At 58.6% G+C, this 57184-nt stretch carries 52 protein-coding genes and 1 pseudogene (2 of these 53 cut by a window edge); 31 read left to right on the top strand and 22 right to left on the bottom strand.

Annotation, left to right across the window (positions count from 1 at the left end; genetic code table 11):
• The 6 genes from QN377_RS01010 to QN377_RS00985 form a co-directional block, all read left to right on the top strand.
• Positions 1-168: the 3' portion of a GNAT family N-acetyltransferase gene (locus QN377_RS01010; protein ID WP_176464967.1), read on the top strand. The gene continues 327 nt to the left of window position 1, outside the view; the window shows 168 of its 495 coding nt (coding positions 328-495); its start codon lies off the left edge, out of view; its stop codon occupies positions 166-168.
• Positions 169-273: 105 nt separating this feature from the next.
• On the top strand, positions 274-702 hold the full coding sequence (locus QN377_RS01005; RefSeq protein WP_095000117.1) for a LexA family protein: 429 nt from the start codon (positions 274-276) through the stop codon (positions 700-702).
• The gene (gene umuC / locus QN377_RS01000; protein ID WP_095018511.1) at positions 692-1972 is read left to right on the top strand and encodes a translesion error-prone DNA polymerase V subunit UmuC; all 1281 of its coding nucleotides are present in this window, start codon (positions 692-694) and stop codon (positions 1970-1972) included. Before QN377_RS01005 ends, umuC begins: the two co-directional genes overlap by 11 nt.
• Before the next feature lie 406 nt (positions 1973-2378).
• Positions 2379-3506, top strand: coding sequence for an efflux RND transporter periplasmic adaptor subunit (locus QN377_RS00995; RefSeq protein WP_095032106.1), 1128 nt, complete (start codon positions 2379-2381; stop codon positions 3504-3506).
• Positions 3507-3564: 58 nt separating this feature from the next.
• Positions 3565-5607, top strand: coding sequence for a MacB family efflux pump subunit (locus tag QN377_RS00990; protein WP_322212838.1), 2043 nt, complete (start codon positions 3565-3567; stop codon positions 5605-5607).
• Between the two features lie 31 nt (positions 5608-5638).
• Positions 5639-7108 (top strand): efflux transporter outer membrane subunit, encoded by a 1470-nt coding sequence (locus QN377_RS00985; RefSeq protein WP_169916347.1) that lies wholly within the window; start codon positions 5639-5641, stop codon positions 7106-7108.
• Positions 7109-7252: 144 nt separating this feature from the next.
• Here QN377_RS00985 and QN377_RS00980 read toward each other — a convergent pair whose 3' ends face one another.
• Genes QN377_RS00980 through QN377_RS00965 form a run of 4 tightly spaced genes read right to left on the bottom strand, consistent with a single transcriptional unit; the run spans position 7253 to position 10444 of the window.
• Complete coding sequence (locus QN377_RS00980; protein WP_146540910.1) at positions 7253-8467, bottom strand: pyridoxal phosphate-dependent aminotransferase; 1215 nt, start codon at positions 8465-8467, stop codon at positions 7253-7255.
• Positions 8464-9102, bottom strand: a complete 639-nt coding sequence (locus QN377_RS00975; protein ID WP_095000122.1) for an RraA family protein — start codon at positions 9100-9102, stop codon at positions 8464-8466. The genes QN377_RS00980 and QN377_RS00975 overlap by 4 nt, the downstream gene beginning before the upstream one ends.
• On the bottom strand, positions 9102-9764 hold the full coding sequence (locus tag QN377_RS00970; RefSeq protein WP_095000123.1) for an RraA family protein: 663 nt from the start codon (positions 9762-9764) through the stop codon (positions 9102-9104). The genes QN377_RS00975 and QN377_RS00970 overlap by 1 nt, the downstream gene beginning before the upstream one ends.
• Entirely contained in the window at positions 9764-10444 is a 681-nt protein-coding gene (locus QN377_RS00965) for an RraA family protein (RefSeq protein ID WP_169916345.1), read from the bottom strand. The genes QN377_RS00970 and QN377_RS00965 overlap by 1 nt, the downstream gene beginning before the upstream one ends.
• Positions 10445-10549: 105 nt before the next feature.
• Between QN377_RS00965 and QN377_RS00960 the strand changes: the two genes are divergently transcribed.
• Positions 10550-11443 carry a LysR family transcriptional regulator gene (locus QN377_RS00960; protein WP_322212840.1) on the top strand — a complete coding sequence of 298 codons (894 nt, stop codon included), beginning with the start codon at positions 10550-10552 and terminating at the stop codon, positions 11441-11443.
• A 108-nt stretch (positions 11444-11551) separates the two neighbouring features.
• Positions 11552-12367 carry an alpha/beta fold hydrolase gene (locus tag QN377_RS00955; RefSeq protein WP_240055604.1) on the top strand — a complete coding sequence of 272 codons (816 nt, stop codon included), beginning with the start codon at positions 11552-11554 and terminating at the stop codon, positions 12365-12367.
• On the opposite strand, the gene glcF is transcribed toward QN377_RS00955, so the two are convergent.
• From glcF to QN377_RS00920, 7 genes are all read right to left on the bottom strand, one after another.
• Complete coding sequence (gene glcF, locus QN377_RS00950; RefSeq protein WP_322212842.1) at positions 12364-13581, bottom strand: glycolate oxidase subunit GlcF; 1218 nt, start codon at positions 13579-13581, stop codon at positions 12364-12366. The genes QN377_RS00955 and glcF overlap by 4 nt on opposite strands.
• A gap of 3 nt (positions 13582-13584) precedes the next feature.
• Positions 13585-14646, bottom strand: coding sequence for a glycolate oxidase subunit GlcE (glcE, locus tag QN377_RS00945; RefSeq protein ID WP_095023355.1), 1062 nt, complete (start codon positions 14644-14646; stop codon positions 13585-13587).
• Positions 14646-16145 (bottom strand): glycolate oxidase subunit GlcD, encoded by a 1500-nt coding sequence (gene glcD / locus QN377_RS00940; RefSeq protein WP_095018519.1) that lies wholly within the window; start codon positions 16143-16145, stop codon positions 14646-14648. The genes glcE and glcD overlap by 1 nt, the downstream gene beginning before the upstream one ends.
• A 181-nt stretch (positions 16146-16326) precedes the next feature.
• Positions 16327-16872 (bottom strand): DUF4410 domain-containing protein, encoded by a 546-nt coding sequence (locus tag QN377_RS00935; protein ID WP_095018520.1) that lies wholly within the window; start codon positions 16870-16872, stop codon positions 16327-16329.
• Between the two features lie 90 nt (positions 16873-16962).
• The gene (locus QN377_RS00930; protein WP_095000131.1) at positions 16963-17172 is read right to left on the bottom strand and encodes a hypothetical protein; all 210 of its coding nucleotides are present in this window, start codon (positions 17170-17172) and stop codon (positions 16963-16965) included.
• Positions 17173-17205: 33 nt separating this feature from the next.
• Positions 17206-17373 (bottom strand): hypothetical protein, encoded by a 168-nt coding sequence (locus tag QN377_RS00925; protein ID WP_165446467.1) that lies wholly within the window; start codon positions 17371-17373, stop codon positions 17206-17208.
• A 151-nt stretch (positions 17374-17524) separates the two neighbouring features.
• Complete coding sequence (locus QN377_RS00920; protein ID WP_095018521.1) at positions 17525-18148, bottom strand: TetR/AcrR family transcriptional regulator; 624 nt, start codon at positions 18146-18148, stop codon at positions 17525-17527.
• A 193-nt stretch (positions 18149-18341) separates the two neighbouring features.
• Between QN377_RS00920 and QN377_RS00915 the strand changes: the two genes are divergently transcribed.
• The 7 genes from QN377_RS00915 (at position 18342) to QN377_RS00885 (ending at position 27867) form a co-directional block, all read left to right on the top strand.
• Complete coding sequence (locus tag QN377_RS00915; RefSeq protein WP_322212845.1) at positions 18342-20129, top strand: ABC transporter ATP-binding protein; 1788 nt, start codon at positions 18342-18344, stop codon at positions 20127-20129.
• Positions 20123-21883, top strand: coding sequence for an ABC transporter ATP-binding protein (locus QN377_RS00910; RefSeq protein ID WP_095018523.1), 1761 nt, complete (start codon positions 20123-20125; stop codon positions 21881-21883). The genes QN377_RS00915 and QN377_RS00910 overlap by 7 nt, the downstream gene beginning before the upstream one ends.
• Positions 21883-22824: an ABC transporter permease gene (locus QN377_RS00905; RefSeq protein ID WP_322214110.1), complete on the top strand. Its 942-nt coding sequence runs from the start codon at positions 21883-21885 to the stop codon at positions 22822-22824. Before QN377_RS00910 ends, QN377_RS00905 begins: the two co-directional genes overlap by 1 nt.
• Complete coding sequence (locus QN377_RS00900) at positions 22821-23771, top strand: iron chelate uptake ABC transporter family permease subunit (RefSeq protein ID WP_095024638.1); 951 nt, start codon at positions 22821-22823, stop codon at positions 23769-23771. The genes QN377_RS00905 and QN377_RS00900 overlap by 4 nt, the downstream gene beginning before the upstream one ends.
• On the top strand, positions 23768-24547 hold the full coding sequence (locus QN377_RS00895) for an ABC transporter ATP-binding protein (protein WP_138737953.1): 780 nt from the start codon (positions 23768-23770) through the stop codon (positions 24545-24547). The genes QN377_RS00900 and QN377_RS00895 overlap by 4 nt, the downstream gene beginning before the upstream one ends.
• Entirely contained in the window at positions 24544-25539 is a 996-nt protein-coding gene (locus QN377_RS00890; RefSeq protein ID WP_138737954.1) for a siderophore ABC transporter substrate-binding protein, read from the top strand. The genes QN377_RS00895 and QN377_RS00890 overlap by 4 nt, the downstream gene beginning before the upstream one ends.
• A 114-nt stretch (positions 25540-25653) precedes the next feature.
• Entirely contained in the window at positions 25654-27867 is a 2214-nt protein-coding gene (locus QN377_RS00885; protein WP_416350611.1) for a TonB-dependent receptor, read from the top strand.
• 72 nt (positions 27868-27939) lie between these two features.
• Here the strand turns inward: QN377_RS00885 and QN377_RS00880 are convergent, their stop codons facing one another.
• The 4 genes from QN377_RS00880 to QN377_RS00865 form a co-directional block, all read right to left on the bottom strand.
• Entirely contained in the window at positions 27940-28356 is a 417-nt protein-coding gene (locus QN377_RS00880; RefSeq protein WP_322212846.1) for a hypothetical protein, read from the bottom strand.
• A gap of 245 nt (positions 28357-28601) precedes the next feature.
• Positions 28602-29348: an outer membrane beta-barrel protein gene (locus QN377_RS00875; protein ID WP_095000140.1), complete on the bottom strand. Its 747-nt coding sequence runs from the start codon at positions 29346-29348 to the stop codon at positions 28602-28604.
• Positions 29349-29621: 273 nt separating this feature from the next.
• Positions 29622-29969, bottom strand: coding sequence for a DUF6124 family protein (locus QN377_RS00870; protein ID WP_095023364.1), 348 nt, complete (start codon positions 29967-29969; stop codon positions 29622-29624).
• Positions 29970-30432: 463 nt separating this feature from the next.
• Positions 30433-31128: a pirin family protein gene (locus QN377_RS00865; protein ID WP_095023365.1), complete on the bottom strand. Its 696-nt coding sequence runs from the start codon at positions 31126-31128 to the stop codon at positions 30433-30435.
• 257 nt (positions 31129-31385) lie between these two features.
• On the opposite strand from QN377_RS00865, the gene QN377_RS00860 reads away from it, so the two are divergent.
• Both QN377_RS00860 and ggt read left to right on the top strand, forming a co-directional pair.
• Positions 31386-33857 carry a UvrD-helicase domain-containing protein gene (locus tag QN377_RS00860; protein WP_322212847.1) on the top strand — a complete coding sequence of 824 codons (2472 nt, stop codon included), beginning with the start codon at positions 31386-31388 and terminating at the stop codon, positions 33855-33857.
• A 68-nt stretch (positions 33858-33925) separates the two neighbouring features.
• Complete coding sequence (gene ggt / locus QN377_RS00855; protein ID WP_322214114.1) at positions 33926-35701, top strand: gamma-glutamyltransferase; 1776 nt, start codon at positions 33926-33928, stop codon at positions 35699-35701.
• Positions 35702-35787: 86 nt separating this feature from the next.
• Here ggt and QN377_RS00850 read toward each other — a convergent pair whose 3' ends face one another.
• The gene (locus tag QN377_RS00850; protein WP_176464278.1) at positions 35788-36066 is read right to left on the bottom strand and encodes a DUF1652 domain-containing protein; all 279 of its coding nucleotides are present in this window, start codon (positions 36064-36066) and stop codon (positions 35788-35790) included.
• 241 nt (positions 36067-36307) lie between these two features.
• Between QN377_RS00850 and QN377_RS00845 the strand changes: the two genes are divergently transcribed.
• From QN377_RS00845 to QN377_RS00830, 4 genes are read left to right on the top strand one after another with little or no spacing between them, the layout of a single operon-like run.
• The gene (locus QN377_RS00845) at positions 36308-37126 is read left to right on the top strand and encodes a helix-turn-helix domain-containing protein (protein ID WP_095018556.1); all 819 of its coding nucleotides are present in this window, start codon (positions 36308-36310) and stop codon (positions 37124-37126) included.
• 48 nt (positions 37127-37174) lie between these two features.
• On the top strand, positions 37175-38581 hold the full coding sequence (locus tag QN377_RS00840; protein ID WP_095018530.1) for an NAD(P)/FAD-dependent oxidoreductase: 1407 nt from the start codon (positions 37175-37177) through the stop codon (positions 38579-38581).
• A gap of 31 nt (positions 38582-38612) precedes the next feature.
• Positions 38613-38954: a cupin domain-containing protein gene (locus QN377_RS00835; RefSeq protein ID WP_095018531.1), complete on the top strand. Its 342-nt coding sequence runs from the start codon at positions 38613-38615 to the stop codon at positions 38952-38954.
• A 54-nt stretch (positions 38955-39008) separates the two neighbouring features.
• A complete protein-coding gene (locus QN377_RS00830) occupies positions 39009-40088 on the top strand; it encodes a polyamine ABC transporter substrate-binding protein (RefSeq protein WP_095000146.1) in 1080 nt (359 codons plus the stop codon).
• Here QN377_RS00830 and QN377_RS00825 read toward each other — a convergent pair whose 3' ends face one another.
• The 3 genes from QN377_RS00825 to QN377_RS00815 all read right to left on the bottom strand — a co-directional run bounded on the left by QN377_RS00825 (position 40089) and on the right by QN377_RS00815 (position 42851).
• The gene (locus QN377_RS00825) at positions 40089-41063 is read right to left on the bottom strand and encodes a 2-hydroxyacid dehydrogenase (protein WP_095018557.1); all 975 of its coding nucleotides are present in this window, start codon (positions 41061-41063) and stop codon (positions 40089-40091) included.
• On the bottom strand, positions 40969-41739 hold the full coding sequence (locus tag QN377_RS00820; protein ID WP_322212849.1) for a sugar phosphate isomerase/epimerase family protein: 771 nt from the start codon (positions 41737-41739) through the stop codon (positions 40969-40971). The genes QN377_RS00825 and QN377_RS00820 overlap by 95 nt, the downstream gene beginning before the upstream one ends.
• 83 nt (positions 41740-41822) lie before the next feature.
• Entirely contained in the window at positions 41823-42851 is a 1029-nt protein-coding gene (locus tag QN377_RS00815; RefSeq protein WP_095018558.1) for a LacI family DNA-binding transcriptional regulator, read from the bottom strand.
• 658 nt (positions 42852-43509) lie between these two features.
• On the opposite strand from QN377_RS00815, the gene QN377_RS00810 reads away from it, so the two are divergent.
• From QN377_RS00810 to QN377_RS00785, 6 genes and pseudogenes are all read left to right on the top strand, one after another.
• Positions 43510-44949: a serralysin family metalloprotease gene (locus tag QN377_RS00810; protein ID WP_095018534.1), complete on the top strand. Its 1440-nt coding sequence runs from the start codon at positions 43510-43512 to the stop codon at positions 44947-44949.
• Positions 44950-45084: 135 nt separating this feature from the next.
• Positions 45085-45396, top strand: a complete 312-nt coding sequence (locus tag QN377_RS00805) for an AprI/Inh family metalloprotease inhibitor (RefSeq protein ID WP_176464969.1) — start codon at positions 45085-45087, stop codon at positions 45394-45396.
• 121 nt (positions 45397-45517) lie between these two features.
• Entirely contained in the window at positions 45518-47260 is a 1743-nt protein-coding gene (locus tag QN377_RS00800; RefSeq protein WP_095018536.1) for a type I secretion system permease/ATPase, read from the top strand.
• 17 nt (positions 47261-47277) lie between these two features.
• A pseudogene (locus tag QN377_RS00795) lies at positions 47278-48587 on the top strand (HlyD family type I secretion periplasmic adaptor subunit).
• Positions 48588-48600: 13 nt separating this feature from the next.
• Positions 48601-49956, top strand: a complete 1356-nt coding sequence (locus QN377_RS00790; protein WP_095018559.1) for a TolC family outer membrane protein — start codon at positions 48601-48603, stop codon at positions 49954-49956.
• A gap of 25 nt (positions 49957-49981) precedes the next feature.
• Complete coding sequence (locus tag QN377_RS00785) at positions 49982-51832, top strand: polyurethanase (protein WP_095018560.1); 1851 nt, start codon at positions 49982-49984, stop codon at positions 51830-51832.
• Positions 51833-51894: 62 nt separating this feature from the next.
• On the opposite strand, the gene QN377_RS00780 is transcribed toward QN377_RS00785, so the two are convergent.
• Positions 51895-53529, bottom strand: coding sequence for a methyl-accepting chemotaxis protein (locus tag QN377_RS00780; protein ID WP_322212852.1), 1635 nt, complete (start codon positions 53527-53529; stop codon positions 51895-51897).
• A gap of 283 nt (positions 53530-53812) precedes the next feature.
• Between QN377_RS00780 and QN377_RS00775 the strand changes: the two genes are divergently transcribed.
• Together QN377_RS00775 and QN377_RS00770 are read left to right on the top strand one after the other, a co-directional pair.
• Complete coding sequence (locus QN377_RS00775) at positions 53813-54643, top strand: undecaprenyl-diphosphate phosphatase (RefSeq protein ID WP_095019896.1); 831 nt, start codon at positions 53813-53815, stop codon at positions 54641-54643.
• A gap of 32 nt (positions 54644-54675) precedes the next feature.
• Positions 54676-55056 carry a DUF1294 domain-containing protein gene (locus QN377_RS00770; RefSeq protein ID WP_416194589.1) on the top strand — a complete coding sequence of 127 codons (381 nt, stop codon included), beginning with the start codon at positions 54676-54678 and terminating at the stop codon, positions 55054-55056.
• On the opposite strand, the gene QN377_RS00765 is transcribed toward QN377_RS00770, so the two are convergent.
• The gene (locus QN377_RS00765) at positions 55045-55389 is read right to left on the bottom strand and encodes an MmcQ/YjbR family DNA-binding protein (protein ID WP_322214117.1); all 345 of its coding nucleotides are present in this window, start codon (positions 55387-55389) and stop codon (positions 55045-55047) included. The two genes, QN377_RS00770 and QN377_RS00765, sit on opposite strands and share 12 nt — an antisense overlap.
• A gap of 5 nt (positions 55390-55394) precedes the next feature.
• The gene (locus tag QN377_RS00760) at positions 55395-56303 is read right to left on the bottom strand and encodes a LysR substrate-binding domain-containing protein (protein WP_095000157.1); all 909 of its coding nucleotides are present in this window, start codon (positions 56301-56303) and stop codon (positions 55395-55397) included.
• Between the two features lie 126 nt (positions 56304-56429).
• Here QN377_RS00760 and QN377_RS00755 point away from each other — a divergent pair, with 126 nt between their 5' ends.
• Positions 56430-57041: an FMN-dependent NADH-azoreductase gene (locus QN377_RS00755; RefSeq protein WP_095038914.1), complete on the top strand. Its 612-nt coding sequence runs from the start codon at positions 56430-56432 to the stop codon at positions 57039-57041.
• A 138-nt stretch (positions 57042-57179) separates the two neighbouring features.
• On the top strand, positions 57180-57184 hold the 5' portion of the coding sequence (locus tag QN377_RS00750; protein WP_322212854.1) for a dienelactone hydrolase. The gene runs 1066 nt beyond the window's last position; the window shows 5 of its 1071 coding nt (coding positions 1-5); the start codon lies at positions 57180-57182; its stop codon lies off the right edge, out of view.

Raw genomic sequence — 57184 nt, 5'->3', positions numbered from 1 at the left:
GGTGGGCATGAGTACGTTTATCTCGAGGTAGCCCCGGACAACGCAAGAGCTGCCAGCTTCTACCTGAAGCAAGGGTTCAGGTTCAGGGATGAATGGGAACCCTTGGCAAGTCATCCCTCTATCAGGTTGCAGACGATGTGCTGGGTTGTGACTCCAGACAGCCCCTGAAATCGGCTACACACTCCTCTCGTCGAAATATCTGTCAGAAAAATTGACCAGAATGATCCTACGCAGTTTACTGTATGTTCATACAGTTATCGTAAGGCGTGCGTCATGAGCTTCACTTCCCTGGGTCCCATTGCTGAAGATGGCGTTCGCCTGCCACTTTGCTCCTTCAAAGTCCCCGCGGGGTTTCCGTCACCGGCGGCGGATCATATCGAGAAGGAAATTTCCCTCGATGAACTGCTCGGTATCCGTGCGCCCCATGTGTATCTGGTGCGCATCGACGGCGACAGCATGCAGGGAGTGGGGATTTTTTCAGGGGATCTGGCGGTGGTGGACCGTGCTATCGAGCCCGGGCATGGCCATGTGGTGGTGGCGCTGCTCAATAACGAGCCGATATGCAAACGCCTGTGCCTGCGTGGCAAGAGCGTTGTGCTGCAATCCGAAAACCCGAAGTATCCGGACCGGTATGTACTCGAAGGTGATGAACTGACAGTCTGGGGCGTGATTACCTATACCGTGCGCAGCCATGGCCACTAAGCCTGCGCCGGTTTTTGCCCTGATCGATTGCAACAGTTTTTACGCCAGCTGTGAGCGTGTGTTCAGGCCCGACCTGGCCAAGGTGCCCATTGTGGTGCTGAGCAACAACGACGGCTGCGTGATCGCCCGCAGTTATGACGCCAAGCCTCACGTGAAGATGGGCGAGCCGTATTTCCAGATCAAGGATCGGCTCGAGCAACTGGGGATTGTGGCGTTCTCGTCCAACTATGCGTTGTATGGCGACATGAGCGAGCGTGTCATGAGCCTGATCGAGGCGATGTTGCCGGCTGTCGAGGTCTACAGCATCGACGAGTCCTTTGCCGACCTGAGCGGTATCGTTGACGCCACCGCCATGGGCCGTCAGTTGCGCAGTCGCATCCTGCAATGCACGGGCATTCCGGTGGGGGTCGGCATCGCGCATACCAAGACCCTGGCCAAGCTGGCGAATCACACCGCCAAGCGCTTGCAGGCCCACACGGGGGGCGTGGTGAACCTGTGTGGCGACCATGAACGTGACTGGGTACTGCGCAATACCGCGGTGTCGGAGGTCTGGGGCGTTGGCCGACGCATGACCGCGCATCTTGAAGGTATGGGGATTCGCACAGCGATGGATCTGGCCAAAGCGGACCCGTGGTCGCTGCGCAAAAAATTCAGCGTGGTGATCGAAAAAACGGCCCGTGAATTGAACGGTACATCCTGCCTGGCCCTGGACGAGCCCGACCCGCCCAAGCAGGAGATCTGCTGCAGCCGTATGTTTGGCAAGCGCCTGACCGAGCTGGCACCGATCAAGGAGGCCGTAGCCACCTATATGATGCGTGCCTCGGAAAAACTCAGGGCACAAAAGTCATACTGCCAAAAAGTCCGGGTCAGCATTCGTACCGGCATGTTCAACCCGGACGAGGCGAAGTACGCCAAGGGCGTGGTGGTGACCTTGCCCTATCCTACCGATGATGTGCGGTTACTCACCAGAGCAGCGGTGGATGCTCTGGAGCATGTGTTTCAGCCCGGCTTCAGATACAGCAAGGCCGAAGTGTTGTTGCTCGACCTGCGCCAGCCGGGGGAGTTTTCCGACGATCTGTTTGCCGTCAATCAACCGGCAGAAGCTTCACGGGTGATGGCGGTACTGGATGCCATCAATGGCCGCTGGGGCAGGGGCACGTTACGGGCCGCCAGCGTGCCGGGCAAACCCGACTGGGGGATGCGCCGGGAGATGATGAGCCAGAGTTATACGACGCGGGTGGATCAGCTTTGGCAGGTTTCGTGCCGATAAATACGGCCGTTGATTGTGCAGAACTGTGGGCAATGAACTGTACGCGCAAAGTGGAGATCCGGTGTGTGAAGTTCAAACATATGGCCTGCTCAGAACACTGGGCTGTCGTGTGCTGCTGGTTTGCTTGTTGAAGACTCAAGAAAAATCAAGGTAGGAAAACCCTGAATTAATAGTGGGGTTATTCTTGCGCTTGCTCCTGGCAGTTGAATGTTAGTACTGATGCTGTACTAATGGTGTTGCCCTGTTATATCAATTGCCGAACAGGCACTGGTTTTAATTGCAAGAGTGGCGGGCTATCAAGACTATCAAGAAAAGTCAAAAAAGCAGATGCAGGTACGTGCCTGCTATCAGGCAAGGTCAGGATTAAAGATGATAAACACAGTTGCATTGTATTGGTTGCTCACTTATGCGATTTAAATGGATTGTTTTTGTTGTCGGGCTGGTCGCATTATCTTCTTTTGCATTTTATGGGTTGTTTGATCGGTCTGATGAAGTGAGCCATATCGTTGCGCCAGTAACGAAAATCGACATGGAAAGTCTGGTTTTGGCAACAGGCCCGATAGTCGCAACGGGCTTGGTCGATGTCGGCGCGCAGGTTAATGGTCAAGTTAAAACAATCCATGTGCGACTGGGTGACAAGGTCAAAAAAGGCCAGGTATTAGTGGAGATTGATCCGGAGCTTCAGGAAAATGCCTTGAGCAAGGCGAAAGCCAGCCGCGATCTTGTACTGGCACAGCAAAAGGCCAGGGAAAAAGCGCGCCAGCGCGCAGAGAGGGTATTTACCCGCCAGCAAGCGCTGTACCAGGCAGATGCCAGCGCAAAAAGAGACCTTGAGCAAGCCGAAGTGGAGCTGGAAAATGCCCGGGCTGAAGTCTTCGTTCTAAAAAGCCAGATTCATTTGGCTCAAATCGAGATGGATAGCGCAGTGGCTAATCTCGGGTATACGAAAATCAAGGCGCCTGCCGATGGCGAAATCATCGCTATTGTGACTAAAGAGGGCCAGACAATTGTGTCCGCCCAGACATCACCGACCATTCTGATTATGGGCAATATGGACAGGATGACAGTCAAGGCCAGAATATCCGAGTCGGATATTGTACGAGTGCAGGAGGGGCAAAAGGTTGTTTTTACCGTGACCGGTGCACCGGAGCTGTCTTTCGAATCGAACATTCTTGCCGTTGAACTTCTGCCGGAGTCCGTCGTTACTGACAGCAAAGAACTCTCAAAGCCCAATGCAACGTCCAATGTTCCTGTTTACTACAATGCTACGTTTGAAGTTGATAACCCTGATCGTCTGCTCAAGCCTTTGATGACAGCCAACGTTAAAATCACTCAGGAAAGCGTTGGTCAGGTGATGGCAATTCCTTTGGCCGCTCTCGGAAAAAAGCAGTCTGCGGGCAATCTTTATGAAGTGCGTATATTGACGGAGCAGAAAGAAGTGATTGCAAGATCCATTGCGATCGGTCTGCGAAACAATACGCATGTGCAAGTTAAGTCGGGGCTTGAGCTAGGCGACAATGTCATTATCGAATAGGCGTTGATTGACGTTGTGCTGTGGGAGTCATTGTTAATATTTATTTGTCGGGTAGTGTATGGAATGTCTCAGGAAAATAAAGTTTCGAACTCGGCCCACGAAGGATGCCGTAAAGCCTGGCAACCTGCCAGAGGAAAACCTGAGCTTATCCGCGCCATTAATCCAATTGATAAATGTCAGCAGGAGCTATTTCAATGGTCATTCATCTACAGAGGCTTTACGAGACGTCAACCTGAATATCCGTGCAGGTGAGATGGTTGCAATTGTCGGGACATCGGGCTCGGGAAAATCGACCCTTCTCAATATTCTGGGGTGCCTTGTCCCGCCTTCGCAAGGGCAATACATCCTGCACGGGCGGAGTGTGACCCGTCTGACGAATAATGAGTTGGCAGATTTGCGCAGGGGCACTTTCGGATTCGTATTCCAGCGCTACCATTTGCTGGGCCACCTGAATGCTGAAGAAAACGTTTTGTCTCCAGGCCTTTATGTCGAAGGGGAGAAGAAAACACTGCGTGCACGCGCGCAAATGCTGTTGAGCAGTCTTGGGTTGAGTGACCGCTTGCACTTCTTTCCGGGACAGTTGTCAGGTGGGCAGCAACAGCGTGTCAGCATTGCGCGTGCACTGATGAATGGCGGCGACATCATATTGGCCGATGAGCCGACCGGTGCGCTGGATACCAAGAGCGGTGAGGAGGTGATGGCCGCCTTATGTGAACTGAATGCAAAAGGGCATACCGTCATTATTGTTACGCACAATAATGACATTGCTTCATATGCGCAGCGGCTGATTCATATTCAGGATGGCTGCATCTCTTCGGATACAGGCAATCACCCTGCCTCGTCAACGGCAGGGCCGCGAGGGGGGCCGGGGTTGAAACCTGCACAGGGCTCCTCGATAAACATGCTGTCAGGCTGGGTGGAGGCAATTAAAATTGCTTTTTCGTGGCTGGTCAGAAAGCCCTTGCATGCGGGATTGACGGTACTGGGAATCGTCATCGGCATTGCTGCGGTTTCATCGGTTATTGCCCTGGGTGAGGGGGCGCGCGACCGCATAGTTCAAGAGATCAGCGCCCTGGGTGCTGACACCATCGATATTTACTCCGGGAAGGACTGGGGTGATATCTACAAGGATTCAAACAAAGCGCTGAGTGAATCTGATGTGGACTATCTGCGATCACTTCCCTACGTTGACAGCATCTCCCCGGTCACTTCTGCGACAGCCACCATTACATCAAAAAACGCCAACCTTTCAGCTCAGGTATTGGGTGTCGGTGAAGCGTTTGCCAGGGTGAGAGGCGAGGTATTTGCGCAAGGTACTTTTTTTTCCAGTGATGATGTTAAACGGCAGGCGCAAGTTGCAGTCATTGATGAAAATATGCGCAAAAGACTTTTCCCGAGCTGGGAGGACCCGATTGGAAAAGTCATATTGGTAGGCCCGATGCCGGCAATCGTCATAGCGGTTATCAAGAATACACCGTCTTCATTTGGTGAGGCGCCTGTTCTGCAGATGTATATGCCTTATACCACGTTGATGTCACGTATTTCGGGTCAGTCATTTCTTGAAAGCATTGTAGTGCGCGTGGCTGACGGGATTTCAAACGAACTGGCCGAAAGTAATATCAATCGTCTTTTGGAACTCAAACGCGGCAGCAAAGATTTTTTCACAAGTTCTGCAGACTCAATACTCCGGTCGGTGACCAGTGCTACCAGAGTCTTGAACGTGCTGAGCATATCGGTCGCATCGATTTCTCTCCTGGTTGGAGGAATTGGCTTGATGAATATGATGCTTTACTCAGTAGCAGAGCGAACCTATGAAGTAGGCGTTCGTATGGCGTTCGGTGCCCGTCGACGAGATATCATGCAGCAGTTTCTCAGCGAATCCTGTTTGCTGTGCATATTTGGCGGTGGTTTTGGGTTTTTGCTGGCCCTGCTTGCCGGGGAAATTTTAGGCGGATTACAAACTGATTTTCCGCTTAAATTTTCTTATTGGTCGTTCATGGTAGCGTTTGCAAGTTCTACCGTTATTGGTCTTGTATTTGGTTATATACCTGCTCGAAATGCCGCCAGGCTGGATCCTGTCGAGGCTTTGTCCCGGGCGTAAGTCAATGGGTTTGCCATCGTAATCATTCAACATGAAGTCGATGCCTTGCTGGACGCAGTCAACACTGCGCTCCAATGTTCTTGAGAATATCATTGTGATTACTAGATATTACCCTGCTCTGTTTTGTAGCGTGATGCTGTTGGCAGGTTGTAGCACTCATCTGCCCGATGTGAACGCTGTCAAATCACAACTGGCGCTGCCTGCAAAATGGCGTAATGCATTACCTGAGGGTAAAGATATAAAGCAGACACAGCATTGGTGGCGCTCATTTCAGGACCCTGACCTGGACGCTCTGGTGGAACGTGTACTGCGCAATAATAATAACCTGGCAGCGGCTGCATACAGGGTCAAAAAGGCAGAGGCACAAGCGGGTATTGTCAGGACGAATTTAACACCAGGTGTATCAAGTGGATTCAAACTGAGCAGTAGCAAGGAACTGAACAGAGGAAGTTCGGAACAAAAGGCTTTTACCAGCACATTCTCCTTGAGCTACGAGCTGGATTTATGGGGGCGTCTTGCAAAGGCTCGCGATATCTCGGCCTGGGAAGCCATGGCGACCCGGGAGGATCGTGAGCACATCGCGATGCAACTGATCGGTACAACAATGGAGCTGTACTGGCGATTAGCGTTTTTGAATGAAAGCATTGAAATTAACGACACCAGCATTGCCAGCGCCCGTTCAATCCTTGAGCTGGCACGCCTGGGTGAATCCGTTGGGCAGGAGGGGCGTCTTCAGTCGATTCAGGCAGAGCAACAGTTAAGTGTACTGCTGGCCGATAAAACAGGGCGGCTTCAACAGCGTGAAGAAAGCCGCAATGCCTTGTTGGTTTTATTGGCGTCGCCTATGGGATGGGATGACACGATCAAGATTCGTCCAGTTCCGACTCAACCGTCTACAGCGCTACGGTCGGAGATACCTGCCCACATTCTGAGCCAGCGACCCGACATGAGGGCTGCTGAACTCAGGTTGCGCGCTCATTTCAGCAATATTGAGATCCAGCAAAGAAACCTCTATCCGGCAGTGAATCTTACGGCAGGTATCACTGGAGGAGGGACACGCGAACTGTCAAATATTCTGCGAAATCCGGTGGGTTTTTTTACGGCAGATTTACTGCTTCCGTTTTTTGAGTTCAATAAAGGCAAGTTGCAAGTTGAAATCGCCGAAGCAACGTACCAGGAGAGTATCGAGTTATACAAAAAACAGTTGCTTGATGCGCTGCAGGATGTTGAGAACGCACTGTCGGCCTATAAACAGCTCACCGATGAGGGGCTCTACCTAGCCCGTGCCCATGAATCTTCATCCCGGGCAGAGCGCATTGCTGAAATACGCTATCGCCTTGGGCAGTCGAATATAAAAGAATGGCTGGATCAACAGGATGCGAAGCGCAGTATCGAACTGCGACTGGGTAAGAGTCGCACTGATCGGTTGATTGCCATGGTCAAGTTTCATCAGTCTATCGGTGGCGGCTGCGGTGATGGATGCGCTGATGCCTTGCGATGAAAGGTACCTGGGCAGGTGCTTCAGGTTTATTTGCCGGCTGTGTGCGTTAAGTGCTCGCAGGCCTGGTTGATGTGTGAGTTTCAACTCAAGCCATGCGTTTAATTGAATTTAATGTTTTCCGGGGCCGGCCAATCCTGCTGCACGTCAGCGCACAGCCATGCAAAACCTCCTGATCGCCTCGCAGGCCCGGCGCAACACGGCGTCATCCAGGGCATAGGCAATACGGATATAGGGCCCCAGGCCAAAGGCGCTGCCATGCACCACGGCTACACCGGCTTCGTCGAGCAGGGCCAGGGCCACGTCTTCATCGGTGGACAGCACCCTGCCTGCGGGCGAGGTGCGGCCGATCAGTCCGGCGCAGCAGGCGAACGCGTAGAAGGCGCCTGCCGGGCTGGTGCATTCAAGGCCCGGTATGCTATTGAGCTGGTCGACCATCAGATCGCGGCGCTTCTGGAACGCGATACGGCTGCTGTGGATAAAGTCCTTGGGGCCTTCCAGAGCGGCGAGAGCGGCCTGCTGCGAGATTGAGCCGGCTCCCGAAGTCTGCTGGCCTTGCAATGTTTCCATGGCTTGCAACAGCCAGCGCGGGCCTGTGGCAAAACCGATACGCCAGCCGGTCATGGCGTAGGCCTTGGACACGCCGTTCATGGTCAGGGTGCGCGCTGCCAGGCGTGGTTCAACCTGGGCCAGGGTATGGAACAGCTGATCATCGAAGATCAGGTGTTCGTAGATATCATCCGCCAGGATCAATACATGAGGATGGGCCAGCAGCACATCGGCCAGTGCCGCCAGCTCGTCGCGGCTGTACACCGCCCCCGTCGGGTTGGAGGGCGAGTTGAGGATCAGCCAGCGCGTTTGCGGGGTGATTGCCGCTGCCAGTGCCGCTGCGGTCAGCTTGAAACCGGACGCTGCGTGGCAGGTCACGAAGCAGCTTTGTGCGCCGCATAACTGAACCATCTCGGGATAACTGACCCAGTAAGGCGCCGGGATGATGACCTGATCTCCCTCATTGAGGGTCGCGGCCAGGGCATTGTAGATCACCTGTTTGCCGCCGTTGCAGACCAGGGTGTCCTGCCAGCCGACATCCAGGCCGTTTTCACCACGGAATTTGGCCGCCACCGCTTCTCGCAGTGAACGTGCGCCAGCGACCTGGGTGTAGCGGGTGTGGCCCTGGCCTATGGCGCGGATTGCAGCGTCGCGTACAGGCTCGGGCGTATCGAAGTCCGGTTCGCCAGCGCACAGTGAAATGATCGTGGCGCCTTGGGCGCGGCGCTCTGCAACACGGTCGATGATCCGATAGGTGGCCGAGGGCAGGGCGCTTGCCAGGTGCCGGTTGAGCCGCTGGATATCGCTGCTCATGGGCGGTGTCTCCAGTGAGTCAGGTTCATCAGTTCGAGCGTGGAGCGGCCTTCAGTCAGTGCCTGCATCATATGGGCTTCCTTGTCGGCACGGGATTCGCCTTCGGCGAAGGTACGTGCGGCGTGTGCCTTGGGGATGATGATCACACCATCATCGTCAGCCACCAGCAGATCCCCCGGCGCCACCTCTGCGCCGTTGAAATTGAAAGCCTGACCGACCGAGGTGGCGCTGGCCTTGACGGTGCCTCTGACCGAGATGCCGCGGGCAAATACCGGAAACCGGCGCGCCTTCAAGGCCGCGATATCACGTACCCCGCCGTCGATGACCAGGCCGACCACACCGGCTGCCTGTGCCGCTACGGTAAGGACTTCGCCCCAGTAACCGGCAATAAAATTACCGGTACCCACCACCAGCACACTGCCGCGGGGCACTTGTTCAAGGGCCAGGTGCAGGGCCAGGTTATCGCCAGGAGCGCATTGCAGCGGGTACGCCGGCGCGGCGATAAAGGCGCCATCCCAGATCGGGCGGATGCCGCTGTCCACGGCACAGGCCAGGTGTGATGCCTCATACAGGGTCGAACTGCCGAGGATTCTGGCCCGTTCGTGGTAGTTCAGGGGCAGGGCGAGTGTGCTCATCAGGCTTTCCTCTGCAGGCTGTGGTAGCCCAGTGCAGCGCGGGCGCTTGCAAGGGTCTGGCCTTGACTGATCAAGGTACGGATTTGCGCTTCGACGGTTTCAATCTGCCGCGCACAGGCGGCCACTTGTGCGGCATGGGCGCGGGGTACGATCACTACGCCATTGGCGTCGGCCACCACGATGTCACGGGCACAGACGCGGGCGGTGCCAATGGAAACGGGCTGGTTGATCGACTGCACCTGGACACGGTCCTTGCCGGTGCGCATAAAGCGGCCCTTGCTGAAGATCGGATAACCGTCTCCCAGCGCCTTGTTCACGTCACGGCAAACACCGTCGATAACCGTGGCAGCGATGTTTCGGCTGCCGGCGTACTGGGTCATGATGTCGCCCCATACGGTGCAGTCGGTGCGCCCGGCATTGTCGATCACCACTACGTCACCGGGCAGAACTTGCTCGATAAAGTCGCCCACGGTCCCGGCAGGCACGCTGGCCGGGACGTACTGCACTGTGAATGCCGGCCCGACAATAACCGTGCTGTAGTTGCCCAGCGGCATCACGCCCAGGCATTGGCCGGGCAGGCCGAGCTTGTCCAGGGCATCGGAAACCCCCGGCGTGTCCAGGCCCTCAAACAGGGCGACCAGTGCTTGATCTTCAGGGTTCATCAGACGTGCTCCGTGCGGATGGCTTCAAACTGGCTGTCATGCATGACTTCGGCTACGGAGCGACCGCTGCGTACTGCGTCGAGCATGACTTGCTGACGCCGGGCGATACGTTCGCCAAGATCGACGACCTGAGCGATATGGGCCTGGGGCACAAACACCGTGCCGCAGTTGTCGGCGATCACATAGTCGTCTTCGCTGACATTGACCCCGGCGACTTCGATGGTCACGGCGGCCGCTATCTGCATCACGCGATTGCGCGCACTGATCATGGTGACGCCACGGCCGTAAACCGGATAACCGATTGCCGCACTGCCATCAATATCGCGGCTGCAACCGTCAATGATGGTGCCTCGCACCTGTTTGGCGAGCGCCGCATTGGCAAGGATATCGCCCCAGCAAGAGATGCCCTCGATACCGCCGGCGATCACCAGCACCCGATCATCCGTGTTGATGTGTTCGACCACCGGGGTGATCAGGTGGGCGCTGGGCACCGTGTCGGTCTTTGCGGCCAACAGTACGGTACTGGCACGGCCAACGATCGGCGGGCAGTTCCACAGCGGCCGCAGCCCCACAGTGGCCCCTGCCAGACCAAGAAAATCCAGCGCATCGGACACGGTATTACTGTCCAGTGCCGCCAGACGCTGGAGTACAGTCCTGTCGGTCGTGCTTTTGAGCGTCATCGCGCAGCCTCAGTGGTGGTGTAGGTGCTCAGTGTCGGCGAGGCTGTTTGATAGGTATATTCCTGTTCACGTAAGCTTTGGATACGTTAAACCTATGGAAAAACCATGATCAATTTCCGTCTGAGCCGTCACCTCTGGCTCTTTCTGGCCGTCGCCGAAGAGCAGAACTTCGGCCGCGCCGCCAAGCGCCTAGGCATGTCCCAGCCGCCGCTGAGCGAGCAGATCCAGGTGCTGGAGCAAGCGCTCAAGGTCAAACTGTTCGAGCGCTCGCGGCGCGGTGCCAAGCTGACGCCGGTGGGGGCGGCAATTCTGCCGGCCGTACGCAAGTTCGCCGAGCAGTTGGAGCGTCTGGAGCTGGCCGTGGATGAAGCGCTGGCGGGGCAGTCGGGGATGCTGACCATTGGCGCAATTTCCACGGCCATGTTTGATGTACTGCCGGGCCTGATCGAGCGGTTGAAGGAGGATTACCCGCACTTGACCGTCTCGGTGCGGGAAATTGACAGCGTCGAAGCGGTGCCGGCGCTGGAGGCGGGGGATATTGATCTGGCGTTTGCCCGTCTGGACGGTGATCTGGGGGACTCAATCCAGTCACTGCCGCTGCTGGAGGACCGCCTGATGCTGGCCCTGCCCAGTGATCACCCGCTGGCAGCGCGCACGCGCATCAGCCTGGCCAGCCTGTCCAATGAGCCTCTGGTGATGTTTTCGCGCAAGGTCAGCCCGGTGTATTTCGACAATCTGATTGCCACCTGCCGGGCAAGCGGTTTTTCCCCGCGGGTGTTGCACGAAGTGCGTTCCGTGGCCTCGCAAATCGCCTTTGTCAGCTATGGCCAGGGCATTGCGCTGGTGCCTGCGTCCTTGAAAAAGCTGGCTCCCGCCAATGTGGTATTCCGTGCACTGAGCGAAAAGCTCAACGTGGTGACCACTGCCGTGGCATGGAATGCCAATCGGTCGAACCCGCTGATAGAGGCGATCATTGCTCGTTTAAGCGCCAAGGCATGATGTTTTTGATAGGTTTGGCCTATGTAAACCTTCTGGTCTTAGGCATTTACACCAGGGCCGATGTGCCTGACATTGGTCCGCCGCCTTAACGCTTCAGGAGTCATGCCCGTGCCCGTACCCGCAACCTTTGCCCATACCCAAGTGCCGCTGGAGGTAGAGGGTGTGCACTTGACTATTGCCGCTCTTCACCGAGAAGGGGAACTGGCACCGATTGTCTTTCTGCATGGCTTCGGTTCGAGCAAGGAAGACTATGCCGATATCGCGCTGCGTGCGGAGTTCGCCGGGCATGCCTTTCTGGCCTACGATGCGCCGGGGTGTGGTGACAGCGGGTGCAGTGATCTTGCCCGGGTTTCCATCCCTTTTTTGCAGCAAACGGCGCTGCAAGTGCTCGAGCATTTCGGCATCGAACGCTTCCATCTGGTGGGCCATTCCATGGGCGGGTTGACCGCCCTGATGCTGGCCCATCAGTTCCCGCAGCGGGTACTCAGTTTTGTCGATATCGAAGGCAATATTGCCCCCGAGGACTGCTTTCTCAGCCGTCAGATCATCGACTGCCCGAGTGATGATCCTGAGCTGTTTTTTACGGCCTTTATCGAGCGTGCCCGCCATGCCCCGGCCTATGCCAGTGCCCTGTATGCCGCGAACCTGAGGCACAAGGTGCGTGTGCAAGCGGTGCGGGGGATTTTCGAATCGATGGTCGAGCTGTCCGATAACGCCAACCTGATGGGCAAGTTTCTCGGCTTGCCGTGCCCGAAGATGTTTATGTTTGGCGACCAGAACGCGTCACTGTCCTACCTGCCGCATATCGCGGCTCACGGCGTACGCCTGGGGCAGATCCCGGCTTGCGGCCACTTCCCGATGTATTCCAACCCGATTGCGATGTGGCAGCACATGGCGGATTTTTATGGGGCAATTTCAGGCTAGGGCAACGCCGCCTCGACCAGCTCGATCCAGTGCCGCACCGGGGTTCTGCCTGCACTGTCGAGGTGTGCCTGGCAGCCGATATTGGCCGTGACAATAACCTCGGGGTGCGCGCTTTCCAGTGCGTTGAGTTTGTTGTCGCGCAGTTGCCGGGACAGTTCGGGCTGGGTCAGCGAATAAGTGCCTGCCGAGCCGCAGCACAAGTGGCTGTCGGGCACCGCGGTCAGGTTGAACCCCAACCGGGTGAGAATGCCTTCAACCGCGCCGCCGAGTTTTTGCCCGTGCTGCAAGGTGCAGGGGCAGTGGAACGCCAGCCGTTGATTGCTGTGCACACCGAGGGTGTGCAGTGGCTCGTCGCGCAGCACTTCAACCAGATCCCTGGCCAGCGCACTGACCTTGGCAGCTTTTTCGGCATAGGCCGGGTCGTTGCCGAGCAGGTGGCCGTAATCCTTGATAAAGGCACCGCAGCCGCTGGCGGTTTGCACGATTGCTTCGGCCCCTTGTTCAATCCCCGGCCACCAGGCATCGATATTGCGCCGGGCGCGATCAAGTCCTGCGGCCTGGGCGTCCAGGTGGTAGTCCACTGCACCGCAGCAAGCGGCTTCTCGGGCAGGAATCACGCTGATGCCCAATCGGTCCAGCACTCGGGTCGCTGCTGCGTTGGTGTTGGGTGACAAGCTCGGTTGCACGCAGCCTTCGAGCAGCAGTACTTGCCGGGCATGGCGGGGGGTAGGTCGCAGCCCGGGCGTAGGGACCTGGCCTGGCAGTTTGTCTTGCAGGCGTGCGGGCAGCCAGGGGCGCAAGATCTGACCACTGCGCAGTAGCCACCTGAACCGGCCCGCATTGGGTATGACGCTGCGCAGCCCTTGACGCAGCAAGCGTTGCCCGAGCGATCTGGGTACCTGGGCGTCAACCATTGCCCGGCCAATGTCCAGCAGGTTGTGGTAGTCGACGCCCGAGGGGCAGGTGGTTTCGCAATTGCGGCAAGACAGGCAACGGTCCAGATGCTGTCGGGTTTTCTGCGTCACCTGATTGCCTTCCAGTACCTGTTTGATCAGGTAAATACGCCCCCTCGGGCCGTCCAGTTCATCTCCGAGCAACTGATAGGTCGGACAGGTGGCGTTACAGAAACCACAGTGCACGCAACTGCGCAGGATGCGTTCAGCTTCCCCGGCGAGGGGCAATTGGCGGGCCTGTTCGCTCAACGTGGTCTGCATGGTTCAAAGCTCCGCGTACAGGCGCCCGGGGTTGAAAATACCCCGCGGGTCGAGTTGTTGTTTGAGGCTACGCTGGTAGCGCATCAGAGCCTCCGGTAACGGCTGGAACGGGCTGTCGACAAGACCGTGGCTGTAGCAGGTGGCATGGCCGCCGACCTCGGTTACGACCGTGCGGATAAAGCTCGCCTCAGCATCCGACTTGAGCCAGCGCTGGGCACCGCCCCAATCGATCAACTGCTCACCGGGCAGCTCAAGTTCCGGGGTGTTGTTGGGCAAGGACAGGCGCCAGAGGGGCTGGCCCTCATCGAAGAAGCTCAATTGGTGTTCGTTGAGCCGTGTCCAGAACGAAGCGTCCAGGCGCTCGCCGCCCAGGCGTTCGTGAGCCGCCATCACCGAGCCTTCGCCACCCTCCAGGCGCAGGTGCAGGCGCTGGCCATCGTGGCAGGCAGCGCTGATCGGCAGCGGTTGCCGGCCCCATTCGGCGAGGCGCAGCAGGGCTCGCGCCGTGTCCAGTTCCAGGCTGATACTCAGGGATTGCCGCGGCTTGGGCAGCACCTTGAGTGACACTTCGGTGATGACTCCCAGTGCGCCGTAGCTGCCGGCCATCAATCGGGACAGGTCATAGCCAGCGACGTTTTTCATGACTTCGCCGCCAAAACGCAAATGCTTGCCGTGCCCGGTGATCACCCGGGTGCCGAGGACAAAGTCCCTGAGCGAACCTGACCAGGGCCGGCGCGGCCCCGACAGGCCGCTGGCAACCATGCCACCGACCGTGGCGGCACCGAAAGAGGGCGGTTCGCAGGCCAGCATTTGCCCGGCTTTATCCAGCACCTGCGCCAGCTCCATCAGAGGCGTACCGCAGCGTGCGGTGATCACCAGCTCGGTGGGGTCATAGCTGACAATGCCCCGATGGCCGCGGGTGTCGAGCACTTCACCGGGCACGCTGCGGCCAAGGAAGGCTTTGCTGTTGGCGCCCTGGATACGTAGCGGGGTGGCGTATTGCAGCGCCTGATTGACCTGCTCCAGCAACAGGGCGCTGGTATCGACATTGTCTGCACTGCGCATCAGAACCGCTCCAGTTCGGGGAAGGGCAGTTGCCCCATATGCACGTGCATGGCGCCCAACTCGGCGCAGCGATGCAGGGTGGGGATGTTCTTGCCGGGGTTGAGCAAGCCGCCGGGGTCGAAGGCGGCCTTGACGGCATGAAACAGGGTCAGTTCATCGCTGTTGAACTGCGCGCACATCTGATTGATCTTCTCGCGGCCTACGCCGTGTTCGCCGGTAATGCTGCCACCGACCTTGACGCAGAGCTCAAGGATCTGGCCGCCCAGGGCTTCGGCGCGCTCAAGTTCCCCGGGCTGATTGGCATCGAACAGAATAAGCGGGTGCATATTGCCGTCACCGGCATGAAACACATTGGCCACTCTCAGGTTGTAGTGGGTCGATAATCCGGCAATGGCCTGCAGTACGCCGGGCAACTCACGGCGCGGAATGGTGCCGTCCATGCAGTAGTAATCCGGCGCAAGGCGACCTACGGCGGGAAAGGCGTTCTTGCGCCCGGCCCAGAAGCGCACCCGCTCAGCTTCGTCCCTGGCCTGGCGCACGGAGCTGGCGCCAGCCCGTTCAAGCACCTGGCGCACGCGCGCGCAATCGTCATGTACATCGGCTTCGACGCCATCGAGTTCGCACAACAAGATGGCGTGGGCCTCGACCGGGTAACCGGCATGAATAAAATCTTCGGCGGCGCGGATGGCCAGGTTGTCCATCATCTCCAGCCCTGCGGGTATGATGCCGGCGGCGATGATGTCAGCCACGGCGCGACCGGCTTTTTCAACCGAGTCGAAGGCTGCCAGCAACACTTTGGCGGTTTGCGGTTTGGGCAACAGTTTGACCGTGACCTCGGTAATGACCCCGAGCATGCCTTCGGAACCGGTAAACAGTGCCAACAGATCGAAACCAGGTGAGTCGAGGGCATCCGCCCCCAGGGTCAGGTGCTCGCCGTCAACGGTCAGTATTTCGATCTTTAGCAGGTTGTGCACGGTCAAACCGTACTTGAGGCAATGCACGCCACCGGCGTTTTCAGCGACGTTGCCACCGATCGAGCAGGCAATCTGCGAGGACGGATCCGGCGCGTAGTACAGGTCATACGGCGCCGCTGCCTGGGAAATGGCCAGGTTGCGCACACCGGGCTGAACCCGTGCAGTGCGGGCGTCGGGGTCGATATGAAGGATAGCGTTGAAGCGCGCCATTACCAGCAGCACGCCTTTTTCCAGGGGCAATGCCCCTGCGGACAAGCCGGTACCGGCCCCGCGTGCGACCACCGGCACGCGCAACTCATGGCAGATGCGCAACACGCCCTGTACCTCGTCCAGTTGGCGTGGCAGCACTACCAGCAGGGGCGTGGTGCGATAGGCGCTAAGCCCGTCGCATTCGTAGGGCTTGAGTTCTTCACGCTGATGCAGGACTTCTAGGTTTGGCAAGCGTGTGCGCAGGGTGCGCAGTAATACGGCTTTATCGACGTCCGGCAGGACGCCGTCGACGCGTTCATCGTAGAGAATGTTCATGGCGGCTCACGACACTCGATTGTTCTTATTGGAGGTCTGTTCCGTATGCAGCCTAGTCGCAAAGTGCGCCCTGTATCACTTGCAGGGTGATATCGGTGGCGTCGGTGTTGAAACCGGGGGTGATAAAAAGCGCTGTGCTACTGGCCCTTGAGGTACAAGGGCCCGCTAGCGGGGCAAAAGGTCAATAGGCCTTGGCGCTTTTGATATCGGCAATGATTTGCCGGGCGATGGCTTCGACCTGCTCCTGGGTCATGGCCGACATGACGCCTTCCCAGGCCGATGATGACGTATCGTAGGTCCGGGTCCCCAGCAACTGGCCGGTCTTCAGGTCGGTGAAGTCTGCACTTGAGTTGACCCAGGCATTCCCCACCATGATGCCTGCGCCATACCGTGCACCCGGCGTGATGTAGCGGAAGTTGCTTACTTTGATCTTGATGCCCACACCGTCTTTTCCATCAAGGCTGAGCAGTTGGGACTCAGCAAGGCGGTAGCCCTCTGCAGAGGCTTCGGCATGCAAGGCCTCCTTCCATTCTTGCTTCAGCAGGGGCCAGTCCTCGTTCTGTTGAACCTTGCTGTTGCCTTCAAAGTTGACGCGCAGGTTTTGCTTGGCCGTTGCCTGGATCGGCAGCATGGGGCTGCCACCGCTTTTAACCGAGGCCGCGCAGCCGCTCAACAGTGAAATGGCCACGGCACAGTACAGCGCAGACGAGAGTTTGGAAGCGTTCATTGAATGTCCATATTCTGGGGATGAACGCTATCTATACCGCAACGCCTCAGATTTTTCACCGGCTTTAATGGCTCTTAGCCAGTATCGGCATCAGTGAAGCGTCGCCGCCCGGCCGATTTCGCCAATCCGGATCCGGTCCAGCGCCCGATTTAGAGCATCAAGCGCGTCGATCAGGGCCTTGGCCTCGGCTTCGCGGCCATCACCCCACAGGCGTTCGGCCATTTTGTTGAGGGCCTGGATCGATTGTTCTATGCCAGCTGCCGTAGCTGCCGGGTTTTCTGCGGTTTGCTTCTTGGACATGTCAAAAATTGCGCCATAAGTAATGGCTGCATACTAGCGCCGGATGCGGTTTTTTTGCCAACTGGCATCGCTGTGGAAGGTGCCTGTATCGCCACGCAGCACATAAAGGGTGGCCCTGTAGGCCGATGTCACCCGTGTGCATTGCAGGCCGCGAATCTTGTGGTACGCCCAGGCCCAGCCGTGGTTGGTTTTACTGCTCATCGGTGTGCCTGCGTTTTCATCATCTAGATCCTGAACGACATGAACCTGATTGGACTCGATTTCGCTCAGTAGTTCCCTGGCAATGACGGCGCAAACAAAATGATTTACATGAACAGTCATATGCAAGTTATTGATTTACATGATGTCAAACCTATGGCTTTGCCTGGGATTCCTCTTCATCCATGAGCACCAGTGCGCCAACGATCAGTGCACGCATGCCGCGGTCCAGCTCGGCCTCCATCTCGATTTCTTCGGCCAGGCGCTGGGCTTCTTCAACGGGCTGGCCGGTGACTGAATACACCGTGTCGGCTACGGCAATTCCGTGGAAGGCCACGGTTGCCAGCAGCCAGCGGGCCTGCGCCTTGGTAATGCCGTAGACCTGGGCGATATGGCTCTGATGCTCGTCGATCTTGGCGAGCATCGGTTGGGTCGCCGCCAACCGGCGAATCACGTAGGGCGTCAAGCCGGGGTGGGCCTTTACAAACAGGCGCACCGAGGTGGCAAACACCGTCAGGTAGTCCTTGAGTTCACCACGCTGATCGGCGTCGACCCGCGGTATCTGCCAGCGGGTGAAGATCTCTTCGGCGATCAGATTCTTCAGCGCCTCCAGATTGGCAACATGCTTGTAAAGCGCCATATGACTGACCCCCAAAGCGGCAGCAACGCCGACAAAAGTGATACCCGGCAGGCCGATCTCGATGCCTGCTTCGACGATGCGCTCGCGGGTGATGGTGCGAGGACGCCCGCGGGTCGCGGGTGGTTGTGAGGCGTTCATGGCCGTTCCTTGATCGGTGAGGAGTGTCTTGTAGCTGTCTTGTCAGCATTTCGCAAATTAGTTTATAGTCATGCAACTAATTAAGGTTCTCATTTGCGAGCCACTATCAGTTGCGCATACACCCCCCTTGTTTGCGCTTAACCGGAATGCCAGTGGCCTTCCATTCTTATGACATTGCGGATGTTTGACTGGCATGGAAACTCCTCACACGGCTGCGGCCACACCCAAGATGCGTGGCCCTGTCAGCCAAGTGCTTCACCCGATTCGTGGGCGGCTGCTGATTGCCGCCCTGCTTGCGGGCGTTGGCGCCATGCTGACGCTGGTACCGCTGGCAGGTATTGCGCATGTCGCCGGGCTGGTTCTGGGTGACAACGCAATCACTGCTCATGAGGTGTGGCGGGCAGTAGGTGTCGGCGTGGCGAGTCTGTGCGCGGGCATGTTGTTGATATCCACCGGGGAGCTGCTGGCCCATCTGGCGGATAACCGTATTACCCACCACCTGCGCCTGGCCATTGTGCAGCGCCTGAGCCGCGTGCCCTTGGGCTGGTTCACCAGCCGGGGCTCGGGTGAGGTCAAGCAGGCGATGCAGGATGACATCAATACCCTGCACAGTCTGACGGCGCATTTCTACACCACCGTGGGGCGAGCGGTCGGCGCCATTGTGTTCTCGCTGGTCTACCTGTTTGTAATGGACTGGCGCATGGCAATTGTCTCGATCCTGCCGTTCCCGGGGTTCTTCCTGTTTTTTACCCGCGCCATGAAAGCCAGCGAGAGCAACATGCAGGCGTTTGTCGAGGGCATGGGGCGTATCGACAATGCCGTGGTCGAGTTCGTCAATGGCATCCCGGTAGTGAAGTCGTTCGGGGCTGTCGGCAAGGCACACGGCAGTTACCGTGAGGCCGTCGATGCCTTCGCCCGGGCTTTTGTCGGTTTCACTCGCCCGCTGGTGGGTTCGATGGCCAATGCCAACGCAATGATCGCGCCGGTCGCGGTGCTGGGCGGCGTGCTGGCGTTCGGCACCCTGTTCGTGGCACTGGGCTGGATCGCTGCGCTGGATGTGCTGCCGTTCGCCCTGGTGACTCCGGGCCTGTGTGGCCCCTTGCTGTTGCTGCACTACATCACCCATGACCTCAACAATGCAGTGGGTGCGGCCCGGCGTGTGCAGGCCCTGCTCGATACACCGGTGCTGGAGCAACCGGCACCGGGCATGCAGGAGATGCCCAGGGGCAGCGAAATTGGTTTTGAGCACGTTGGCTACTGCTATGAAAGCGCGGGCCGGGGGCTGGCGGACATCAACCTGGTTCTCAAACCCGGCACGACCACCGCTGTGGTGGGGTGCTCCGGCGCCGGCAAGTCAACCCTGGCGCGCCTGCTGCTGCGTTTTTTTGACCCGACGCAAGGGCGCATCACCCTGGGGGGTGTGGATCTGCGTCAGATTGAGACGGCAACCCTGTACCGGCATATCGGTTTTGTATTGCAGGAGGTGCGGCTGATCCACGCCAGTGTGCACGACAACATTGCCCTGGGCAGACCAACGGCCACCCGCCAGCAGATTGAGGATGCTGCGCGCACGGCCAATATCCATGCGCGCATTGTTGCCCTGCCGCGTGGCTATGACTCGGTGGTGGGTGAGGATGCGCAGTTTTCCGGCGGTGAGTTGCAGCGGGTGAGCATCGCCCGTGCCGTGTTGCTCGATCCGCCCGTGCTGGTGCTCGACGAGGCCACGGCGGCGGCGGATGCCGAAAGTGAAGTGGCCATCCAGGATGCACTCTCGCGTTTTGCCGGCGGCCGCACCTTGCTGGTCATCGCGCACCGGCTCGACACCGTGATGCACGCAGACCAGATCATCGTGCTCGACAACGGCACGATTCACGAGCAGGGCACCCACGGCGAACTGCTTGCCCGCAAGGGCCTTTATGCCCGCCTGTGGGCGCAGGGCGACTACTCATTCTCTGCAGAACTGGCGGTGCCGTCATGCTGAAACCCTTGTTAGAACTGTTGGGCGACGACGCGCCCGTGCTGCATCGTTATGTCTGGATGGCAGTGTTTTATGGTTTGCTCAGCGGGCTGACACTCACCACCCTGGTACCGGTGCTGGGGCATTTGCTCGCTAACGATCTACGAGGTGCAGCATTGTGGCTGCTGTTGACGCTTGCCGGCATGGCTGTGTGCTGGGCCTGCCGGCGCCGGGTGGAGCGCGCCGGTGTCGCGGTGGGCGTGGCCCTTTTGCAGGGGGCGCGCCAGCGCATCGGCGACCATGTGGCGCGATTGCCCCTGGGCTGGTTTACGACGCAGAACACCGGCCATCTGGGGCATGTAATTACCCAGGGCATGATGGCGGTGGCGCAGTTGCCGGCGCACGTTTTCACCCCTGTGATCAGTGGCGCGGTGACGCCTTTGGTGATCGTCGCCGCACTGTTTGCCGTGCATTGGCCACTGGGGCTGATTGCGCTGCTGGGGCTTGCGGTACTGGCAGGGGCGCTGCTGTTGAGCGCGCGCCTGGGGCAGCGTACTGACCGGGCTTTCCAGCGGCACTTCGCGGATGCCAGCCAGCGCATGGTCGAGTTTGCCCAGGCGCAATCGGTACTGCGCGCGTTCAATGGCGAAGGGGGCGGGACGCAGTTGCTGGAACAGGCGCTCGAGCGCCAGCGCCAGTCCGGGCTGCGCCTGATCTATCAGTCATCGCTTTCGGTGGTACTCAATACCTGGGTCGTGCAGGTGATCTTTGCGGCCCTGTTGATCGCAGCCGCCTTGTGGCTTAACGGGCTGATGGGCGACACGCGGGATAACGCTTCGGTGATTGCGGTAGTCGTTGCGCTGTTGTTGAGCAGCCGCTATATCGAGCCGTTGCTGGACGTGGCCGGTTATGCCGAGATCCTGCGCAGTGCCAGCGGTCAACTTGACGCGGTGCAGGCCATCTTTGCCGCCCGGCCCTTGCCGGAGCCGGATCAGCCACAACCGCCACGGGATGGCTCTATAGAGTTGCGCGCAGTGAGCATGGCTTACGCGCCCGATCAACCCGATGTGCTGCATGATGTCAGCCTGCGTATTGAGCCGGGCAGCATGACAGCGTTGATCGGTGCTTCGGGCTCGGGCAAGACCACGCTGGTACGGCTGATCGCACGGTTTTTCGATGCGCGCGAAGGGTGCGTGCTCGTGGGTGGTGTGGATGTGCGGCACATGTCCGACAGCCAGTTGGCGGGTCAGATCAGTCAGATATTCCAGGACTGTTACCTGTTTCAGGGCAGCATTGCCGACAACATCCGTATCGGCAAACCCACCGCCAATGCTGACGAAATCCTCGAGGCGGCGCAGCAGGCCGGGCTTGGCGAGCTTGTCGGGCGCTTGCCGCAAGGCCTCGACACACCGGTGGGCGAGGGTGGTGCACGGCTGTCGGGCGGTGAGCGCCAGCGTATTGCGATTGCACGCGCACTGATCAAGGAGGCGGCCATCTTGCTGGTGGATGAAGCCACTGCGGCGCTGGATGCCGAGAATCAGCACGTGATCGCCCGGACACTGGCCAGGTTGCGCGGGCAGCGCACGCTGGTGGTCATTGCGCATCAACTGTCTACGGTGTCGATGGCCGACCGGATCGTGGTGCTCGATCAAGGCCGGGTGGCCGAGCAGGGCACGCCCGCGGCATTGCTTGCCGCCAAGGGGCGTTACGCGAAGTTTCTTGAACAGCGTCGGGCTGCCAAGGGTTGGCGGGTGGCAAGCGGCAGTGAGCTGCAATGATGCGGGCACGATGGCTAGGGGTATTTGTCATGCTCTGCGTCACATCACTGCTGGTGGGGGCCCGGCAACTGGAGTGGTCGCAGCTGTGGTCCTTGTCGGGCGATGCCTGGCTGACGCTCACGGCCAGCCGCTTGCCGCGCCTGGCGGCGCTGGTGCTGACCGGGGCTGGCCTGGCAGTGTGCGGGGTGATCCTGCAACACATCGTGCACAACAAGTTCGTTGAGCCAGGCACTTCGGGCGGGCTGGATGCGGCCAGGCTCGGCATCCTGGTATCGCTGGCAGTGGTGCCCGGCGCCGGCACGACAGGGCGCATGCTGTTTGCGCTGGTGTTTTGTTTCGCCTCGGGGCTGATATTTGTCGTGATCATCCGCCGGATCCGATTCAAAAACACGGTGCTGGTGCCGGTCATCGGCCTGATGTATGGCGGCGTGCTGAGCGCCATTGCCGAGTTCTACGCCTACCACCACAACATCATGCAAAGCATGCAGGGCTGGCTGCTGGGCGACTTTTCCAGGGTGGTGCAGGGCAGCTACGAGATCATCTACCTGATCTTGCCGATTGTTGCCCTGGCCTATCTGTATGCCCACCGTTTCACCGTGCTGGGCATGGGTGAGGGCATGGCTACAAGCCTGGGCCTGAACTACTCGGCAAACGTTGCCCTGGGCTTGCTGCTGGTGGCGGTCACAGTATCAGCCACGGTCATCACGGTAGGGGCGATTCCTTTTGTCGGACTGGTCATTCCCAACCTGGTGGCGCTGCGTTATGGCGACCACCTGGGCCGTACGCTGCCCATCGTTGCCCTGGGCGGCGCGTCAATGCTGCTGGTGTGCGACATCCTCGGACGGCTGCTGATTTACCCGTTTGAAGTGCCCATCGGCTTGATGGCAGGCAGCGTGGGCGGTGTGCTGTTCCTGGCACTGATCATCTGGAGGCACCGATGAGGCGTCTGCAACCCCGGCATGGGGTATGGGTTCTGGTGGCGGCCCTGGCGCTGACCTTCGTGTTGTTGGGGTCGGGCATGGATTTTGATTATGTAATCCCCAAGCGGATCGCCCGGCTTATGGCCATGGTGATTGGCGGTGTGTGCATCGCCTGGTCGTCGATCACGTTCCAGACCCTCACCGGCAACCGGATACTGACCCCGGCAATCATGGGCTACGAGGCCATTTACCTGCTGTTGCAAGCCTTGCTGGTGTTGTTGCTGGGCACCGGCAGTGCGGTGTTACTGGGCAGTAACGGCAACTTTCTGGTGTCTGTGCTGCTGTTGCTTGGCTACTCGTGGCTTATCCATCGTTACCTGCTGCGCAACGGCAAGAGCAACGTGTATTTCCTGCTGTTGGTCGGGCTGGTGCTGACGATGGTGATAGGCACGTTCACCCAGTTTGTCCAGCTCAAGGTCAGCCCCGGCGAGTTTTCGGTTTTGCAGGGCTTCAGCCTGGCTTCGTTCAACCGCGTCCAGCCGCAGCAGTTGCTGATTGCGGGGCTGCTGGTGGGCGCCGTGTGCCTGGTGGGCAGCAGAACCTTGGCAACCCTCGATGTGCTGGCGCTGGGGCGCGACCAGGCCATGTCCCTGGGGGTCGATTACCGGCGCAGCGTGCGCCTGCACCTGGCGCTGATTGCGGCACTGGTGGCGGTCTCAACCAGCCTGCTGGGGCCCACGGCGTTTATGGGCATCTTCGTGGCGAACATCACCTATGCGCTGGCCCGCACCTTCAGGCACCGGGTCACGCTGGCGCTGGGCAGCGTGATTGCCATCGGCATTTTCATCGTTGCGCAACTGCTGGTCGAGCATGTCTTCAACTACAAAACCACCGTCGGCATTCTCGTCAACCTGGTCTGCGGCGGGTATTTCCTGGTGTTGATGGTGCGTACCCGAGGAGCTCCATGATCACTGTTCACGGCATCCATAAAACCTATGGCAGCAAGACCGTACTACGCGGTGTCGACGCGAGTTTCCCGCCCCGGCAACTGACGGCGCTGATCGGCCCCAACGGCGCGGGCAAAACCACGCTGTTGATGATGATAGCGCGGCTGATGGAGCCCACGGCCGGTGAAGTACGCATCGAGGGGCGTGGGGTCGCGGGTATCGCGATTGGCGATTACGCCAGGCGCGTGGCCACTTTGCGCCAGTCACCGGACTTCAACCTGCGCCTTCGGGTGGAGGAACTGGTTGCCTTCGGGCGCTTCCCATACAGCCGTGGTGTGTTGACCGGCGAAGATCAACGGATCATCGACGAGGCCATCGCCTTTCTGTCGCTGCAAGCGCTGCGCCATGCCTACCTCGACGAACTCAGCGGCGGGCAGCGGCAGATGGCCTTTCTGGCCATGACCATCGCCCAGCAAACCGATTGCCTGCTGCTCGATGAGCCGCTGAACAACCTCGATATCAAGCACGCCGTACAGATTATGCGGGCGCTGCGCCGCTTGTGCGACGAACAGGGGCGCACGGTGATTCTGGTGGTGCATGACATCAACTTTGCCGCCAGCTACTGCGATCACTTCGTTGCGATGAAGGCGGGCGCGGTGCATTGCGCCGGCAGCGTTGACGAGGTGATCACCGAAGCGCGGCTGGGCGAACTCTACGGGCTGGACTTCGAGATCACCCACAGCCCGCGCGGTCGCCTGTGCAACTACTTCAACCCCCTGGAAAGAGACGCGAAATGATGATCCACAACAAAGATCGGTTATGGCCGTTGGCCCTGCTGCTCGGCGCGGCCGTGGCAGTGCAGGGCTGCAATGACAAACCGGCAGAGCCCCCACGGGCCGCCACCGCTGTGCAAGCCGTGCAGACGCCTTTTGCGCCGCTTACGGTGCAACACCAGTTGGGCACCACGGTCATTGAACGTGTACCGCAGCGGGTGGTTGCACTGGACATGAATGAAGTCGACTTCCTCGATCAACTGGGTGTCCCCGTGGCGGGCATGCCCAAGGATTTCATCCCGCACTTTCTCGCCCGCTATCGGGATGCACCGGGTGTCGAGGATCTGGGGTCGATTGTGCAGCCCAACCTGGAACGGGTACATGCCGCCAGGCCGGACCTGATCCTGATCACCTCACTGCAGGCCAACCACTATCAAGCCTTGAGCGAGATGGCCGCGACCGTTCATTTCGATGTCGATTATCGTGACAGCGAGACCCGCCATATCGAGGTGATCAGGCAGCACCTGCTGACCCTGGGGCAGATGTTCGCCAAACAGGGGCTCGCGCAGGAAAAAGCCCGGGCACTGGACGCGAAAGTCGAGGAGGCGAGAGGCATCACCCGCGGGCGCCCTGAAAAAGCGCTGGTGGTGCTGCATAACAACGGCGCGTTCAGCTCCTTCGGCGTGCAGTCGCGCTACGGCTTTATTTTCACCGGCCTGGGTGTCAAACCCGCCAGCCCTACGGCAGAGGCGGGGCTGCATGGGCAACCGGTATCCAGCGAATTTATCCAGCAGGCCAACCCCGACATCATCTACATCGTGGACCGTACGGCAGTAATGGAACACCGCCCGGCAATGGCTATCGAGAGCCTGGGCAACCCGTTGTTGCGCCAGACCAACGCCTGGAAAAACGGCCGGGTGATCGTTGTCGATCCCCAGGCCTGGTACGTCACAGGTGCCAGTCCGACCGCCCTGAAGCTGGTAATCGACGATGTGATCAAGGGCTATCAGGGCTAACGCCTGAAGGCGGCTGCCAGGCATTTTGCTGGCCATATAACGATTCTCATTAAATCCATTCCTTAGATTCAGATTAACAAAAACCATTCCCTGCCAGTCCAACGGAGTCTTCACGTGAGTCACTGTCCTTTTCCTACCCGCATTGCGCCCCCGCGCGCAGTTTTTGCCCTGAACCGTACCGCCACGGCGGTACATGCCGTGTTGCTGACGCTGGCCATGACAAGCCTGGCAGCCCATGCCGAGACCATCCCCGACGAGAAAGAACCCGGCGCATCAACGCTGCCTGCCACGATGGTTGAGGGCCATATGGCCACCCCGGCCGACTTGCCGCCCGGTTACGCAGGCGGGCAGGTGGCCTATGGCAGCCGGGTTGGGCTGCTGGGCAACAAGGACTTTATGGAAACCCCGTTCAGTACCATCAGCTATACGGAGCAGTACATTGCCGACCGTCAGGCACAGAACATCACCCAGGTGATTGCCGCAACTGATCCCTCGGTGTTCAGCAACGGCCTGACCGGGACCTTCAGTGAGAACTACTCTATCCGTGGCTTCGCCAGCAATATCAGCGACGTGATGATGGGCGGGCTGTTTGGGGTGGCCCCGTATTACCGGATTTCACCGGAAATGTATGAGCGTATCGAAGTGCTCAAGGGCCCGTCGGCCTTGCTCAATGGCATGCCGCCGGGAGGCTCGGTCGGAGGGGCGGTCAACCTGGTACCCAAACGGGCCGGCGACGAACCGTTGACACGGCTGACGGGCACCTATATGTCCGATGCGCAGTTCGGTGGCCATCTCGATGTGGGCCGGCGCTTCGGTGAAGACCAGCAATTCGGCGTACGCTTCAACGGTGTGTACCGTGACGGTGACGGCGCAATCAACCACCAGCGGCAGAAAGCCGAGCTCACGTCCCTGGGCCTGGACTGGCGCGGTGAACGCGTGCGGCTGTCTGCCGACCTGTATCAAAGTGAAGACCGTGTGCGCGGGCAGAACCGCGGTATCAACCTGGCTTCCGGTGTGGCCGTGCCCAAACCGCCCAAGGCCGACACTCTGCTCAACCCTGACTGGGCCTATGTGCAAACCACGGACCGGGGGGCCATCGTGCGCGGTGAGTTCGACCTGAGCGACAACCTGATGGCTTATGCGGCGTATGGCATGAGCACAACCCATTACGAGTACAGCGGCACCATGATGGCGACGGTGTTCAACGACGCGGGTGACTTCAAGACCTCCATGGGCCAGCTGAAAATGGACCTGGAGAAAACCTCCGGCGAGGTCGGCCTCAAGGGCAACCTGCAGACTGGCGCGATCAAGCATCAATGGACCCTCAATGCCACACACTACGGCGACACTCAAAAGGACTACGGGCGCCGCTCGGTGCCGGGCGCGGACTGGGTCACCAACATCTACCACCCACAGTGGGGGCCAGCTGCGGCCAAGAGCTTCCCGTACATTGCCCATACCAAGAGCCGCCTGACCAGCTATGGCCTGGCCGATACACTGTCGGTTCTCGAAGACCGGGTGCAACTGACCCTGGGTGTACGTCGCCAGCAAGTGCTGACCGACAGCTTCAGCACATCCACCGGCGCACGCACCAACCGCTATGACGAAGGCGCCACCACCCCGGCAGCGGCACTGCTGGTCAAGATCACCGACCAGGTGTCGGTGTATGCCAACTACATCGAAGGCCTGAGCGAGGGCGCGGCGGCACCGATGACGGCGAAAAACTTCGGTGACGTGTTCGCCCCCTACAAGTCCAAGCAGAAGGAAGTAGGCCTCAAGGTAGACCTCGGTGACTTCACCCACACCCTGAGCCTGTATGAAATTACCCGCCCCAGCAGCTACCTGGACCCGGATACCAATATCTTTTCCTTTGGTGGCGAGCAGCGTAACCGAGGGGTCGAGTGGGGCTTTTTCGGCTCGCCGCTGCACGACGTACGCCTGATGGGCGGTGTGGCCCATGTCGACCCGAAAATCACCAAGGCCCAGGGCGGCACCAACGAGGGCAAGACCGCCATTGGCCAGCCCCGGCTGCAGGGCAAGCTGGGTGTGGAATGGGACACCCCGGTCATCGAAGGCCTGACACTGACGGCCAACGCCACCTCGGTGTCCAAGCAATACATCAGCGCCGATAATACCCAGTCGATACCGGGCTACACGGTCTACGACCTGGGCACACGCTACAGCACCCGGGTGGCCAGCCAACCGGTGACGTTGCGTGGGAGTGTGAACAACGTGACCAACAAGGCCTATTGGGGGACGCCGCTGTTGTCCAGCCTGGGCCTGGGTGCGCCGCGTACCTTTGAGTTGTCCGCGACCATTGACTTCTAAAGGCGGGCCGCCAGATATCGAATAAAAAAGCCCGACACGAAGTCGGGCTCTTGGCCATTGGACACTGGAAAGTCAACGGCGCTTATGTTTGTGCTTGTGCTTACCCTTGCCGCCGGAGCTGTGTCTGTCGCCGTCGTCGCCAAGGTTATTGCCCACTGCACCACCTACTGCGCCACCCAGCCCGGCACCAATGGTAGAGCCGGTGGAACCGCCCAGTTGACCGCCGATAAGCGAGCCGCCAGCGCCACCGACGCCGCCACCGATGGCGGCTTCGGTTTTACTGCCTCTGGGTGCACCCACTGCACTACCGGCAGCGGCGCCCACACCTGCACCGATGGCCGCTCCTGAAGAGCCGCCCAGCTGTTGACCGACAATATTGCCCAGTGCGCCGCCAACACCGCCTCCGACCGCGGCAGATCCATCCCCGGCAGCCATTGCTCCCTGCGAAATCACGATGCCCAGCACCAGGGCGGGTAATGTAATACGCATGTCATTCACCTGAATCGAAAGTGATCAAGAGATGTATGCAGGAGAGTAAGAATCCTGCCTGTGCAGAATTTGACGGCTTACCAGGCATAAAGTTCGATAACGGCATAGCGTCCTCTATTTGCAGGAAGCTAAATAGATTTTCCGCAGCAAAAGGCTCATTGAGTGAAGACTGAATCAGGCAGGGGCAGCCGCGGCGATGCTGTCGATGCAGGCCCCCTACAGCTGAAGGGGCCTGCCAGAAGCGATCAGAATGCCAGGCCGACCTTCACGCCGAACTCGTCACGCTTGAGTTTGGTGTTGTCGGCAATCGGCGAATCTTCGTCGATTTTGTACTCCGTACGGGTGTAGTACACGCCTGCATTGATCGGCATATCACCGTTCTGGTTCATCAGCAGCGAAACTTCAGCGTAGGGGTTGGTGCGGTCTTTCATGTCGACGTTGCCGCTGCCGAAGCCGTCGACTTTCAGCCGTGCGCGACCATCCATAGCGTGACGGGCGCCTACTTCTACACGCAGGGTCGAGGTGTCGAACTGGTGGTTGTAACCCAGTGCGGCCTTGGCAAACGGCGATTTGAAGGTCAACGTTGTATCCAGGTCGTTGATTTCAGGTTCGAAACGGGTCCAGCTGTAACCGCCACCGACGATAACGTCGACGAAGTTGCGGGCATCCAGCGCTGCGCGCCAGCCAAGGTCGAGGTCGGCCTGGGCTTCCTTGAGCTTGTTGTCGTTTTTCTTGCTGTATTTGGCTTCACCACCGATCTGGTAGATGAAACCGGATTCGGCGGTCATCTTGTTGCCAAAGTTGGCGAACACACCGGCCTGGCCCATATCCTCCTTGTCGGATTTGCTACCACCTTCGAATTTGAACTTGGTGTAGGAGCCCAGTAAACCGACGGTGAAGAGCGGGTCAGTACTTGGGGCTGCCATCACTGCCAATGGTGCGCCGAACAGCGCCAGGGCACAGGTGTGACGCAGCAGTTTTGCGGTAAGCATTCGTGAATGTCTCCATGACGTAGATAAAAATGTTTACGGCTATTTAGATATAACGACTCTGATAAGTTCAGAGCGAATCGATAAGAAGCTAAAACCCGCTCCCAATCAAGTTTTGCTGCCCCATACCCACCGGGGTCTTTTTTGACCTTGAGCAGTTGTGGCTGCTCACCGCTATTGCAGGTTTGAGGGCTGCAAACCCGTGGCCATAGATCCCGGAGGAGCAAACACACTGAAAGAAATAACGCGCCTGTCGCCAATCAGGCGCGTGCTGCTTTAGTGCGTTACCAGCGTGTCCAGCGACTTGTCGACATACCCCTTGGCCAGCTCCACCAGGTGCAGGGTCGACAACACCAGGTCGCGCGCAGGGCCGCTCAGACCATTCCCCGCCTCATTCGCGCAGGCACCCGCACAGCGCAACAAGTCTGACGCCTGGGCCAGGGCCGCTTCTGAATTGACACTGGACGGGATGGCAAACAGGGCCGTGCCCGAAGCGCGAACGGGCCTATGGCCTTGCAGGTAGAAATTGAGCGCACGGTCGGTGGCGGCACGGTCCAGCAACGGGTCGTTACCGTCAGCAGCATCGAGGGGTAAAACGGGTGGGTCGGGGGTGATCTTTTTCATGGCTTAACTCCAAACACGTTAAGGGAGCTGCCACTTTTAGCTACTAAACGAATGGGTGGCAGCCGTGCACAGGTTAGTAGACCGGCGTGTTTGGGAACCGGTGTGCCCGAGGGCACCCTGCGCACGGCCACCATAAAACGCAGGCCGTAAAAAGCGCCTCACGGAGGTGGCGCCTTGCGCCAAACACTAAAACCGGGCTACTAAACCCGACCGCTGATTTTGCAGCGATGGGACGAGACTATTCCCCGATTTTAGGCCGCGCAAGCGAGCAAGATTTTCTAGGATGTTTCATTGGAATGAAAGCGAAACGTCGTACGAAACGGCTGATGTTAAAGGCGCAAAGCCTGCCACGATCCTGTCGCCGCTGCCGGCAACGAAGGCTGCGTTCCTCGGCAGCGGCGACAGTAGATTACGCAGCGCACTCTTGCTTCTAACAGGCTGGTCGACCGCCGCAACAGGCGAATCAGGCCACATCCACCAGCACAATCTCGCTGTCTTCAATCGCGGTGACCCGTAGCAGGGTCTCATCGACAACGGCCACACCATCCCGTGCGCTGGCCCGAAGACCATTAACCTCGATCACCCCGGTGGCAGGCACCAGGTAGGCTCGCCGGCCGCTGTCCAGACGGTACTCGGCGGTTTCCCCGGCCTTAAGGTTCGCCGCTACCAGTCGCGCATCGGCACGAATGCGCAGGCTTTCAGGGTCGCCATCCTTGCCGCTGGCCAGGGTCACAAAACCCTCACGGCCGCCCTTGGGAAAAGGCTTGGCGCCCCACGCCGGAGCATCACCCTGCTGGTTGGGTACGATCCAGATCTGGAAGATCCGGGTCGGTGTGGACTCCAGGTTGTATTCGCTATGCGCAATCCCGGTACCGGCGCTCATCACCTGTACATCCCCGGCTTCGGTACGACCCTTGTTGCCCAGATTGTCTTCGTGGCTGATAGCACCTTCGCGGACATAAGTGATGATTTCCATATCGCGGTGCGGGTGTTTCGGGAAGCCGGTGCCGGGGGCGATCACGTCGTCATTCCAGACCCGCAGGTTGCCCCAGTTCATCCGCTGCGGGTCGTAGTATTCGGCAAACGAAAAGTGATGATGGGCGTCCAGCCAGCCGTGGTTTGCTCCGCCCAGCGTATTGAAAGGTCTGAGTTCAAGCATGATGCTTCTCCTGAGAAGGGTGCCAAGGGTTGACCGGTTGGCGATGAGGTGATTCTCCATCAGCAACATATCGATAAAAAGCTGAAAAAATGCGTTAAACCAATCGGTTTAATAGATGCATTAGCAAGCCAGTCAATCGCTATTTACCTTTAATACAGGCTCTAAACGGCTGATGCCCAAGCAATTAGCTAGAAATCGGCGCGCAATGGGGTGACCATAGCCCCTCCACCCGGACAGCCTCACACCCTGGAGTCAGCGTGCCGCAACACAATCCCGAACTGCCTGAAGACCTTGCCCCCATTACCCAATTGCCCTTGCTCAAGCGCCTTGCCGCGCGTGTGTTTGGCAGTGGCTTGAGCCGTTTGCGCGCGCAACATGCGCCGTCCTGGCTGCAGGGCCAGGCAGACGGGTTCCGCAGCGGGCACAGTGCCGGGGTGGATTACGGTTTCAAAGAGGGGCATGCCGAAGGGCTCGAAGAGGGTCGCCAGGTGCTGTTTATCAGCGATATGCGCCCGCAGGAGCTGCGTGCTCCCGGGATCGACGAGAATCTGTTCGATGACTGGCGCCTGCCGCTGGGCCCGGAACTGAAAAAGCTGATCAAGGCCGACGTGGCTGCCAACCTGCCCGAGCATGCCCAGCCCAGTGCCGCACAGTGGAAGATGATCTTCAGTGATACCCCGTCGACCTCGGTGGTTGCAGGCGCCGGAGCCGGCAAGTCGACCTCGCTGGTGTTGCGCATTCTGCTACTGACCCATTACCTGGGCTTTGAACTCGATTCGATGACCGTGGTGACCTTTACCCGGGAGTCGCGCAAGGACTTTATCAAGAAGCTGCAGGAAATCTTCGCCTTGTGGGGGCGCAATCTGTCGCTCAAGGAAGCCCGGGATGTGGTGCGTACCTTTCACTCGCGGATTTTGCCCATGGTGCGCAGCTTGCCCGGCTATAGCCAGTTACAGGCCTTCGAGACCCTGAATAGCCGCAGCCTGCTCAACGACGACGAGACCGACAGCAATCCGTTTGACCTGCGGATCAACGATGCCCAGCGTCAGCAACTGAATGCCTGTTATCACGGGCTATATAACCGCGATGAGCGCTTCCGTCAGACCCTGGCACCACTGCGACTGCATGCCTTGCAGCTCAAGGAGCTGGAGCGCGACCATCCAGATGTGCAAAAGCGCATGGCGGTGACCGAACTGGCCGCCAGGCGCGACGAAGAACTCTGCGACACCCTGGAAGACCTCTGGTTTGCCGCCGGCGCCTGGCCGATCAAAGGCATTGAGCCCAACCGCGAAACCATCGAGATCAATGGCGCGCAGTTCCATTGCCACGGCTATATTGCCGAGCTGGATGCCTGGGTGGTACTGGGCTTCGATCCCCGTGAAAATCCGCAAATCTGCCGCCCCGGGGCCAAGCTCAGCGTGCGCGCCGAGTGGGCAGTCAAGCGCACCCTGTTTCAAGCTTTTTGCAGCAAGCCATTGATATGGCTTGAAAACTACGAGTCTGCAAAGCGTGTTGTCAGTGCCCTCGCTGGGGATGCCAGCGCAGGCCCCGGCTTTGATTACAAGCTCAAAGGTGAGTTGGGCTCGGCGCCTTTGCTCGACAGTTTTGTCGCCGCCGCCAGTTTTATTGAAAACCTGGGGCTGGACGTGGCCGCCGCAGTGGGCGATATGCGCTTTGCCAAGGATGATCCGGACCGTTTCTTTTTTGAGGCCTTGAGCCTGTTCTGGCGGGCGCTGGAAGACCACCTGCTGGCACAGACCCCGCCGGTGATGACCTATAACCGCATGTTCTCCCTGTTTGGCGAGAACACCCCGCAGAACTTCAAGCTGCTCAGCCATGAGCAACTGCGGCCGTTGTCGCATTTGATGATTGATGAGTTTCAGGATGTCTCACCACAGATCGTGTCCTGGCTACGCGCCGGCTTGCGCGAGATCCGCAGCCGTGGCCCGGCCATGCATGTAGGCCGTGGAGCCCAGCGTTCATCGTTGTTGTGTGTGGGCGATGACTGGCAATCGATCTACGGCTGGCGGGGCAGTTCGCCCAAATACTTCATGGAGTTCAACAAGGAATTTCCGTCACCTGCCACCACCCGGGTGATGCTCAGTGACAACTTTCGCAGCCATCAACACATCATCGATGCCGCCGAACATATCGTGCGTGCCGCGCCGTCCATTGCCGGCAAGCGGGCCAAGGCCAGCGGTGAGCCCAAGGTGGCAGTCCCGGTCAATGTGCTGCATCGCGATGACCAGGGGTTGGCCGCGCAGTTGATCGAGCATTACAACGCCGGGGACAGTATCTTGATGTTGTTTCGAAAAAGCAGCGATAAGTTACTGATAGAAAAGGATATTCAATCAGTAGTTAATGTTGATTCGAGGTTGGCGCCGGAAGATCGCAGGCTCAAGCAGCTGACCTATCACAGCTCCAAGGGCTTGCAGGCGGATGCTGTTTTCCTGCTGGGGGATTGTCAGCATCTGACAACCTCACCTTATAAGAACCAGGTTTACCGCATGGCCGGTCTGGGTAAGGAGGGTGACCCCGAGCCGTATGACAATGCCCAGAAAGATGAAATCCTGCGTCTGGCCTATGTCGGTATTACCCGGGCAGTGAAGCATTGTTACTGGTATGTGGAAAACCAGGATGCCCAGGGTCCGAATATCCCCAGGGCCTCGGACCGTGTGCCCCAGGGCAAGGCGTTCTTTCAGGACTTGCGACTCACTCACAATAATTGAAGGAATACCTTTTGATTGATCTCCTGTTTGCCAAAAACAACAGTCTGCGCGTATTCGCCTTGTCAGCCCTGGCCCTGTGGACGGCCGGATGCAGTACCGGGGAGTCCGAGCAGCACAAGCCCTCCGAGTTGCCGCCTGCGCCCGAAATAGCCTCGGGTTTGCGTACCGATATGGCCCCGGTACACGCCACCCGGCATATGGCTGCTGCAGCCAACCCGCTGGCCACTGAGGCGGGGCAGCAAATACTGCGCAAGGGCGGCTCGGCAATCGATGCAGCAATCTCCATGCAAGCCGTACTTGCACTGGTTGAACCCCAGTCCAGTGGCCTCGGCGGCGGTGCGTTTATTCTGTACTGGGACGGCAAGCGGGTGCAGGCCTATGATGGCCGCGAAACTGCTCCGGCAGGTGCCACCCCGGGGATGTTCATGGGGGCAGAAGGTCAACCGATGCCTTTCTCCGAGGCCCAGATAGGCGGACGTTCAGTCGGCGTGCCCGGGGTGCTCAGGGCGCTGGAAATGGCCCATCAGCAGCATGGCAAACTGCCCTGGAGTGATCTGTTCCTACCGGCAATCAAACTGGCCAGCGAAGGTTTTCCTGTTTCCCAACGCTTGCATACGCAAATCGCCGCCGACAGGTTTATCGCCGGCTCGACGGAAATGGCCCGGTATTTCCTTACACCTCAAGGGCAAGCGTTGCCGGTTGGCACCTTGCTGAAAAACCCGGAACTTGCACGCACCTTGCAAACAATTGCCAGCCGTGGCGCCGATGGGTTTTACCAGGGGACCGTCGCGCAGGCGATGGTCGACAACGTTCGATCCCACCCTCGTGCCGGGACCCTGTCCCTGGCGGATATCAGTGGTTACCAGGCCAGGGAGCGCACACCGGTGTGTGCGGACTACAAGCAGTGGCAAGTCTGCGGTATGCCACCACCGTCTTCGGGCGGTGTCGCGGTGTTGCAGACCCTGGGGATTCTTGAGGCCCTGCAAGATAAATCCCCGGCCCTCGATCTCGCCAGCATGCCCCCCGTACCGAGCAGCTCCGGTGCAGGTCTTGAGCCTTCGCCTTCAGCGGTACACCTGATCGCAGAAGCCGAGCGCCTGGCTTACGCTGACAGGGCACAGTACCTGGCGGACAGCGACTTCGTACCAGTCAATGTGAAAGGGCTGACGGATAAAGCCTATTTCAGGACGCGGGCCGCTCTGATCGGTGACAAGAGCATGGGCCGTGCCGAGGCCGGTGTTCCGGCAGGCATTAACCTTGCCCTGGCCCCTGATCGCTCGCCACTGCGTATTTCGACCTCCCACATATCCGCTGTCGATGACCAGGGCGGGGCGATCGCCATGACCACTTCGGTTGAGGCTGCGTTTGGTTCACACGTAATGACCCAGGGTTTTATCCTTAACAATCAGCTCACCGACTTCTCGTTTATTCCCGAAGAAAACGGCAAGCCGGTGGCCAACCGCATCGAGCCGGGCAAGCGCCCGCGCTCTTCAATGGCCCCGACCCTGGTGTTCGAACGCAAAAGTGGCGAATTGGTCGCAACTATTGGTTCACCGGGTGGCTCGCAAATCATCGAGTACGTCAACAAGTCGGTGGTTGGCCTGCTGGACTGGAAGCTGAACCCCCAGGACGCAATCAGCCTGCCCAACTTTGGCAGCCGCAATGTGGACACTGAGCTTGAGGCTGGCCGGTTCAGCCCGGCGCTGGTGCAACAGTTACAAGACCGCGGGCACAAGGTGGCGCTGATCGAAATGACCAGTGGCACGCAGATTATTGTGCGTGACAACAACGGCTGGGTTGGTGGTGCCGATCCGCGACGTGAAGGTACAGCTTCAGGGGATTGATACGCAGTCAAAAGCCCCTTAGCCCAACCCTCTCCCGCACGGAGAGGGTACTGATCTGCCACAGAGCATCTACAGGCGCTGCAAAATCAGGCCTGTGCCTGCCATGCCAGCGGCGGCACAAAACTCTCGAGTTCGTCTTCTACGCATTGAATGAGGCGCCCCACTTGACCGGGGGTCATGACCGCCGAGCAGGGGATACCGGCGACGGTAATCACGGTTTCACCACTGGCACGGTCAAACAAGCGGGCGACCATGCTGCCTGGTGCGTCCATGGTTGCCTCGAAGCCCATCGGGTGGAAATGCCAGCGCATCAGTTGGCAGGCATTGGGGAAGGTGACTTTGTTGATGTTGTCCATGGGGTACATAGAGCAATTCCTTTAGCTCAAGATAAGGGGCGGTTGTTTCTGACCGCATAGGTTTTCAAGTATTTCGTGATCAAACCTAACACTCGGGAGAGTTGCTGCTAAGCCTTATTTTTCCCGCAACCCGGTTGTTTGCCCGTACTTTGATGTGAATCATGCACTTAGGTTATTTATCCGCAGCCAGTACCCATTGAAGCCCATGGGCAAACTCGGCACTCTGTGTTTTTTTACCTTCGAGCCCCCCATGCCAGCTCCAGACGACGGTCCCGAAAATACCCGCGCCACCGGCGAAACCGTGCTGCGTTACCACCTGTGCTGGAAGCATCGGGATCTGGACGGGGTAATGGCGTTGTATCACCCCGATGTGACCTACAACGACTTCTTCCAGAATCGGGTCATGGTGTTCAATGAACTGCGCGAGTATGTGCAGTCGTCCATGCCCAGAGAACCGGATGAAGCCCTTGAGCACAGTGATCGCATCCGTCTGGATGGCAATACCGCCTTTATTCAATACCGCATGACCTTGCGCGGCAGCCAGGGATTGGTGTCATTTCGTGCCAGTGAAGCCATTACCGTGCGCGATGGTTTGATCTGGCGCGTCAACGAGTACGCCTCGCTGGTGCATGAAGCGGCGGCCAGCCCGGCCCGGCAGGGCTCGTTGCGCCCGGCGGTGAGCCGTCTGGGGCTGTCGGCCCGTCAGCTGAGCTTTATGGCGCAAGACCTGCAAACCTACTTTGAACGCCAGCAACCCTTTCTTGACCCTGAACTCGACCTGCAGCAGGTAGCCAGGGCCTGCGGTTATACGCGCAATCAAATGTCGTATCTGCTTAATCAGGTGCTCGGACAAAGCTTTTACCGCTATGTGAATCAGGCGCGCCTGCGCCATGTTCTGGCGGCGATGGACATAGCTGCTACTCCGGTCAAGGTTGATGAAATGGCCTTTGCAGCAGGCTTCAACTCGATTTCGGCGTTTTACAGCTGTTTTCGCCAGCACACCGGGCAATCGCCCAAAGCCTATGCCAAACAAATTTCTTTGCGGGCACGCACGCAAGACGTGCCCTGATGCCAGCGACTAGGATCGAGCCATTCCTGGATCGGTGTGGAGTCGGCAATGCCAGCATGGTGCTCAATCAGTTTGTGGATGGACCAGCTTGGGGAGGAACTCGCACCCCGACCGTCCCTTGAGCACGATCTGGATGTCGATGTGGCTATCATCGGCGCCGGATATACCGGGCTGTGGACCGCGTACTACCTCAAGCGCCATGCGCCTGAACTGAGCATTGCCATTGTTGAAGCGCAAACGGCCGGTTTTGGTGCATCAGGGCGCAATGGCGGCTGGCTGATGGGCAACCTGCTGGGCGAAGACCGCTTGCTTGCAGGCCTGTCTGTGGAACAGCGCCGGGAATCCTTCGACTTGTTGCACGGTATTCCTGATGAAGTGAAGAATGTTATCGATCGTGAGGGTATCGACTGCGATTACCGTAAAGGGGGTGCCTTGTATTGCGCGGCGCGCTACCCGGAGCAGGAGGCCAGCTTGCGCAGTTATCTGGCCAGCCTGTATGCCGAAGGCCTGAACGAATCCGACTACCGCTGGCTCACCCCGGCCGAGCTGGCGCAACAGATCCGCATCAACCGGCCTTATGGCGGGATTTTCACACCGCACATCGCCACCCTTCACCCGGCCAAACTGGTGCGTGGTTTGGCCCGCGCCGTTGAGCGCATGGGTGTACAGATCTACGAACAAAGCCCGGTATCCGAGTGGCAGGCAGGGTTCCTACGCACGGCCAGGGCGCAGGTGCGCAGCCGCTGGGTGGTGCCTGCCGTGGAAGGTTATGCCAACACCCTGGCGCCTTTGGGCCGCTATCAACTGCCGGTACAGAGTCTGATCGTGGCAACAGAGCCATTGCCTCAAGCCACGTGGGACGAGATTGGCCTGTGCAAGGGCCAGGCCTTCAGTGAGAGCAGCCGTCAGGTCACTTACGGCCAGCGCACGGCCGACAACCGCCTGGTATTTGGTGCCCGGGGCGGATATCAGTTTGGCGGGCGCCTGCGTGAGAACTTTGACCTCAGCCGCGATGAAATCGAACTGCGTCGCTATTTGTTCAGCGAACTGTTCCCGCAACTGAAAAACGTTGAAATCAGCCATGCATGGGGTGGCAACCTGGGGATGTCGCGACGTTTTCAGCCGCACATGCTGTGTGATCGGCAGCAGGGCATTGCCCTGGCCGGCGGCTACGGTGGCGAGGGCGTGGGGGCCAGCCATCTGGGCGGGCGCACCCTGGCCGACCTGATCCTGCAGCGCGACACCCTGGAAGTCCGCCAGCCCTGGGTCTTGACCGAAGGCGGGTTGGGTGCGCTGAAGAGCTGGGAGCCAGAGCCGTGCCGCTGGCTGGGCTACAACGCAATCATTCGCAGCTTTGTGTACGAAGACAAAACCCTGGCCAACGCCAACAGCCCGCCTTGGCGTCGGCAATTTGCCCGCCGCCTGGCCGGGGTGATGGAAGGCTTTATGAAGTAATCCGACATTTGCGTTCAACAGGAAGCACGCCATGAGCATTACCCAGTTCAAAAACACCGCCCAGGTGACGTTGCAGGAGTCTTTCCCCGTGGCCGAGCCCCTCGGTACACCGGTGGCGGTGACCTCGCTGACCTGCGTGGAGCGTAACGACGGCGTCGAAACCGGTATCTGGGAATGCACCCCGGGCCGATGGCGTCGCCAGATCATGGAGCAGGAGTTCTGCCACTTCATTCAAGGCCGCTGCACCTTTACTCCGGACAACGGTGAAACCCTGACCATAGAAGCGGGCGATGCACTGATGTTGCCTGCCAACAGCACCGGTATCTGGGATATCCAGGAAACCGTGCGCAAGACCTATGTATTGATCCTTTGATCGCCGAAACCTGCCTATAAAAACAGCTGCCCAAAACATGCAAGGAATCGAATCATGATCCGTATAAGCCTGTTGCCCCTGATGCTGGCCACTACCTTGTGTCAGGCCGGTGAAACCGTAAAAGTCTATAACTGGTCGGATTACATTGCCCCCGACACGATGAAGAACTTTCAGCGCGATACCGGCATTGCTTTCAGCTATGACCTGTTTGACAGCAACGAAACGCTGGACGGCAAGTTGATGACGGGCTCATCCGGTTATGACGTGGTGTTTCCGTCCAACCACTTTATGGCGCGGCAGATCCAGGGCAAGGCGCTGAAGAAGCTCGACAAGAGCCAGTTGCCAAACTGGAAGAATCTCAACCCGGTGCTGCTCAAGGCACTGCAGGTCAATGATCCGGGCAACGAACATGGTTTTCCTTACCTGTGGGGCAGCACCGGCATTGGCTATAACATCGCCAAAGTAAAAGCCGTGCTGGGGGATGACGCGCCGGTGGATTCCTGGGATCTGATCTTCAAGCCCGAGAATATGGAGAAACTCAAATCCTGCGGCGTGGCGATTCTGGATAATGGCCCGGAGATCTTGCCAGCGGCACTCAACTACCTGGGGTTGCCTCATCACAGCAAAAACCCGGCTGACTACAAGAAAGCTGAAGAGATGCTGCTCAAGGTCCGACCTTATATCAGCTACTTTCACTCATCGAAGTACACCAGCGACCTAGCCAACGGCAATATTTGCGTGGCCGTAGGCTTCTCTGGCGATATCTTGCAGGCCGAAACCCGCGCTAAAGAGGCCGGAAATGGCGTCGAAATCGGTTATTCGATTCCCAGGGAAGGTGCCGCCATCTGGTTTGACATGGTTGCCATGCCCGCCGATGCACCTGACGAAAAAGCTGCTTACAGCTTTATGAACTACCTGCTGCGCCCGGATGTAATGGCCGGGATCACCAACTACGTGCACTACGCCAATGGCAACGAGCAGGCCGATGCCTTGGTCAGCCCTGAAATCAAGGCTGACACCAAGGTCTATCCAACCCCCGCCATGATGGACAAGCTGTTTGCCCTGGAGGCCATGCCGCTGAATATTGACCGGGTACGCACGCGTGTCTGGACCAATATCAAAAGCGGCAAGTAACTAGCGCAATGCTTGCGGGTTGACCAGATTGGCCGGGCGTTCACCGGCCAATGCCGCCAGCAGGTTTTCGACCGCGCAACGGGCCATGGCCTCGCGGGTTTCGAAGGTGGCCGAACCGATATGTGGCGTGGCCACCACGTTATCCAGCTTCAGCAAGGGCGAGGTCAGTTCCAGCGGTTCGCGCTCGAACACATCCAGCCCGGCAGCGCGGATCTGACCTTGTTGCAGGGCGTTGATCAGCGCCGCTTCGTCCACCACTTTGCCTCGGGAGATATTGATAAAAATGCTCTCGCGGCGCATCAGGGCAAATTGCTCGGCGCCGATCAAACCCTCGGTTTGTGCGGTCAGGGGCAAGGTCAGGCAGATAAAGTCGGCTTCTTGCAGCAGCTCGTCGAGGCTGCGGTACTGCGCATTGAAACGCGCCTCTACTGCGGGTTTGGGCGAGTTGCTGTGGTAAATCACCGGCATGCCGAAGCCAAAATGGCCGCGCTGGGCCAGGGCTTCGCCGATGCGGCCCATGCCGATAATACCCAGGGTCTTGCCGTGAACGTCGGTGCCGAAATGCTCGGGGCCGACGTTTTTCTGCCATTGACCGTTGCGCACCATGTTGGCCAGTTCAACCACCCGCCGGGCGCTGGCCAGAACCAGGGCAAAGCCGGTGTCTGCGGTGGTTTCGGTGAGTACATCAGGGGTGTTGGTGAGCTGGATCTTGCGCTCGGTCATATAGTCGATGTCGTAGTTGTCGACACCCACCGACACACTGGCCACTGCTTCAAGGTTCGGTGCCAGGTCCAGCAGTTGCGCATCCAGCTTCAGGCTTGCGCCCAGAATGCCTTGCGCCCGGGGCAGGGCGGCACGCAGTTGGTCCATGCCTGCGGCGTCAAGCTTCTTGATCAGCGTGACATCGGCCTGGGCTTGCAGGCGCTGCATCAGTTCCGGGGACAGTTGTTTGTAGAGCACTACATTCTTTTTCAAGGGATTCACCGACATTGAATTCAAGAGTGGGCCAGACGTTGCGAGGCTGCAGGTCGGTGTCGGTTGGCGGTGTGGCGACCAGTTTGCCGTCCGGGCGACGGCTCACGCCTTTGCAGTGCAGATAGGTGACGTAGCGGCCCAGCAGGCGGGCTGCGGTACTGGCCGACTGATCCTGCCAGTGCCAGTTGCCGATATCGAAGGTCATGCTGATTGGCGCTTGCTGTTGTTCAACCTGATCGAAAAAACGCTGCATGGGCTCAATGCGCCCGCCGTAGGAGGTCTGGTCGTTTTCTACCAGCAGGCGTACAGGTTGCTGGTTGAGCAGGGCAGCGAGGTTTTGCAGGTCACAGTGTTCGGTGAAATAGCCCAGTGACACTTTCAGCCATTGGGCGCCGAAAGCGTGGGCGCGCTGCAAGGTGGCCAGCAGTTGGGTATTGGGCCGCGATTGCCCGGCTTCCCACAGTTCCAGTGGCGATGAGAACACGCATTCAAGCCCGTTATCCTGCACGGCCTGGCTGAATGTGGTCGGATCTTCTGTGGTCAGCAGTTCTTCGCGCAGTTCGATGCGTGACACACCGGCGTTGGCCAACACTTCAATAAAGCTGGCCTGGCCGCGCTGGCGAACCAGATCGGCACCGTAGCTCGACAAACTGATGGAAACGGGAAATGTAGTCATTGTCATTATTCTCTGAAACCGGTTTCATTTTGTTGTGCATCAAACGGCCGGTAACCGGGTCAAGGTTGTCAGCCGGTAAAGTGTCAGGCAGTCATGGGTGATCGGGTTGAGCCGCGAACAATCAATTGAGGGGCAAAATCCAGTGCCAGGGGTGCAGATTTGTCACCGCCCAGGCGTTTAAGCAGGCAGTCAAAAGCGCTGGCACCGATCTGTTGCGTAGGCTGGGCCAGGGCAGTGATGCCGTTACCCACCAGCGGGAACCATTCCAGGTCATCCAGGGCAATCAGGCCCACGTCTTCAAACAAGCGGCAATTCAAGTCGCGCAGCACTTGGGTACAAGCCAGCGCAGCCAGGCCGTTGGCACAAAATATGGCCTTGGGGCCGTGGCCGGGTGCTTGCATGAAGGACTGGATGGCAGCGCGAAGGCCTGTACCGGTTTTTACTACGGCGCCGTGCAGGGCAGGGCGCGCGGCCAACTGGCGGGTAAAACTGTCGATGCGCTCGATTCGCGAACTGGTGCCATCGACCGGCTCACTGACCATCAGCACATCGCGATAGCCCTGCTGCTCAAGATGCTCCACAGCCATGCGCACCGCGTCAGCGTTATCGAGGCCGACCAGATCGGTATGCAGTTGCTCGACTTTGCGGTCGATCAGCACGATGGGCATTTCCTGATGCAGTTCTTGCAGTGCGTCAGGGTCATGGCCAAGGGTGTTAAGGATCAATCCTTCGATATTGTAGGAGCGTAGCGCTGCCAGATGCTGACGCTCTTGCTCGTCATTACGGTCGGTATTGCACACCACCAGGTTGTAGCCGTGCAGACGGCAGGCGGTTTCGACGCCGTGCATGACGGCAATGGAGTAGGGGTTGCGGATATCGGCCACCAGCATGCCGATCAGCCGTGTGCGTCCGCGTTTCAGGCCACGGGCCATTTGATTTGGGCGATAGCCCAGGTCATTGATGGCGCGCTCGATCCGTTCGGCGATGGCTACGGAGAGCAAGGCGCGGTCTTCGCCGATAAAGCGTGACACGCTGGCCTTGGAGACGCCGGCGCGCTGGGCAACATCGAGCATGGTTACGCGGGAGCGTTGAGCTGCGGAAAAACTGTTCACGGCCTGAAACCTTTTATTGGTGTTATCGCAGGCGATTTCGCGGGTGGGCGCTGAAACCGGTTTCATGGAAACCCAAATACCCTGATGACGTCAAGTGACAATGGTTTTAGGGATACCCGGACCTGTAGCCGCTGAGGCGCGAAGCGATGCTGCGATCGGCTGCGCAGCAGTCGTAAAACCAGGCCGCTCGACCTCTCAGGCATACCGAAATTGCCGGTTTTACGAGCGCTTCGCGCCTCAGCGACTACAACGATCAGGTAACTTGCTAGTTGCGACGCAAACTTGTCAGTTAGCGACGTTGCACATATAAAAATCGAGAAGTTGCCGTGGTGAGAAAGTTATATGACGAGTGTTATATCAATCTGCTTTCGGCCCAGGTTAGAGACGAACGGGAAGCCGTTTAATTTAACTTTTTATAATTAGACCAGGCAGTCAGTTAGTGGCCGATAGCGGATAAAAAAATACTGCCGGTCAAGTATTCAATGTTTCCGGGAACTTGCGCCGTTTGCGCAAATAAGCCGTAAAAAAGTACTGGACTAAATATTTCAGATTGTGTCAGTTTTGCTCCGCCATAAACGGCGAGTGATAGGACGATCTCGCCAAGGGGTCGTCGTGGTCTGTCAATAAACTTTCTACTGCTAAACAAGGAAATGTTTACATGTCGAAACTTAAAGAGAAAGCGGCACTGTCCGTTGGCCAGGTACAAGCGGCAAGCGCCAGCAGTTCTGCCTTCACTCAGATTGATAACTTCAGCCATTTCTATGATCGTGGTGATCATCTGGTCAATGGCAAACCTTCGCTCACTACCGACCAGGCCGCCGATCAGCTCACGCGCTCCGGCGCCAGTTGGCACGACCTCAACGGCGATGGTGTGATCAACCTTACCTACACGTTCCTCACGGCACCGCCGGTGGGTTACGCGACCCGTGGCCTGGGCACTTTCAGCCAGTTCTCCTCGCTGCAGAAAGAGCAGGCCAAGCTGTCGCTGGAATCCTGGGCCGATGTGGCCAAGGTGACCTTCACTGAAGGCGCTGCAGTCCGTGGCGGTGATGGCCACATGACCTTTGCCAATTTCAGTGCAAGTAACGGCGGTGCGGCGTTTGCCTATCTACCCAGCAGTTCGCGCAAGGGTGAGTCGTGGTACTTGATCAACAAGGACTATGAGGTCAACAAGACCCCGGGTGAAGGCAATTATGGTCGCCAGACCCTGACCCATGAAATCGGCCATACACTGGGCCTGTCGCACCCGGGTGACTACAACGCCGGCAATGGCAACCCGACCTACCGGGATGCGGTGTATGGCGAAGACACCCGTGCCTACAGCGTTATGAGCTACTGGAGTGAAAGCAACACCGGCCAGCATTTCACCAATAGTGGCGAAGGTGCTTACGCCTCTGCGCCATTGCTGGATGATATTGCGGCGGTGCAGAAACTCTATGGCGCCAACCTCGAAACCCGCGCTGGCGATACGGTCTATGGTTTCAACTCCACCGCCGATCGTGATTTCTACAGCGCGACGTCTGCCAGTTCCAAGCTGATTTTCTCGGTGTGGGACGGTGGCGGCAACGACACCCTGGACTTCTCCGGCTTTAGCCAGAACCAGAAGATCAACCTGACTGCAGGCTCGTTCTCCGATGTTGGCGGCATGACCGGCAACGTGTCGATTGCCCAGGGCGTCACCGTGGAAAACGCCATTGGCGGTTCGGGCAACGATCTGCTGATCGGCAACAGCGCTGACAATGTGCTCAAGGGCGGCGCCGGCAACGACATTATCTATGGCGGCGGTGCTGATACCTTGTGGGGCGGTACGGGTTCAGATGTGTTTGTGTTTGGCGCGGTGTCTGACTCTGCGCCGGGTGCAGCCGATATCATCATGGACTTCCAGTCCGGTATCGACAAAATTGATGTATCGGCCATCACCAAGCTGGCCGGGCTTAACTTTGTCGAGGCCTTTACCGGCCGTGCCGGTGAAGCGATTGTCAGCTATGACACGGCCAGCAACCTGGGCCACTTTGCGGTCGATTTCAGCGGTCATGCCGTTGCCGACTTCCTGGTGAACACTGTGGGCCAAGTGGCAACTTACGACATCGTTGTCTAAGCCTGCCGGTACACGGGCAGCGCGCAAGCGCTGCCCTCTGCCAGGAAGCCTGAAATCATGAGTCATTTGGCATACCGTTTATTCAGGGCAGTGGGGTGTATCGCCGCACTGCTGACTTTTACCACAGAGAGCGCCATGGCCAATTCCTTGCTGTTGATGAGCCCCGCACAACTGGCGGGCAGTTGGACGTTTTACCTGCAGGGCGATGCAAAAGAGGCCTGCAAGGTGCAGTTGATTGCCGAACATAAAACCTTCAGTGCGCAAGTGAAGTGTTTGAAAACATGGTTGGGCGAAGTGCCAAAAAGTTGGTCGCCAACACCGGACGGTCTGTTTCTGATGGGCGAGGATGGAACAGCTCTGGTGCATATGAACCGGATTGAGCCCGGTCACTATGAAGCGAAGATCAAACCCGAAACAGTGTTGGTGATGGTGCGTGGCAATCATTAAGTTGTACTGAAATTGTAACTTCAATCGCGCGAGGCTGGGCGCCCCCTGTTAGGAGCGGCGCAAGTGCGCCTGTCAGTTTTATTTATGTGCGAAAGCCGTACTTATCGATCAAGGACGATTCATGAGGCGATTGAAAAACAGCACCGTTGCGCCGTTGATACATGCACTGGCTGACTATAAGAGCATTCTGGTCAGCGTGGGCTGCTTTACTGCCCTGATCAATATATTGATGCTGGTGCCATCGATTTATATGCTCCAGGTGTATGACCGGGTACTGTCGTCACAGAACACAACAACGCTGGCCATGCTGTCATTCATGGTGGTGGGTTTTTTCATCTTTATCGGGATGCTTGAAACGGTCCGCAGTTTTATTGTGATCCGCATCGGCAGCCAGCTGGAGCGCAGGTTCAACCAACAGGTGTACCGCGCCGCGTTCGAGCGCAACCTGTTCAGCGGCCAGGCCCACGCCGGGCAGGCATTAGGGGATTTGACCCTGATCCGCCAGTTTGTCACCGGTCCGGCGCTGTTCGCCTTCTTTGATGCTCCGTGGTTTCCCGTCTATTTGTGCGTGATCTTTCTGTTCAGTCCCTGGCTCGGTCTTATGGCGACGTCTGGGGCACTGCTGCTCATAGCCCTGGCGTGCATCAATGAGGTGATGACGCGCAAGCCCCTGAGCCAGGCCAGCCTGTACTCCCAACAATCCAGCCAATTGGCTACCAGCCACCTGCACAATGCCGAGACCATTCAGGCCATGGGCATGCTGGGTGTGTTGCGCCAACGCTGGTTTAACCTGCATTCGCGATTTCTGGCCGAGCAAAACAAGGCCAGTGACACCGGCGCAGTGATTGGTTCGGTGAGCAAAACCTTGCGCTTGTGCCTGCAGTCACTGGTGCTCGGCCTGGGTGCCTTGCTGGTGATCAACGGTGATATGAGCGCGGGCATGATGATTGCCGGTTCGATTTTGATGGGCCGTGTGCTGAGCCCCATCGATCAGTTGATCGCTGTCTGGAAGCAATGGAGCTCGGCAAAGTTGGCCTATCAACGCCTGGACAGTCTGTTGCGCGAGCATCCGCCCAGTGAAGACAACATGCAGCTGCCAGCCCCCATGGGTCAGGTGAGCTTTGAACAGGTCAGTGCAGCACCGCCGGGACAGCGCCTGCCCACCTTGCATCAGGTCAGCTTTAACCTCAATGCAGGCGAGGTGCTCGGTGTGCTGGGTGCGTCGGGTTCGGGGAAGTCGACCCTGGCGCGGGTACTGGTAGGCGTCTGGCCGACGCTGGCGGGCACGGTGCGCCTGGATGGCGCGGACATTCACCAGTGGAACCGCGATCAATTAGGCCCACATATCGGCTACCTGCCCCAGGACATCGAGCTGTTCAGCGGCAGCATTGCCGAGAATATCGCCCGCTTTCGTGAGGCAGATCCCCGGCAGGTGGTCGCTGCGGCGCAGCAGGCCGGGGTTCACGAGATGATTTTGCGTTTGGCGCAAGGTTACGACACGGTTCTGGGGGACGAGGGCAGTGGCCTGTCGGGCGGGCAAAAGCAGCGGGTCGCTCTGGCGCGTGCCTTGTATGGCAATCCGCGGCTGGTGGTGCTGGATGAACCCAACTCCAACCTCGATGCCGTCGGTGACGCAGCCCTGACCCGGGCCATTGCTCACCTCAAGGCGCAGGGCTGCACCGTGGTGCTGGTGACGCACCGTTCGGCGTCGCTGGCCCAGGCCGACAAACTGCTGGTACTCAATGAAGGTCGCTGCCAGGTGTTCGGGCCAAGTGCCGAGGTGCTCAAAGCCTTGTCCGGGGCCCAGCAGCAACACGCCGCGCCGCAGGCGGCCAGTATCAACCGTCAGAGTGCTGAAGCATGAGCAAGGACGCTGGATTGATGAATGACCACAATCAACCGCCCGTGCGCGAGCGCGGGGCGGGATTTTACGTGCGGGCAGGCTGGGTGCTGACCCTGGTCGGAGCGGGCAGCTTTTTTCTCTGGGCCAGCCTTGCACCGCTGGACGAAGGCATACCGGTACAGGGTACGGTGGTGGTCTCGGGCAAGCGCAAGGCAGTGCAGTCGTTGGGTGCCGGAGTGATGAGCCAGATTCTGGTGCGCGAGGGCCAGACAGTACGTCAGGGCGAGGTATTGTTTCGACTGGACCAGACCCAGGTTGAAGCTGACGTGCAATCCTTGCGCGCGCAGTACCGCATGGCCTGGGCCAGCCAGGCGCGCTGGCAAAGCGAGCGTGACAACCTGGCACGGGTGAGTTTTCCGCCGGAATTGAGTCTGGACCCTGACCCTCGGCTGGCCCTGGTACTGGAGGGGCAGCAGCAGTTGTTCAGTAGCCGGCGCGAAGCCTTTGCCCGTGAACAGGCCGGGCTCAAGGCCAGTGTCGAAGGCGCAACCCGGCAACTGGACGGTATGCGTCGTGCGCGCAGCGATCAAATAGCGCAGGCCGACTCCCTGCGCCAGCAGTTGAGCAACCTGCGCCCCCTGGCTGAAAAAGGGTATATCCCGCGCAATCGCCTGATGGAATACGAGCGGCAGCTGTCACAGGTGCAGCAGGATCTGGCGCAGAACGCCGGTGAAAGCGGGCGTATCGAGCAGGGTATTGTGGAGTCGCGGCTCAAACTGGCGCAGCACATCGATGAATATCAGAAGGAAGTGCGTAGCCAACTGGCCGATGCCCAGCTCAAAACCCTGACCCTGGAGCAGCAACTGACTTCGGCCGGGTTTGACCTGCAGCACAGTGAAATCTCTGCGCCAGCTGATGGCATCGCAGTCAACCTCAGCGTGCATACCGAAGGCGCGGTGGTGCGGGCGGGCGAAACCCTGCTGGAGATCGTGCCGCAGGGCACCCGCCTTGAGGTCGAGGGACGCCTGCCGGTGCATCTGGTGGACAGGGTGGGCAGCCAGTTGCCAGTGGATATTCTGTTTACGGCATTCAATCAAAGCAGCACACCGCGTGTGTCGGGGCAGGTCAACCTGGTTTCCGCCGACCAGTTGCTCGATGAAAAAACCGGCATGCCGTACTACGTGCTGCGCAGTTCGGTGAGTGATCAGGCGCTGGAAAACTCAACGGGTTGGTGATTAAACCTGGCATGCCGGCCGAGATGTTTGTACGCACGGGCGAGCGTTCGCTGCTCAATTACCTGTTTAAACCGCTGCTGGATCGCGCAGGGTCTGCGTTGACTGAGCGCTAGGATGCTGCCATTTATGAAAACAGCTTCGATGTTGGGCCTGGGCCTCGCGCTGTGGGCGGGCCTCGCAGCCAGCGCACAGGCACTGGGGCCGTTTCAGGTATATGAACAGGCCTTGCGCAATGATCCCGAGTTCCTCGCCGCGATCAAGGCGCGGGACGCGGGCCTGGAGAGTCGCAATATTGGTCGTGCCGGGCTGCTGCCCAAACTCTCGTACAACTACAACAAAGGCCGCAATAACTCCCAGGCCACCTATTTGAATGAGCGTGGCAATACCCACGACGACCGCAACTACAACAGTTATGGCTCGACCTTGACCTTGCAGCAGCCATTGATCGATTACGAGGCGTACGCCAATTACCGTAAAGGCGTGGCCCAGTCGCTGTTTGCCGATGAGACATTTCGCAGCAAAAGTCAGGAACTGCTGGTGCGGGTGCTGACCCATTACACCCAGGCGTTGTTTGCGCAAGACCAGATCGACAATGCCCGGGCCAAGAAAAAAGCCTATGAGCAGCAGTTTCGGCAAAACGAGCACATGTTTCGCCAGGGCGAGGGCACCCGCACCGACATTCTTGAAGCCGAGTCGCGTTACGAGCTGGCCACTGCCGAGGAAATCCAGGCCCATGACGAACAGGATGCGGCCTTGCGCGAGCTGGGCGCGTTGATTGGCGTGGCCACCCTGGATATCGATGAGCTGACGCCATTGACCCGCAGTTTCAGCTCATTGCCGCTGGAACCGGGGAGTTTCTCGAGCTGGCATGAAATGGCACTGGAGAGTAATCCGATACTGGCGTCGCAGCGTGAGGCGCTGGAAGTGGCAAGGTACGAAGTTGAGCGCAACCGGGCAGGGCATCTGCCCAAACTCAATGCCTATGCCAGCGTGCGAAAGATGGAATCCGACAGTGGCAACACCTACAACCAGCGCTACGACACCAACACCATCGGCATTGAAATCAGTGTGCCGCTGTATGCAGGGGGCGGGGTGTCGGCCTCGGTGCGTCAAGCCAGCAGCAATCTGGCCCAAGTGGAGTACGAGCTGGAAGGCAAAACCCGTGAAACCCTTATCGAACTGCGACGCCAGTTCAATGCCTGCCAGTCGGGCGTGAGCAAACTACGGGCTTATCAAAAAGCGCTGATTTCAGCCGAGGCGCTGGTCGTATCGACCCGTCAGAGCATTCTGGGCGGGGAGCGGGTCAATCTCGATGCGCTAAACGCCGAGCAGCAGCTGTACAGCACGCGGCGTGACCTTGCGCAAACCCGTTACGACTATCTGCTGGCCTGGACCAAGCTGCATTTTTACGCAGGCACCCTGGGCGCACAGGACCTGGCACGGGTCGATGAAGCGTTTATCGCGCCGGGGCAAGCATATTGATTTGATCAACGAAGAGAGAAAAACCATGGCAGTGTTTGACTACAAGGATGTGGGTTCCAGCGTATCGGCAACACAGTTCAAGGATGCGATGGCAATCATGCTGTACAGCTATCACAACCTGGACAACGGCTTTGCCGTGGGTTACCAGCAACATGGCCTTGGCACCGGGCTGCCTGCCACACTGGTCAAGGCCTTGCTCGGCGGTACCGATGCCCAAGGGGTAGTGCCGGGGATTCCCTGGAACCCCGATTCGGAAAAGCTTGCCCGCGAGGCGGTCGAAAAAGCCGGGTGGACCCCTATCAGTGCAGAACAGTTGGGCTACACAGGCAAAGTCGATCAGCGCGGGACTTTTTTTGGTGAAAAAGCCGGCTACGGCACTGCCCAGGTGGAGATCCTCGGCAAGTACGCAGCCGATGGCCAACTGACTTCCATCGGTATCGGTTTTCGCGGCACCAGCGGACCGCGTGAGTCGCTGATTAGCGATTCCATCGGCGATGCCATCAGCGATTTGCTGGCAGCGATCGGGCCTGCCGATTACGCTAAAAACTACAGCGCCAACGCGTTTGACATGCTCCTGGGCAAAGTGGCGACCTTTGCCAGCGCGCAAGGGTTGAGCGGCAGCGACGTACTGGTCAGTGGCCACAGCCTTGGCGGCCTGGCCGTCAACAGCCTGGCAGACCTGAGTGGCGATCATTGGGCGGGGTTTTATCGCGACTCAAAGTACATAGCCTTTGCTTCACCCACCCAGAGCGAAAGCACCGACAACGTGCTCAATATCGGCTACGAGAACGACCCGGTGTTCCGTGCCCTCAATGGTTCGGATTTCAATCTGTCGTCGCTGGGCGTGCATGACGCGCATCAGCCATCCGCCACCAACAATATTGTCAGTTTCAATGATCACTACGCTTCCACCGCGTGGAATCTGATGCCCTTTTCGATTGCCAATATTTCGACCTGGATCACCCACTTGCCCAGTGGCTATGAAAGCGGCATGACGCGGATTTTCGACTCGGCGTTTTATGACCTGACCGAAAAGGACTCGACCATTGTGGTCGCCAACTTGTCCAGTCCGGCACGGGAAAACACCTGGGTCCAGGACCTCAATCGCAACGCCGAACCGCACAAGGGCAGCACCTTTATCATAGGCAGCGACGGTAATGACTTGATTCAAGGGGGGCGCGGCAATGACTTCCTGGAAGGTCGCGACGGCAATGACACCTTCCGTGACAGTGGCGGCTACAACATCATTCTGGGTGGCAAAGGCGTCAATACGCTGGACTTGCAACAATCGTTGAGCCGCGTGGATGTGGTCAATGACGGGCAGGGCGCCTTGTATGTGCGCGATAGCCACGGCGGGATCACTATTGCCCGTGATATCAGTTTCCTGATAACCGAAGAGCCCGCCTGGCTGGGCCTGACCCACCGCGAAGTCAGCCATCGAGTTGATGATCAGGGGCTGTGGGCCGGCAAAGACCGCAGTGATTACACTCACTCGGTCAAGGCAGGGGCTGCGGACAGTACCCTCACGGCCGTTGAGCAGGGTGACTGGCTGCTGGGGCAGGGCGGCAACGATCACTTGATCGGTTTGCACGGCAATACGGTGTTTGTTGGCGGCGCAGGCAATGACCTGCTGGAGTCGGCAGGCGGTAATAACACCTTTGTGTTCAGCGGCCATTTTGGCAACGACACACTGCTGGGCTACCAGCCCAGTGACAAGTTGGTATTCCTGGGGGTGGATGGTGGCTACAACGCGGACTACCGGGCCCATGCCAGCGCGACGGGGCATGACACCGTGCTCAGCTTTGGCAGCGACTCGGTGACCCTGGTGGGTGTAGGGCTGGCCTCCCTGGCGAGCACGGACATTGTCATCGCCTGACGGCGAGTTGCAAGGGGCAAGCTTCAAGCGTGCTGCTTGTCACTTGCCGCTTGCGGTTGCCTCTAAACCTTAAACTGACGTAACAGCCCATTGAGCTGCACGCTGAGCTCCTTGAGGTGGGCACTGGCAGCGCTTGATTGCTCTGCCGCCAGGGCGGTGCCTTGGGACAGCTCGGCGGCCTGGGTCACATTCAGGTTGATGTCTTCCACGACATGGGCCTGTTGCAGGGTGGCGCTGGCTATCGAGGCATTGAGGTCGTTGAGGTTGCTCAGGGCCTGGCCGATGCTGGTCAGGCTCTGCCCGGCCTGGGTGGCCTGTTCGATGGTCAGCTGGGAGGCGCGACTGCTGCTGCCGATCACGTTGACGGCGGCTTCCGAGTGTTTTTGCAGGCCTTCGATCATAATCTGGATTTCGGCCGTGGATTTTTGCGTGCGCTGGGCCAGTAGTCGAACCTCGTCCGCCACCACCGCAAAACCCCGACCCTGCTCGCCGGCGCGGGCTGCTTCGATCGCAGCGTTGAGGGCCAGCAGGTTGGTTTGCTCGGCAATCGAGCGGATCACTTCAAGCACGCTACCAATTTCGCTGCTTTGCGTGGCCAGGGTGCGGATCACCTCGACGGCCTGATGGATGGTGGCGGACAGCTGGCCGATCTGTTCCAGGCTGGTATCGATATTCTGCTGTCCAAGCTCGGCTTGTGACTGCGCACCGCGCATTTCGCTGGCTGCGTGCTCGGCGTTTTTCGCCACGTCTTGCACGGCGTAGGTGACTTCGTTGATCGCCGTAGCCACCTGATCCATTTGCAGGGCTTGCTGCTGGCTGCGCTGTTGCGCGGCGCTGGCGTCACTGCCCAGTTCCGTGGAGGACTGATCGAGTGCCGTGGCAGTGGCCTGTAAATGGCTGATCACATTGCGCAGCTTGGCGGTAAAGGCATTGAAATGATGGGCCAGTAAAGTGACCTCATCACGGCCGTGGGTATCCAGGCTTCGGGTCAGGTCGCTTTCACCACTGGCGATATTGGCCATGGCCTGCACGGCCTCTTGCAGCGGTCGCACGATGCTGCGAGCAATCAGGGTCACCAGCAGCGCCATGATCAACGCGATGCCAAGGCCAGCCCAACTGGCTTTCCAGGCTTGAGCGCGGAACTCGGCCTGCATGTCGTCGATATACACGCCCGAGCCTATTACCCAGCCCCACGGCTCGAACAGTTGTACATAAGAGGTTTTTTGCACAGGCGCTTCGGCGCCCGGTTTTGGCCAGCGGTAGTCCACCATGCCCGAACCTTTGCTTTTGGCCAGGCTGGCCATCTCGTTGAAAATCGCAAAGCCGTCCGGGTCCTTAATGGCCGACAGGTCTTTGCCATCGAGTTTGGGGTTGGTGGGGTGCATGACCATATAAGGGCGCAGGTCATTGATCCAGAAATAGTCATCGTGGTCATAGCGCAGCTGGCTGATCACGGTCAGCGCCTGCTGTTGCGCGGCTTCACGGCTCAAGCTGCCGGCAGCTTCCAGGCCCTGGTAATAGTTGAGTACCCCGCTGGCTGCTTGTACCACGTGCCGGGTTTTCTGGGCTTTACCTTCATACAAATCGTCATGTATCTGTTTTAGCATCAGCAATCCCAACGCCAGCAGCATGGCCATGGCCACAATCAAGATCAGCCATAAACGTCGGCTGATGGATAACCCGCGCAGGGTATTCATAAAGGCTCACTCCTGGTTTTTCTTCTTGTGGTGATTCACAGAACAACTTTTTTCAGACTTGCCTGTCAGACGAGACCGAGCTCATGTCATAGCAGCGAAAGTGGAACGTGTCTGATAGGATCTCGGCCGAAATTGGCAAAGCTTCATCTTTATTGATTTCTGACAGTTTTTTCACAGCGCGTCGGGGCGCATGTCGCACTTTTGTCCTGCTCCGGAGCCGTGGCTGCAACACCTTAATCAAGACTAATCAGCTCTGCATGAGGCAGGGCTTTATGGGGGAATAATGGATCTTTGGACTGCCGCTCAGGCGTTGATTTTGGGCGTCGTTGAAGGCTTGACGGAGTTTTTGCCGATCTCGAGTACGGGCCACCAGATTATTGTGGCCGACTTGCTCAACTTTGGCGGCGAGCGGGCGATGGCATTCAACATCATCATCCAGCTGGGTGCGATTTTGGCTGTGGTCTGGGAGTTTCGCCGCAAGATCATCGATGTTGTCGTTGGTTTGCCCACCAAGCCCGAGGCACGTCGTTTCACCACCAACCTGATTATCGCGGTGATGCCGGCGGTGGTGCTGGGGGTGATTTTTGCCGATGTGATCCACGAGTACCTGTTCAACCCGATTACCGTGGCCACGGCCCTGGTGATTGGCGGAGTGATCATGCTGTGGGCCGAGCGCCGCCAGCATGTGATTCGCGCTGAAACCGTGGACGACATGACCTGGAAAGACGCAGTTAAAATCGGCTTTGCCCAGTGTCTGGCGATGATTCCCGGCACTTCGCGCTCGGGTTCGACCATTATCGGCGGCCTGCTGTTTGGTCTGTCGCGCAAGGCGGCCACCGAGTTCTCATTCTTCCTGGCCATGCCGACCATGGTCGGTGCTGCGGTTTACTCCGGCTACAAGTACCGTCATCTGTTCCAGCCTGACGACCTGCCGGTCTTCGCGATCGGTTTTGTCACCTCGTTTATCTTCGCCATGATCGCAGTACGCGCCTTGCTGAAGTTTATTTCCAATCACAGCTATGCCGTTTTTGCCTGGTATCGTATTGGTTTTGGCCTGTTGATCCTGGCCACCTGGCAGTTCGGCTGGATTGACTGGACGGCAGCTGCAGCGTGAGGAATGGGCATAACGGCGCACCGGTGCGTGGCTTGAAACTCAAGTTGCTGGTATTGCTAGTGCTGTGCGCCTTGCCGATGGGTGGTTCGGTGAGCGTGTTGCTCACCGGGGGCAGCCAGCTGCCGTTGCTGGCCTATGCAGTGGCCAGCCTGCTGGCGTTCGGCCTGTACCGCTACGACAAGCAACAGGCTGCAGCTGGCCAGTGGCGCACGCCGGAGAAAATCTTGCACGGGGTTGAGCTGCTGGGCGGTTGGCCAGGGGCACTGGTGGCGCAGCAAATGTTTCGCCACAAAACCCGCAAATTGTCTTATCAGCTGTTGTTTTGGTTGATTGTGGCTGTGCATCAGGTGGTATGGATCGACGTCCTGTTCCTGAACAGGTCGTTTCTCCAGCTGTTACGGTTACAGCAGTAAACCGATCTGACGTTTTTTCGCCAGTTTTCCCACCACCAGTTGGTGGGAACGGCGCAACAGGTCCTGCAGTTCTTCAGCGCCCATCGGATAAGGTGCTTGCATATTGATCCAGTACGCTCGCGCCAGATAAGGCGACGGGCGTATACCCGGCCGATCGATGTAGCCCAGAAACAGTTCTTTCTCGACCTTGAACGAAAGCCCGTTGCTGTTGAGGTTGAACAGGGCATACATCTTGCTGTCGTCGATAAAAAAAACCTCGACCCCACCCCATTTCACTGCTTCCTGAGCGCCCGGCAGGTTTCGGCAGAATTCGGCTACATCCTGTTTGGTCATTGCGGTCATAGCAGTTTGTCTCCACAGCTTTCGAATGACTCAACCAGGTGGTCGATCCAGGCCCGCACGGCTGGTATCACCCCGCGTCTGTGGGGATACACTGCGTGCAGCCAGCCACCGGGCAGGGTCCATTTGGGCAATAGTTGAACAAGCTGGCCGTCTTGCAGCTCCTGCTCGCAATACATCATGGGTAACACAGTGAAACCCAGGCCAGCCAAGGTGCAAGCTTTGCGCACGATAAAATCGTCAACCCCCAGGCGTGCTTCAAGCACCAGGTTGCAACCCTTGCCGTGCTCGTCGAGCATGCGCAAGTGAACCATGCGATCGGCCTCGAGCGCTCCCAGCAGCGGGATTTTTTTCAGGTCTTCAGGGCTATCAACCGGCCAATTACGGGCAAACTCGGGGGTGGCTACCATCACGGTGCGGGCCTGACGCAGGCGTCGCGTGACCAGCGACGGGTCTTCATCGCCTTCTTCGCGCACCCGCAAGGCCACATCGATGCCGTCGGTGACCAGATCGACGCGACGGTTGAGCAGGTTGACCTCCAGCTGCACCAGGGGATAGGCCTGCAGAAAGGAACTGATCACCCCGGGCATAAATTCATGGGCCAGCCCCACGGGGCACGACACACGCAAGGGGCCGCGTGGCTCGCTGGACATGCTGGCAACGGCTTCGTCGGCCATTTCGGCTTCCAGCAACATGGCCTGGCAATGGCGCAGATAACGCTCGCCCACAGCTGTCAGCTTGAGCTGACGTGTGGTGCGCTGCAGCAAGCGGGCGCCCAGACGCTCTTCAAGTTCCGCCACGCGCCGCGACAGACGTGACTTGGGGATGCCCAGCAATCGTCCGGCAGCAGCGAAGCCACCGGATTCGACCACCTTGGCGAAATAGTAAAGGTCGTTAAGGTCTTGCATGGCGTGCTCACTGTCCTGCAGGTGGGACGAACTATCGCATAATGGCCAACTTATCGTCGATTGCTTTCATTGGTAGTATCCCCTCCATCGAGATCGCCCAGAGGCGGTCATCATCTGGAGATCACCATGAAACTGTTGCATATCGATTCGAGCATTCTGGGCGACAACTCGGCATCCCGTCAGTTGAGCAGCGAAGTGGTCAAGGCATGGCAGGCTGCTGATCCACAAGTAGAGGTCAGCTACCGCGACCTGGCCGCTGAAGCCATTGAACATTTCTCTGCCGCCACCCTGGTGGCTGCCGGTACTCCGGCCGAGCTGCGTGATGCGGCACAAAAACACGAAGCCCAGTTGAGTGCTGACACCCTGGCCCAGTTTCTCGCGGCTGACGCGGTGGTGATTGCAGCGCCGATGTACAATTTCACCATTCCAACCCAGCTCAAGGCCTGGATTGACCGCATCGCAGTTGCTGGCCAGACCTTTCGTTATACCGAAGCCGGCCCTGTAGGGCTGTGCGGCAACAAGAAAGTAGTAGTGGTATCGACCTCCGGTGGCCTGCATTCGGGTCAGGAAACCGGCGTAGCTCACGAAGATTACTTGAAAGTGATGCTGGGCTTCATGGGCATTACCGACGTCGAATTTGTCCGCGCCCACGGCCTGGCCTATGGCGACGAGGTACGCAGCAAAGCCATGAGCGATGCACATGCGCATATCAAGCAGGATCTGTTCAGCGCAGCGTAAGCAATCTCAGGCGCAGCACTGTCTAAACTCTGTATTCTGGTCTTTGTAAAAGGATCGGGGTACGGAGTTTTTTGCGTCTGGCCCGGGTTGTGCAGAGTGTGATGCTGTCGAGCAATGCACCGTTGAAGGTGAGCCTCCATGAT

The organism is Pseudomonas sp. CCC4.1, from assembly GCF_035019225.1.
GTDB lineage: Bacteria > Pseudomonadota > Gammaproteobacteria > Pseudomonadales > Pseudomonadaceae > Aquipseudomonas > Aquipseudomonas bubulae.
Note: the sequence above shows the minus strand (reverse complement) of the source record. Positions and strands in the feature narration are given on the sequence as shown.

Excerpts from the sequence above, each read along its gene's own strand:
- QN377_RS01005 (WP_095000117.1), top strand. The coding sequence starts at position 274 with ATGAGCTTCACTTCCCTGGGTCCCATTGCTGAAGATGGCGTTCGCCTG.
- umuC (WP_095018511.1), top strand. The coding sequence starts at position 692 with ATGGCCACTAAGCCTGCGCCGGTTTTTGCCCTGATCGATTGCAACAGT.
- QN377_RS00995 (WP_095032106.1), top strand. The coding sequence starts at position 2,379 with ATGCGATTTAAATGGATTGTTTTTGTTGTCGGGCTGGTCGCATTATCT.
- QN377_RS00990 (WP_322212838.1), top strand. The coding sequence starts at position 3,565 with ATGGAATGTCTCAGGAAAATAAAGTTTCGAACTCGGCCCACGAAGGAT.
- QN377_RS00985 (WP_169916347.1), top strand. The coding sequence starts at position 5,639 with ATGAAGTCGATGCCTTGCTGGACGCAGTCAACACTGCGCTCCAATGTT.
- QN377_RS00980 (WP_146540910.1), bottom strand. The coding sequence starts at position 8,467 with ATGAGCAGCGATATCCAGCGGCTCAACCGGCACCTGGCAAGCGCCCTG.
- QN377_RS00975 (WP_095000122.1), bottom strand. The coding sequence starts at position 9,102 with ATGAGCACACTCGCCCTGCCCCTGAACTACCACGAACGGGCCAGAATC.
- QN377_RS00970 (WP_095000123.1), bottom strand. The coding sequence starts at position 9,764 with ATGAACCCTGAAGATCAAGCACTGGTCGCCCTGTTTGAGGGCCTGGAC.
- QN377_RS00965 (WP_169916345.1), bottom strand. The coding sequence starts at position 10,444 with ATGACGCTCAAAAGCACGACCGACAGGACTGTACTCCAGCGTCTGGCG.
- QN377_RS00960 (WP_322212840.1), top strand. The coding sequence starts at position 10,550 with ATGATCAATTTCCGTCTGAGCCGTCACCTCTGGCTCTTTCTGGCCGTC.
- glcF (WP_322212842.1), bottom strand. The coding sequence starts at position 13,581 with ATGCAGACCACGTTGAGCGAACAGGCCCGCCAATTGCCCCTCGCCGGG.
- glcE (WP_095023355.1), bottom strand. The coding sequence starts at position 14,646 with ATGCGCAGTGCAGACAATGTCGATACCAGCGCCCTGTTGCTGGAGCAG.
- glcD (WP_095018519.1), bottom strand. The coding sequence starts at position 16,145 with ATGAACATTCTCTACGATGAACGCGTCGACGGCGTCCTGCCGGACGTC.
- QN377_RS00935 (WP_095018520.1), bottom strand. The coding sequence starts at position 16,872 with ATGAACGCTTCCAAACTCTCGTCTGCGCTGTACTGTGCCGTGGCCATT.
- QN377_RS00930 (WP_095000131.1), bottom strand. The coding sequence starts at position 17,172 with ATGTCCAAGAAGCAAACCGCAGAAAACCCGGCAGCTACGGCAGCTGGC.
- QN377_RS00925 (WP_165446467.1), bottom strand. The coding sequence starts at position 17,373 with ATGAGCAGTAAAACCAACCACGGCTGGGCCTGGGCGTACCACAAGATT.
- QN377_RS00920 (WP_095018521.1), bottom strand. The coding sequence starts at position 18,148 with ATGAACGCCTCACAACCACCCGCGACCCGCGGGCGTCCTCGCACCATC.
- QN377_RS00915 (WP_322212845.1), top strand. The coding sequence starts at position 18,342 with ATGGAAACTCCTCACACGGCTGCGGCCACACCCAAGATGCGTGGCCCT.
- QN377_RS00910 (WP_095018523.1), top strand. The coding sequence starts at position 20,123 with ATGCTGAAACCCTTGTTAGAACTGTTGGGCGACGACGCGCCCGTGCTG.
- QN377_RS00905 (WP_322214110.1), top strand. The coding sequence starts at position 21,883 with ATGCGGGCACGATGGCTAGGGGTATTTGTCATGCTCTGCGTCACATCA.
- QN377_RS00900 (WP_095024638.1), top strand. The coding sequence starts at position 22,821 with ATGAGGCGTCTGCAACCCCGGCATGGGGTATGGGTTCTGGTGGCGGCC.
- QN377_RS00895 (WP_138737953.1), top strand. The coding sequence starts at position 23,768 with ATGATCACTGTTCACGGCATCCATAAAACCTATGGCAGCAAGACCGTA.
- QN377_RS00890 (WP_138737954.1), top strand. The coding sequence starts at position 24,544 with ATGATGATCCACAACAAAGATCGGTTATGGCCGTTGGCCCTGCTGCTC.
- QN377_RS00880 (WP_322212846.1), bottom strand. The coding sequence starts at position 28,356 with ATGCGTATTACATTACCCGCCCTGGTGCTGGGCATCGTGATTTCGCAG.
- QN377_RS00875 (WP_095000140.1), bottom strand. The coding sequence starts at position 29,348 with ATGCTTACCGCAAAACTGCTGCGTCACACCTGTGCCCTGGCGCTGTTC.
- QN377_RS00870 (WP_095023364.1), bottom strand. The coding sequence starts at position 29,969 with ATGAAAAAGATCACCCCCGACCCACCCGTTTTACCCCTCGATGCTGCT.
- QN377_RS00865 (WP_095023365.1), bottom strand. The coding sequence starts at position 31,128 with ATGCTTGAACTCAGACCTTTCAATACGCTGGGCGGAGCAAACCACGGC.
- QN377_RS00850 (WP_176464278.1), bottom strand. The coding sequence starts at position 36,066 with ATGTACCCCATGGACAACATCAACAAAGTCACCTTCCCCAATGCCTGC.
- QN377_RS00845 (WP_095018556.1), top strand. The coding sequence starts at position 36,308 with ATGCCAGCTCCAGACGACGGTCCCGAAAATACCCGCGCCACCGGCGAA.
- QN377_RS00840 (WP_095018530.1), top strand. The coding sequence starts at position 37,175 with ATGCCAGCATGGTGCTCAATCAGTTTGTGGATGGACCAGCTTGGGGAG.
- QN377_RS00835 (WP_095018531.1), top strand. The coding sequence starts at position 38,613 with ATGAGCATTACCCAGTTCAAAAACACCGCCCAGGTGACGTTGCAGGAG.
- QN377_RS00830 (WP_095000146.1), top strand. The coding sequence starts at position 39,009 with ATGATCCGTATAAGCCTGTTGCCCCTGATGCTGGCCACTACCTTGTGT.
- QN377_RS00820 (WP_322212849.1), bottom strand. The coding sequence starts at position 41,739 with ATGACTACATTTCCCGTTTCCATCAGTTTGTCGAGCTACGGTGCCGAT.
- QN377_RS00810 (WP_095018534.1), top strand. The coding sequence starts at position 43,510 with ATGTCGAAACTTAAAGAGAAAGCGGCACTGTCCGTTGGCCAGGTACAA.
- QN377_RS00805 (WP_176464969.1), top strand. The coding sequence starts at position 45,085 with ATGGCCAATTCCTTGCTGTTGATGAGCCCCGCACAACTGGCGGGCAGT.
- QN377_RS00800 (WP_095018536.1), top strand. The coding sequence starts at position 45,518 with ATGAGGCGATTGAAAAACAGCACCGTTGCGCCGTTGATACATGCACTG.
- QN377_RS00790 (WP_095018559.1), top strand. The coding sequence starts at position 48,601 with ATGAAAACAGCTTCGATGTTGGGCCTGGGCCTCGCGCTGTGGGCGGGC.
- QN377_RS00785 (WP_095018560.1), top strand. The coding sequence starts at position 49,982 with ATGGCAGTGTTTGACTACAAGGATGTGGGTTCCAGCGTATCGGCAACA.
- QN377_RS00780 (WP_322212852.1), bottom strand. The coding sequence starts at position 53,529 with ATGAATACCCTGCGCGGGTTATCCATCAGCCGACGTTTATGGCTGATC.
- QN377_RS00775 (WP_095019896.1), top strand. The coding sequence starts at position 53,813 with ATGGATCTTTGGACTGCCGCTCAGGCGTTGATTTTGGGCGTCGTTGAA.
- QN377_RS00765 (WP_322214117.1), bottom strand. The coding sequence starts at position 55,389 with ATGACCAAACAGGATGTAGCCGAATTCTGCCGAAACCTGCCGGGCGCT.
- QN377_RS00760 (WP_095000157.1), bottom strand. The coding sequence starts at position 56,303 with ATGCAAGACCTTAACGACCTTTACTATTTCGCCAAGGTGGTCGAATCC.
- QN377_RS00755 (WP_095038914.1), top strand. The coding sequence starts at position 56,430 with ATGAAACTGTTGCATATCGATTCGAGCATTCTGGGCGACAACTCGGCA.